The organism is Acinetobacter seohaensis, from assembly GCF_056431365.1.
Genome location: NZ_JBWKMK010000049.1, coordinates 1 through 46618, shown reverse-complemented (window position 1 = coordinate 46618; position 46618 = coordinate 1). Strand labels below are relative to the sequence as shown.

Here is a 46618-nt window from a genome sequence, read left to right as displayed (position 1 = left end):
CTGTTTTAGAAGCAGGAATATCAATGCAAAAGCACTGAATAATTTTTTTAATCTTATAGTGACTTAATTTACTGTTTTCTATCATGATTCTAGACTAACATATCTATTCTGCTAGTCTAGAGCCTTAGGTATTACTCCTGTTATACCTTTCAGCGTCCTGCCGTTATATTATTTATTATTGTTATTCTTGCTTTTAGAAACATCCTGTTTCTGTATGTGTTAAATATAAAATGAAAGCTGATCTTTGCCTAGCGTCAATTTTCTGCAGTGCATGTAAGCTAAAACGTACAACGATATATCGGTAAAATATAGATCAATAAACTGGATTTATTTAATTTTAAGTATTTGATTATATTTAATAATTATCTTATTCAATAAAAAATCTCCCAAATTCATTTTCTTGTACTTGGGAGATTTGAACAGCAGAAAGATGCAGTAAGTATGCAAATTGATTACATCAACTTAATACCTTGTTGTCCTGCTGGGGTCACTCTAAAGATTTCAACTTCAAAGGTAATATTTTTACCCGCTAAAGGGTGGTTAAAGTCTACTTCAGTCACATCATCGTTGACAGATTTCACCACGCCATAGAGGCTTTGTTTGGCTTTATCTTCAAATTCAATCATGTGTCCTTCAACTGGATGTTGCTCAAATTTAACCGTATCAAAAGTTTGTACGTTTTCAGGATTCCATGGACCAAATGCTTCTTCAGGTGGAAGACTCACGGTACGACGGTCACCTGCACGTAAACCAAATAATGACTTTTCAAAACCAGGTAATAGGCTGCCATCGCCCATGACCAAACTTACAGGTTCAGCGCGGCTACGGGTGTTGTCAATTTCTACACCATTTTCAATGGCGACAGAAAAGTGCAATTCGACTTTTGAGCCATCTTCAATACGAGTTTCATCATTTGGATTAATAATTTCAGTCATGTTGCGCCTGCGCTCGTTCAATTCGGTGCTTTTCTAGGAAAAACGTATCAATTAACAGCAGAATGGTGCCAAGTGTGATGGCACTGTCTGCAATATTAAAGGCAGGGAAGTGGCTGTTGTTGTAGTACACGTGAATAAAATCGACCACGTAGCCAAGACTGACCCGATCAATTAAATTCCCAATCGCACCGCCTAAAATCAAGGCAATCGCCAAAGGCAGTACGATGACATTTTTTGGCATACGCATTAGCCAAAATACAAAAATTACAGACACTAAACCTGCCAGTGAGGTAAAGAAATAACGTTGCCATCCACCTGCATCGGACAAGAAACTAAAGGCAGCACCATAGTTATGCAGTAAAGTCCAATTCAAAAAGGGCAATACAGGCACTGGATCTGCGTAATTCAGATGCGATACTGCAATCCATTTGGTCCATTGGTCGAGAATAATCGCGACAATGGACAAGCCCACCCACCATAAATTATGTGGATAGAACTGGAATAAGCCCTTTTTGTGTTGTGGATTAGGCATATTTTCTCTCTTCGCCTTGACCTGTTGGAAGGTTGATAATACAACGTGAGCACAAACCTGGATGTGCAGAATGTGTATTCACATCAGGGAGTACATGCCAGCAACGTACGCATTTTTCGCCATCTGCTGCAGAAACTTTCACGTTCAAGCCATCTAAATCAGAGGCTTCGCCTTGTGCAGCATCAAAGCTATTCACAATCACTTGTGAAGTAATCAGAACAAAACGCAGCTCATCGCCTAGTTTATCCAATACGGCTTTGAGTTCGTCATTCGCCCAAAGCTCAACTTTAGCAGACAGGTTGGAACCAACGGTTTTGGCAGTACGTGCAGCTTCAATGAATTTATTGACGGCAGATTTAACTGCAATTAGGGTTTGCCATTCCGCTTCTGCCAAGATGTTGGCTTCAGAAGCCACTGGAATGTCATACCATTCTGCAGTGAACACGTATTTTTCTGATTGCTCAGGAATTAGCGGCCATGCTTCTTGTGCAGTAAAGCTTAAGATTGGTGCCATCCAGCGAACGAAAGCCTGAACCAAGTGATACAAAGCGGTTTGTGCAGAATGACGTGCTTGAGAATCAGCCTTGGTGGTGTATTGACGGTCTTTGATGATGTCTAAATAGAATCCACCCAAGTCATTGATACAGAAATTCGTCAAAGCATTGGTCACGACATGGAAATTCATATCTTCATAAGCTTGTTGAATGGTTTTCTGTACATCAGCTGCACGTTGTAAGATGTATTGATCCAGTGCAATCAACTGATCTACAGGCAGTGCATTTGTAGCGGGTTTGAAGCCATTTAAGTTGGCCAACAAGAAACGCAAGGTGTTACGGATACGACGATAACCGTCAGAGGCACGGCTAAAGATTTCCTTACCTGCGGTCATTTCATAGCGATAATCCGCCGATGCAATCCAGAAGCGTAGGCCGTCTGCACCCATGTCTTTAATAATGTCTTGTGGGGTAATAATGTTACCCAACGATTTCGACATTTTGCGACCTTTTTCATCCACCACAAAGCCGTGTGTTAACAAGCCTTTATATGGTGCGCGTTCATTGATTGCAATCGAGGTGAGTAATGAAGATTGGAACCAACCACGGTGTTGGTCTGAACCTTCAAGATATAAATCGGCTGGGTCTTGCAACTCTTCACGCTCACGTAGTACGGCGTAGTGGGTCGTGCCTGAGTCGAACCATACGTCTAATGTATCGCGTACTGCATTGTAGTGCTCGGCATCATCACCAATGAAGTCTTTGGCTTCACGGTTGTACCAGCCATCAATCCCTTCTTGCTCGATCAGTTTTGCAACGTCTTCAATCAATTCAGGTGTACGAGGGTGTAATTCGTTGGTGTCTTTGTGTACGAAGAATGGAATTGGCACACCCCAAGTACGTTGACGTGAAATACACCAGTCTGGACGGCCTTCAATCATGGCTTGAATACGGTTTTTACCCCAATCTGGCACGAAGCTGATCTCATTTTCGATCGCATTCAATGCACCTTGACGTAAACCTTGGTTATCCATGCTGATAAACCATTGTGGTGTCGCACGGAAAATAATTGGAGTTTTATGACGCCAGCAGTGTGGGTAGCTGTGTTTGATTGGGTGATGTGCCCACAGCTTATTGCTTTCTGCCAAAGCCGCAATAATTTGTGGGTTGGCTTTGTAAATGTGCTCGCCTGCAAAAATTGGTGCGGTTGGTAAATAAACACCATTGCCACCAACCGGATTATCGACTTTTAGGTTGTATTGTAAACCGACTTTATAGTCGTCCACACCGTGACCAGGTGCGGTATGTACTGCACCGGTACCGCTGGCAGCGGTGACGTGTTCACCTAAAATGACAGGTACTTGACGGTCTTGAATTAGTGGGTGTTGCAAGATCAGGTTTTCAAGTTTGTCACCAGTAAAGTCTGCCAACACTTCATAGCTGTTAAAGCCATAGCGTTCAGTTGCTGACAGTACCAATTCTTTGGCCAAAATAAAGTTTTGTGGTGCTTTTTCATCGGCACGTGCCTTCACCAATTGGTATTCAATTTCGGCATGTAATGCAACGGCTTGGTTCGCAGGTAAAGTCCACGGTGTAGTCGTCCAAATGACGATGTCAGTGGCATCATTCACTTGCACATCCAAACGTGCAGATAAATCGGCTAAATCGACCACAGCAAAACCGACATCAATTGCATCGGATTTTTTATCTTCATATTCAACTTCGGCTTCTGCCAATGCAGAACCACAGTCCAAACACCAGTTCACAGGTTTAAGACCCGGTTCAATATGACCTGCTTTGGCAATTGCACCCAATGAACGCACGATATCGGCTTCTTGCTTGAAGTTCATGGTGAGGTAAGGATTGTCCCAATCACCAAATACACCCATACGCACGAAGTCTTTTTTCTGTAATTCGACTTGGGTGTAAGCATATTCGCGACAGGATTTACGGAAAGTCGAAGCATCGACTTTTACACCCACCTTACCCACTTTTTCTTCTACTTTAAGTTCAATTGGTAAACCGTGACAGTCCCAACCCGGAACGTAGGGTGCGTCAAAACCATCCATGACACGGCTTTTAATAATAATGTCTTTCAGGACTTTATTGACCGCGTGACCCAAGTGAATTTGACCATTGGCATACGGAGGGCCATCGTGAAGCACATATTTTTTCTTGCCAATACGCGATGCACGAATCTGCTGATAAATGTTGTCGGCATACCACTCTTCTAACCATTTCGCTTCACGTACTGCGAGATTTGCTTTCATTGCAAATTCAGTACCTGGGAGGTTTAGCGTGGCTTTATAATCCACTGCATTTTCAGGAGTTTGCTTATCGCTCATGCAAGTTGTCTTCCAGTTGAATCAGCCCATGGACTGACGCGTTTTACATTAAATATTTAGGGTAAATTAAAAAGGGAAATTTGGATGATCTTGTCGAAATTCAAGAAGTTTTTCAACATCATCATCAATTCCCGCTTTGAGTGCTTCAAGCGAAGGGTAATTTTTTTCGCCATGTAAATAGTTTAAAAATGTGACCCGCATTAATAAGCCATACAGATTAGCAGAAACATTGGGGAAATGTACTTCTAATCGCCATTCGGGCTGTACTTGTTGGATGGCTGGGCGCGTACCCACATGTCCTGCACCAAACAGACTGTTCGGGCTGTAGCCTGCAACACCCGTTTTATCGGGATGATCATGTTTGACTTTTTCACTTAAAGCGGTGGTTTCACACACCACTTCAACGCCATAAATGCCATTTAAGCAGGGTTTATGGCGGTTTAAGCGCACATTAATGGTTGGAAAATCTAGGGTACGACCAATTTGATCGCCATATTGGACGCGCCCTGTAATGCTATATGGGCGTCCAAGCAGTTTGGCTGCCAGTGCCAAATCGCCTGCTTGTAAAGTTTGACGAATACGGGTTGAGCTAACACGCTCACCATTTAGTTCAATGGTGTTTAAATTGGTGACCTGAAAGCCATAGTTGCGCAAAAACTCGCTATTGCCTTGGCGGTTTTTACCAAAATGGAAGTCATCACCCAAGACCAAATGCGAGGCATTCAGGGTATCTTTTAAAAGTTTTGCAAAGGCTTCGGCGCTTAAACTGCGGAAATGATTGTCAAATTTCGCTACTGCAATGTAGTCGATGCCCAATTCAGTCAGATATTCGACTTTTTCCCGCAAAGAACTGATACGTGGCGGGGCATCATAACCTTTAAAAAATTCCAGTGGTTGTGGTTCAAATAGCATCACCACCGTTTTTAGTTGTTGTGCGGCAGCCACTGCTTTGAGTTGTTGAATCATCGCCTGATGACCGACATGCACGCCATCAAAATTGCCAATGGTCACGGCAGTTTGAGCTAAGTCGGTGGTAGAAGATAAAGCATTCAGGCGGAGCAGCTGCATGGTCGAATGAAAGTTGAAAATTTGTAAGAGCTATATATTGCCATATTCTCGCGCTTTCGTCTTGTTGTTGTGTTTTTAACCTGAAAAATTATCGAAAAATCAGGCAAAATCCGACAATTTAATCTGCAAATCGCAATCGGGTTTGCACCGCATTCAAATTTCTTTTCTAATGGGGCGGTTTTAATGAACTGCACGAGTAGATGGCTATGAATTCTGATTTTGCTTTAATTATGGCATTGCCCAGTGAGTCTAAAGGCTTGTTTGAGCAAGCTGGGATTCAGGTGCATTACAGTGGCATTGGTAAAGTGAATGCCGCATTTAAAGCCTTTGAAGTGATTCAGAAAACAGGCTGTAAAACCTTGCTCAATTTAGGCACTGCGGGCAGCTCCCATTTTGATGCGCATGCTTTGGTGGAAGTGAGTCAGTTTGTACAGCGAGATATGGATGTTTCACCGTTGGGTTTTCAGGTGGGGGTGACGCCTATGGATCAGGAGCATCCTGCAGAAATTGAGCTGGAACGCTATTTTGAGCATTTACCTAACGGAATTTGCGGTACAGGCGATAGTTTTGAAACGGGGACACCGAAAGTGCCGTGTCAGTTGGTTGACATGGAAGGCTATGCGATTGCCAAAGTCTGTAAAAAACTAGGCGTGCGCATGTTGTCGGTCAAATATATTACCGATGGTGCCAATGATACGGCACATTTAGACTGGGAAGAAAACTTGTTGCTAGGCGCACAAAAATTATTATCGTTATATCAAAGTGTTAAGTAATACAGTTGCCCAAAACGCCACGACCCGAGTAAAAACTAGGGTCGTGAGCTAAATTCGGATATTTGTTCAGGTTGGCGCGATTATTCTTGCGCTTCCTGTGCTAGTTCAGCCGTGACAACAGTTGCTTCTGTAGCATTGATTTCGTCCTGACGAGGCACAATACCGTACAACATCATGTGAACCGTGTGTTGTAAAACGCGTTGCAGCATACTGCGGTTACGCAAGGTTTTACCTGTGACCATTTCCATTTGTGTGGCAAAGTCAGCATAGTTTTGGGTAATGGCCCAAATATTCAAAATGAGCAGTTCAGGGTCAATCTGTTTCGACAGTTTGCCTTGTTCTTGCCACATGGTAATGACTTTGGCTTTGCGTTTTACCAGTTTTTTCAGAGGACCTTTTAAAATTTCCTGAATATGTGGCGCACCTTGAATCACTTCTAAAGCAAATAGACGTGATGCTTTCGGTTGAGTACGGGAAACCTCAATTTTCTGTAACAGATAATTGGTAATCGCTTCTTCTGGCTCAAGTTCGGCTTCAAGCATTTGTAAAGGCGCAAGCCATTTTTGTAGTACTGTGGTCAGTACTTCAACATAGAGCGCCTCTTTATTTTCATAATAATAGAAAATATTCGACTTATGCATTTCTGCAATTTGTGCGATTTCATCCAAACTTGCACCGCTAAACCCGTATAAGGAAAATACGTCGAGTGCAGCATTGAGAAGCTGATGGCGTTTTTGTGTACTCTTTTTTTGTTCCATTCGTAATTTTAAAACAATGAAAAAAGGGAATTATTAATTGTACGGCAAATCATCAGGCTTGTGCATCCTTTAAAGATGTATTTTTAAAATATTTTTAGTTTATTCTGTAGCTTAGCTATTAAATCCGTTAAAAGCATAGTTACAGAGGGGGAGTATCTTGCTTTTGTATTTTTTGACTGAATGAATAAGTTTTTTGAATTTTTTATATAAATGATAAAAGTAAAGTTTCTTCCTGCCTTGCATCAATTTTATTTAAAAAAACTAAACAGTGGTGTGGATGCTGCCAATTTTGATCATCCGTACAATGTCGTGCTGACAGATATAGGTGTGATGACCTGATTTAATCGGCAGCATGTTCCACGTGAAACATGTTTGGATTTTGGTTGTGCAGTATCATTCAACCTGTCAAAAAACCTCACTTAGAGCCGTTTTTTACACACAATTGAGTTGCGTTGATAGTTATATAAAGCCTGACGTGCATCGGGTAAATCATCGACACTGGCAGGAGCAAAGCCCTGTTCTAGAAACCAGTGTGCGGTGCGGGTAGTTAAAATAAATAATTGCTGAATGCCCATGGCTTTGGCTTTATCTTCTAAATAATCCAAAATTTGGCGGCCACGGTTGGATTTACGATAAGCAGGATGAACCGCGACACAGGCAATTTCGGCAGACTTGAGTTCATGACCTGTGGTTGGAATTGGATATAGGGCGGCACAGGCGAGAATCATGCCGTCACGTTCAATCACTGCAAATTGTCCAATTTCATTTTCTAGACGCTCACGTGAACGATAGACCAACACGCCTTCTTCTTCTAAAGGACGTAATAAACGAATCAAGCCGCCCACATCCTGAATATTGGCCATGCGGACTTCTTCATAGTGTGCATCACTCACCATCGTCCCTGAGCCATCGCGAGTAAACAGTTCTTCGAGTAAAGCACCATCGTAGGCATAGGAAATGAGATGTACCCGATGTACGCCGTTTAATGAGGCATCTTGGGCTGCATCTAAGTGTAAAGCCAACTCTGGATGATGTTGCTGAGCATCTTCAATATATGGATTTAAATGTTGCGGATGAACTTCACGTTGCAATTGACCTTCAGCATTTTGCAAACCGTGTTGTGCGCCTAGGAAAATCAGTTTGTCGGCTTTTAATTGAATGGCAGTTTTGGTTGCCACTTCTTCGGCTAACAAGTTGAACACTTCACCTGTGGTGGAATAACCTGTCGGGCCGAGCAACACAATATTATAATTTTCTAAATGGCGTTGAATGGCATCGGCATCTACCGTGCGGACTTCGCCAGTCAGTTGATAATCAACTCCATCACGAATGCCATACGGTTTGGCAGTAATAAAATTGCCCGACACCACATCAATCCGTGCGCCGTACATAGGGGAGTTAGCTAGCCCCATCGACAATAAGGCTTCAATTTGCAGGCGAATTGAACCGACAGCATTCATGACACACGATAAAGATTCACGAGTGGTGACACGACGTTGCAAATGAAACGGTGTATCAATTTGGCTGAATTTTAAGTTTTGATTAATTTGTGGACGCGCACCATGTACCAAAATCAAACGAATACCAAGCGAGTGTAGTAGGGCAATATCATGAATAATGTGCTGAAAGTTTTCATGCAAAACCGCTTCACCATCGAACATAATCACAAAGGTTTTATTGCGGTGGGCATTGATATAAGGCGCAGAATGTCTAAACCAATGCACATATTGTAAGGTTGTGCTGTGCGGGTTTTCAGTTGGAGTCATTCGTTGGCCTGCTGTAATGATCGATGGTGCTGTCTTTGATTCTAATCAAAAAATTCTGCAGCGGAAGACTAAATATAAAAAAACACCTGAATGGTGCTTCAGGTGTTGTGGAGAAATGCTATTTTTCAGCTCAGGCTGAACGGTTTTAGCCAATAATACGAATAATACGCTGGGTGCGCTCATTAATCAGCACATAGTCACCGTTGACTTTATACCACTGCTGATAACGACCTGTGTTGGGTAAACGACGTGCTTCACGATCACTGACTTTGTAGCGGTTCGCATCATATCCGCGTGGGAGGTTTTGACCTACACGCCAGTCACGACTTGGATTCACGCGTTTTTGATCATAACGCTTTTGTTCCCACTGTGCAGGATGACGTGGATTGTCCCAGCGCTTGTCTTGATGTTTATATGCTGCACTCGCTTGATGACGACGATCATCATAACGATGGTCGGGTGCTGCCATGGCCGATGTTGCGATAATTGCGCTTAAAGACAGTGCTAAGGTGCTGAGTAATTTTTTCATGGGATTTACCTTCAGTTTTAAATATGGGTTGATGTGTCCAAATTAATCAAATACTCAAGATAAACGATGGTGGAAATTGAGGTGAATTGTGAGTTTTATGGAGAAAACAAGGAGAGCCCGAGCGGGATATTTCACAGCAATGTGATGAGTGTGGGACATCACTCTATAAAAAAAGCCCAAAGTGGACTTTGGGCTATGGATTTAGAGCTTGTGTACGCGTAACAGTAGATCTATAAACCTGCGATACGCAAAATATGGTGGTTTTCGACATCGACCAAAATGTAGTCTTGGTTGATTTTATACCATTGTTGTTTGCGTTCAGGGCGGGGCAAGTTATGTTCCTGATAATCGACTTTATAACCATTGCCACGATAATGCTGCGGCATGACATAACCCGTTTGCCATTTATGTTGCTGTAGACGTTTTACACCACGTTCTTCACGCATGCGGCGTTTGTCTTGCATACGCTCTTCAGCATCGGCACGAAATTCACGTTTATTGTGTGCTTGGTGACGAGGATGGTCAGCAGAGTCTCGATCAAATTGAGGAGCGGCAGTTGCAAAATTGCTGCTTAGTAAAGCACTGAAAGACATTGCCAGAACTGTCAAAATCTTTTTCATGTAAACCCCTCATTCTCTCATCTTGATATCACAGTTCATACTTTAACCATTAAATGCAGAGAAACTGTGAAGAAAGCACATGAATTTTTTAAATACGCTCTGCAGGATGCGGCATGGTATTGATTCTATTATGCGACAAAATACGAAATTTAGTAGCTATCGCTCAGAAAAATAGGCTAGATAATTTTTGTTGTACTCAGGAAAGGATGAGGCATCACCATAGCAGCGTACTGCTATGGTCTGCTTTAGTTCCAATGTTCAGTTAAGCCTTGTAAAGATTGCACAGCGATGGCAACACATTCGGCTGTTTCACGATCATCCAAAGCCACAATTAAATGCTGACCTAATTGCAAGCTTTCAATACTTTGAATCACGGCAGTTTTACGTTGAATATCAGTCATCACAATTTACCTAATGCTTGTTGTGGAGATGCATCAAGCATAGGTGATGTATGTTAATTTGTAAAACCGTTTAATTTTATAAAATCAATTCAGCAAAACGATTAACACCCCCCCGTTGCCGTGATTTTTGCTTAATAGGCGTAGTTTAAATCGGTATAGTCGGTCAGTGATTTTTGAATATGTGCATTGATAAATTCGCGTACATCTTCAGTACTCATTGGTGCGCCTTGCTTGCTAATCACGTGTTCAATTTCAGGTTGCCCTTCAATTTTAATACGATAAACAAAGTTTTTAACCACTTTGTAGGCATCGTCCAATTTTTCAATGCCTGTGACATAGTGGTAAGCATGTTCAAAATTAAGATCGGTATGTGAAAATACAAACTGATCAAACAGTTTGATTTTCTGACCATTGTCGAGTGCCTGAATGTCATCTACGATGCTGGCTTCAAACTTCATGCCATATTTTTCAGAAATAGGCTGACCATCAATCAGTAAAGACACCATACCATCTTCAAGTGGTGTCACGGTGATGTTGTTTAATTCAGTCATGTTGCTCTCTGCATCGTTGAGGTTGAATTGAAATGTGAAGCATGGCAATCAGGCTTTGTGCTGCCAAAAATAGGCAGGGTAGAAACCTGAAGATGCTTGTGCGATGCCATTTTACCGCAAATCCATGCGCAAAAATTGGCAATATGCTAGGTTAAGTCCATAAAAAAGGAAGCAAGCGCTTCCTTTCTTCGGATCAAACCACAGGACTAATCCTGTGCATCAATACTCTGACCATTCATGTGCAAGCTGTCATCGCCCATTAAATATAAATAGGCAGGCATGATGGCATCGGGTGTAGGTAATGTTTTTGGATCTTCATCTGGATAGGCTTTGGCGCGCATGGCAGTACGGGTTGCGCCTGGGTTAATGCAGTTGTAGCGAATATTCGGATGCACCTGTTCTTTGGCAAATAACTGGCTCACCGCTTCAATTGCAATTTTAGATACCGAATAAGCACCCCAGCGTTCACGTGCTTCACGACCTACACCAGAACTGGCAAACACCACTGAAGCATGTTCCGATTTTGCCAAAAGCGGCAATAATTCCTGAGTGAGTACAAATGGCGCACGTAAATTCACGGCCATGACATCATCCCAAACATCGGCAGGGTAATTTGCCAACTCAGTTCGTTCACCTAAAATGCCTGCATTATGCAAAATACCATCCAAACGTCCGAATTGTTTGTCTAGGGTATCGACCAGTAATTCATAGTCTCGTGGTGAAGCACTCGAAAGCTGTAGCGGCAAAATAGCAGGTTGCGGTGCGCCTAAACTTTCGATTTCATCATAAATCACTTCAAGTTTATTTAAGGTACGACCATGCAGCACTACGGTTGCTCCGTGTAGCGCATAACTGAGGGCAGCCGCTCGTCCAATACCATCACCCGCACCGGTAATGAGGATAATACGATCTTTGAGAAGATCGGGGCGAGGTTGATATTCTGAGTATTTCATGGGCATCCCTCCTGTTCATTTCTTATTGCTTATGGGTTGAGTTTCATGTCATTGCTTTGCAAGACTGATTCAAGCATGGGCACTGCTGTTTTGCGTGGCAGCTTGTAGCACCAATTTGTCCAGAACCGTATGTAATTCAGTCACTGAATCCACTATACAATCTGCTTGCCACGCTGTTAAGTCATCTTTGTGTTGTAACGGTAAATAACCGTAAGCGGCCAGAATGGTGTACATATTGGCATTGCGGCCTGCATCAATATCACGTGGATGGTCGCCCACATAAATACAATCTTCAGGGGCAATTTCAATCTGTTTGGCTGCCAAATACATGGGTTCTGGGTCAGGTTTGGTGTGGCTGACATCTTCAGGGCAGACCAAAACCGCACAGCGGTCAGTTAAATTCAGTGCCTTGAGTAAGGCTTCACTGAGCCAGCGCGGTTTATTGGTGACAATACCCCACGGAATTTGACGCTGTTCCAACGCATCAAGCAGTGGATACATGCCTTCAAACAGATCAGTTTCGACTGCAATATCTGCACCGTACAGGTCTAAAAAGCGCTGTCGATGGGCCAAAAATACAGGGTCATCTACCTCAAGTTCTGGATAGACCAATTTGACCATCGCCCGCGCACCTTCAGATACCTGTGTGCGAATGGCGTCTGCTGCCACAATCTCACAGCCTTTATCGCGGCACATATCTTGAATGATGCGAATAAAATCTGCAGCGGTATCAATTAAGGTGCCATCGAGGTCAAATAAAACCGCCTTCATTCTGTTGCCTCATTGACCGTGTAGACCATGTAGTTCACATCCACATTTGGTGCTAACCAATAGCGCTTGGTGAGCGGATTGTAGTGTAAGCCTGTCATATCTTTTAGTTTTAAACCCGCTTGGCGAATGTCGTGTGCCAATTCAGACGGTTTAATAAATTTATGATAATCGTGTGTGCCTTTGGCTAACATGCGCAGCACGTATTCTGCCCCAATAATGGCAAATAGGTATGATTTAGGGTTGCGGTTAATGGTAGAGAAAAACACATGACCACCTGGCTTGACCAGTTTTTGGCAGGCTTGAATAATTGAGGCAGGGTCAGGTACGTGCTCCAACATTTCCATGCAAGTCACCACATCGTATTGACCAGCTTGCTCATCTACCAATTGCTCAACGGGAATTTGGCGATATTCAATATTGTGTACGCCTTCTTGTTCTGCATGCAGGCGTGCCACGTTTAAAGGTGCTTCGCCCATATCAATTCCAAGCACATTGGCACCGCGACGAGCCATGCTTTCTGCCAAAATACCACCACCACAGCCGACGTCTAGCACTTTCTTGCCTGCCAAGCCGCCTGCGTGCTCATCAATCCAGTTTAAGCGCAGTGGATTAATCATGTGCAGGGGACGGAACTCGGAATGCTGATCCCACCATATGGCTGCAAATGCTTCAAATTTGGCAATTTCTTGTGGATCAACATTCAAATGCGACATGGGTGCCACCTCAATTGGGTCGTGATAATTGGAAAAATAGATATAAACCCTAGTGTAGCGTTAATTCTAAAAAAAGCGATAAAAGCTGTAAAAAAGTTCACAGAAGGAAAACGAAATCAGCATAATTGATTTATAGTGTTGCCATACACTAAACAGAATGATTTAGAGGATTATAAACGCAATGAAAAAATTCCTTTTAGGTAGTTTGGCAACAGCCATCTTTGCTATTTCTGGTAGCACTATGGCGGCAAATTTTGTAGCAGGTAAAGATTATAGCGTTGTCGCCAACCCGGGTAAGGTTGATGTACCGGGTAAAATTGAAGTGCGTGAGTTCTTTTGGTATGGCTGTGGTCACTGCTTTACTTTAGAACCATATATGCAAACATGGTTACGCCAGTTACCTAAAGATGTGAATTTTGTGCGTACTCCTGCAGCCATGAATCCTGTTTGGGAAATGAATGCACGTGGTTATTATGTGTCTGAAGCTTTGGGTGTGCGCAAGAAAACTCACTTGCCACTTTTCCATGCCATTCATGACAAAGGTCAGCAAATTTTTGACCAACAATCACAAGCTAAATTCTTTGTGAAATATGGTGTACCTGAAGCGAAATTTAACAGCATGTTTAACTCGTTTGCGATCACCTCTAAAATTTCACAAGCTAAACAATTGGCGCGTCAGTACCAATTGACAGGTGTACCTGCGGTGGTGGTGAATGGTAAATATATCGTTCAAGGCGATAACGGCAAAGTGATTCAAGTAGTGAACTACTTGGTTGATCAAGAGCGTAAAGCTAAGAAATAAGCAGATGCAATAACAAGATGATGCAAGGCTGAATCAGCAGCGCATCGCTAAAAACCGCAATGATTGCAACGTCATTGCGGTTTTTTTAATGCAGGTTAAAAGTGTGTTGTATGTTTAATCTGCGACAGGCTGCGGACGTTGCCAGTGGCAAATGCCACGAAATAATAAATGTACTTGAGTAATGGTTTGTTGAATAAAACGCTGCTGTTGTTCAGGTAATTTTTCGGCTTCAAATTGGCGTTCTAAACCAATCCAGCTCATTGCCCAATTTAACGATAAATTAATTAAAATATTGGCCAGAATGTGAAAATCTTCAGCATGCTGAAAATGTTGTACGCTTTCGACCCGTTGTAAATCATTAGCTAAATCTTCAATTAAAAAATCAATTTCACGGGCGATGGCTTGCCGTAAAATGGTCGAACCGCCCCAGCGTTCGGCAATTAAAAAAATCCATTGTTGTGGATGTTGATCGACAGATTTAAAAAATAGGGTCAATGCCTTTTCGGTCTGTGCATCGGGTTGGTATAAATAAGCTTGTCCCAACTGATACAAAATACCTTTAATGTGCAAGGCAACTTGATCGACCAAATCTAGCCCCAACTCATCCATATCTTGAAAATGCCGATAAAATGCGGTGGGCACCAGTCCAATCTGTCGTGAAATTTCTCTTAAGCTAATGCTGCTAAATGCACGTCCTGCGCTGCAAAGTTGCAGCACTGCATCCATAATTGCCTGACGACTTTGTTGTTTTCGTTCTTCCCGAATCGACATTGTATTTCCTGATTCTGCCAGTGCCGCGCAGTCTAACAAAAACCTGTGTTTCACGATAATACTAAAAGATGAATGAAGCCACTTTGTAAAAATACAGGCAAAATTTACCGAAACAGCACACGTCAAGCTTTGGAAAAGCGACCTGCGCTGTGGCATCTGTTATACTTGCGGGCAATTTATTTGAGCCAAAAATAAGGACACATTATGCGTATTGACCAACGAGCTTTAGATCAATTACGTGAGGTAAAAATTACCCGTAACTATACTCGCTATGCTGAAGGTTCAGTGTTGGTAGAGTTTGGTCATACCAAAGTTTTGTGTACCGCAAGTATTGATAACTCTGTACCGCGCTTTTTAAAAGGGCAGGGACAAGGTTGGGTAACTGCAGAATATGGCATGTTGCCACGTTCAACTCATACCCGTAGTGACCGTGAAGCGGCGCGTGGTAAACAAAGCGGACGTACACAGGAAATTCAGCGCTTAATTGGTCGTAGCTTGCGTGCCATGGTCGATTTGAAGAAACTGGGTGAAAACACCATTACCATTGACTGCGATGTGATTCAGGCCGATGGCGGTACCCGTACTGCAGCCATTACAGGTGCAGCAGTGGCATTGATTGATGCTATGAATGTGTTGCTAGAAAAGAAAAAAATTAAGCATGATCCATTAAAGGGTTTGGTGGCTGCAATTTCTGTGGGCATGTACCAAGACCAAGTGTTATTGGATTTGTGTTATGAAGAAGATTCAAATTGCCAGACCGATTTAAACGTGGTGATGACACAAGCAGGTGAATTTATTGAAATTCAGGGTACTGCTGAAGACAAGCCGTTTAATCGTGTGCAATGTAATGCCATGTTAGAAATGGCAGAAAAAGGTATTCAGGAATTGGTAAAAAAACAGCAGCAGGCTTTAGGTTGGTAAGCTGAATTTTTTAAAGTTTTTCTATTGTTTAAAAACGCATCTTCGGATGCGTTTTTTTATGGATGAGGTTTAGATTGCGATAGGAGGCGTGAAGCAAAAAACTACAATATTGCAGGATGCGTTCTTTTAAGATGGAAAACTGTATGCAAAGAGACTGAATGAAAAGAGGAGGAAAGCATGAAACTACTAATTATTTTAATGTCTGCCATGATGTTGTTTTTAACTGCATGTGATTCACGTACTGAGCGTGAAAATGAAGACAATCGTAGTGTACTCGGTCAAGCTTCTGACAATGACAATGACAATGACAATGACAATGACAATGACAATGACAATGACAATGACAATGACAATGACAATGACAATGACAACGACAACGACAACAAGGATGATGATTAAATTCAAAATTGAGGCATAAAAAAAGGAGGCTCATTTGCCTCCTTAAAATCAATTTTTGGAAAAAATTAAGGGTGCAGATTGCACCCTTAATTTTAAAAGTAATCGTTTACGCATTAAAACGCATTGATAAATCCACAGCTTTGACATCTTTGGTTAAAACACCCATCGAAATATAATCTACGCCTGTACTAGCCACTTCACGTAAATTTTCAATGGTGATGTTGCCCGACGCTTCAAGTTTACAACGACCTGCCACATGCTTGACCGCATCAATCATTTGTTGCTGGCTAAAGTTATCCAACATCACAATATCAGCTTTGGCTTCAAGGGCTTGATTTAGTTCATCCCAAGTTTCCACTTCAACTTCTACAGGTTTGCCCGGAGCAATGGCATGTGCTTTGGCAATTGCCTGAGTAATGCCGCCTGCTGCCATAATGTGATTTTCTTTAATCAAAAAGGCATCAAATAAGCCTAAACGATGGTTTTGTCCACCACCGACCGTGACAGCATATTTTTGTGCAATGCGTAAACCCGGTAAGGTTTTACGGGTATCTAGCAGTTTGGTATTTAAGCCTTCAAGTTGTTGCACATAGGCTGCGGTTTTAGTCGCAACAGCAGACAGGGTTTGCACAAAATTCAGCGCAGGGCGTTCTACCGTTAACAGGCTGCGTGCAGAACCTGCCAATTTCAAAAAGGCTTCATTGGCAGCAACGTGGTCGCCATCATTTTTTAACCACGTGACTTGCACATTGGCATCGTATGCTTGAATCAGGGCATTTACCCACGGTTGACCTGCCAAAATCATGTCTTCACGGCTAATAATGGTGGCAGTGGCCTGCTCATCTTCAGGGGTCAATAATGCGGTAATATCACCATCGCCAATATCTTCTTGCAAGGCTTGCTGAATATTGATTTGGATGGATTGTTCAAGCAAAGCTGGAGAGATGCTCATAAGATTTTCCGTGTCGATCTTGCCCATGAAAATTGCGCGTTATATTAACACTGTTCTGCGTCAGGATGTGTTTTTTAGCCACGTTCGGGTGTAATTTAAGATGTTCATTGTCACGCGTTGGCATTAAACTGAAATTTCTGTTCTATTTTTCTATTCTAATGGTTTGGGGATTGCCTTATGCAGCATGTGCCGTCGTTTCAGGTGGTTGAGGGTCAATTACAAGGGGCAAGACAAGTCCCATCTCCGAATTTCAACGCCCGTCCGACAGACCAAGAGATTCAATTGCTGGTCATTCACAATATTAGTTTGCCGCCGTCACAATTTGGTGGTGGTTATATTGAGCAATTTTTTCAGAACCAAATGGATTGGTCGCAGCATCCTTACTTTCAGACCATTCAGGGCCTGCAGGTTTCGGCACATTTGTTGATTTTAAGAACAGGCGAGGTGCTGCAATTTGTTAATTTTGCAGATCGGGCGTGGCATGCGGGGCGTTCTAGTTATTTGGCACAGCCTGAATGTAATGACTATTCAATTGGGATTGAATTAGAGGGCAGTGATGACTTGCCTTTTGAAACAGCGCAATATCAGAGTTTGGTGCAGGTGGTACACAGTTTGCAGCAGGCCTATCCGAGTATTCAACAGCATATTGCAGGACATTCCGATATTGCACCGGGACGTAAAACTGATCCAGGGCCGTATTTTGACTGGCAGTATTTTCGTGAACAGTTATCTCAACTTAAAGCTTCGACATCACAGGAAAAATTGATCAATCAATAACAAAACTTTGTTGATGCTTTGATTACAATAGCGACTAAATTTTTAATTGGGTGGTAACGATGGCGCTTTGGCGATCGACCTTTATTGTCAGTGCAATGACCATGCTGTCACGGGTGCTAGGATTAGTCCGTGATGTGGTATTGCTGAATGTGTTTGGTGCAGGTAAAGATTTCGATACCTTTGTGGTGGCGTTTCGTATCCCCAACTTTTTCAGGCGACTGTTTGCCGAAGGGGCGTTTTCGCAGGCATTTATTCCTGTATTGACCGAATATAAAACCAGCCGCACTCATGCCGAAGTACAAATTTTAATTAGTCGGGTTTTTGGCTGTTTAATGACGGTAATGACAGGGCTAACTTTCGCCGCCATGGTGGCTGCGCCTGCGGTGATGTATATCTACGCACCGGGTTTCCATAGTGACCCTGAAAAGTTTGCGCTAGCCACCGATATGTTCCGCCTGACCATTCCTTATTTGTTGTTTATGTCGCTGACGGCATTTGCCAGCAGTATTTTGAACAGCTATGGCTCATTTACCACGCCTGCCTTTGCGCCTGTGTTGCTGAATGTGGCGATGATTGCAGGTGCATTATGGCTCACACCGTACATGGCAGAGCCGATTATGGCACTGGGTTGGGCGGTGATTATCGCGGGTGCTTTACAACTTGCGATTCAAATTCCAGAACTATGGCGTAAAAAGCTGCTGATACCCCCTAAAGTTGATTTCAAGCATGAAGGGGTGGATCGGATTATGAAGCTGATGCTGCCTGCTTTATTTGGGGTATCGGTCACGCAAATTAACCTGCTACTCAACACCATTTGGGCATCTTTTATGCAGGATGGTTCGGTGTCGTGGTTGTATAGTGCGGAACGTATGACAGAGCTACCTTTGGGCTTAATTGGTGTAGCGATTGGGACGGTCATTTTACCGTCACTGTCTGCGCGTCATGCAGAACAAAATATGGATAAATTCCGCGGCATGATGGACTGGGCTGCACGGGTGATTATTTTGGTAGGTGTCCCTGCCAGTATTGCACTGTTTATGTTATCAACGCCTATTATCCAAGCCTTGTTTGAGCGTGGTCAGTTTAGTTTTAAAGATACGCAAATGACCGCTTTGGCCTTGCAATGTATGAGTGCAGGGGTGATTTCATTCATGCTGATTAAAGTCTTTGCACCTGGTTTTTATGCACAGCAAGACACCAAAACACCAGTACGTGTGGGTTTAATGGCTGTGGCTGCCAATGCGATTTTAAACGTGGTGTTTATTGGCTTCTTTAAACTGATTGACTGGCAAGCTGAACACATGGCATTGGCACTGGCATCATCAGGTTCGGCTTTGGTGAATGCAGGCATGTTGTATTTCTATTTGCATCAACGCAAGATTTTCCGTTTTGGTGCGCACTGGAAAAAACTCATGGTGCAGTTTGCAGTGGCAAATGCCGTGATGATTGCTGCGTTGTGGTATGCCTTAACTTGGTATAACGGTGATGTATCACAATGGATGCGTGTGGCAGAAGTCACTGCGCTGTGTGTGGTGGGCGTAGTGGCCTATGGGGTTGGATTGTTGGCAACGGGTTTTAGACCACGTCATTTAAAACCTTAATGAAGCGAAGTTGATCTGAAAAAATACCGCAATTTAAATTGCGGTATTTTTTTGTTTAAAGATGATGCGGCTTTGGATTATTTTACAATTTCTAAAAGTTCCACATCAAAAATAAGCGTGCTGTTTGGCTCAATTGCATCGCCTGAGCCAATTTGACCGTAGGCTAGAGCAGCAGGAATAAAGAAGCGATATTTGGCACCAACTTTCATGAGTTGTAAGCCTTCAGTCCAACCTTGAATGACTTGGCTGACCTGAAATTCTGCAGCTTGATCGCGGGCGATAGAACTGTCAAATACCGTACCATCAATTAAACGACCTTCATAATGGACTTTAACGGTAGAGGTGGCTTTGGGTGATTTGCCCGTACCTGCCTGTAAGACTTGATATTGCAAGCCAGACTTGGTGACTTTGACCCCTGCCTTTTTGGCATTATTGTTTAAAAAGGCTTGCCCAATTTTAGCATTGCTATCGGCTACTTTTTTAAGCTCAATCAGTTGTTTGGCTTCGGCTTGCTTTTTGAATTGAGTCAGCACTCGTGCCATTTCTTCATCGCTTAAACTGGCGGCTTGGTCTTGTGTTGCCATTTTTAAGCCAGCAATGAAGGCTTCGAGATCAATATCTTTTAAGGTTTCCGCATTGCTGCGCCCCATTAAATAACCAAAGCTATAACCGACCTGATCTGCAACAGGACTTTTATTGGTCACGGTTTTGGCAAAACTGCCACTGCTGAGCAGTGCGATACACACAAGGGCAAGGTGTTTTTTCATTCTTTTCGTCCTAAGACCATACAGGAGAGCCAAGCTCTCCTGAAAGGGTGATGTTGTTATTTCACTTCAATCAGTTCAACATCAAAAATTAAGGTGCTGTTGGCAGGAATCATGCCTGGTACACCTTGTTCGCCGTAGCCCAGTTTCGATGGAATATACAGCGTAGCTTTACCGCCTTCCTTCATGAGCTGTAAACCTTCAGTCCAGCCCGGAATGACTTGATTCAGTGGGAATTCAATTGGCTCACCACGTTGTACCGAGCTGTCAAATACTTTGCCATCGACCAGTTTACCCGTGTAGTGCACTTTGACCACAGAGCTTGCCGTTGGCTGTTTGCCTGTGCCTTCTTTAATCACTTGATATTGCAAGCCAGAAGCTGTGGTTTGTACGCCTGCTTTTTTGCCATTTTCAGTTAAGAATGAATCACTGGCTGTTTGTGCAGCTTGCGCTTGAGTGGCTTGTTTTTGTTGCAACTCTTGCTGGAATTGCTCATAGGCTTTTTGTAATTCTTCTTCGGTGTAGGCAGGTTGTTTACGCGCATGACCTTCACGCACACCTGTTACAAAGCTGTTGATGTCTAGCTCTGGTGGGGTTTGATGTGCCACTTCATAACCCAAAGCGTAGCTGATTTTTTCAACCGCAGAAGCATTTGCCGACGCTTTAGAGGTCGCCACTGCTGGGTTTTGAGAGGCATAATAAACAGGAACAAGTGCAGCACCGCCTAAAATTACAGCAACAGCGATGGGTAAGGCTTTACTCATAGGTTTTCTCAAATTCATTTTATAGTTAAAAAAGCAGCATTCATCTTAGCAGACTTTTTCACAGACTTTTCTAGTTTGGCACGTGGCTTTGCAGCCTGTGTCGATTCAACTTTTTAATATATGCTGCTTACGCAGTTTATTCTATAACAGACTGAATATCTAAAACATTTTTTATACATAAATCTTATCAATTCAGGACTAGATGTGGGTCATTTAAGAAAAGTCAGATTGCGTTTGGGCTGTAGGTAAATTTTTATTGTAATCGCATAAATGATCAAGACAGCGTCCTGATGGGTTGTTGTCCAATAATAGGATTAACCTTCGGTTCGACCCACTTTTGTTTCGGCAAAAGTGGGCAAAACCATTGTCATCCACAAAACCTGTTTAATTCTTGTATCTCATTCATTATTTCGCAGAAACAATAATGGTCTAATGCTACGCAGGTTGTGGATGACACTTCCGAGTATCCTCATGTGATCTAGGTTTTTAGATGAGCGGTTTTACCTAAATAAAGATAGAAATATATTTGACTATCATGACTTATCTTAAAAGTCAGTCAAAGTCGGCCTTTAACACCACCCGATAGCGTGCCTTGCCCTGATGCAAATGTTCAATTGCCTGATTGATCTGTGACATCGGAAAAACTTCCACCTGTGGGGCAATCTGTTTGCGTGCGGCAAATTGTAGTAATTGACGCAGCGCTGCAGGCGAACCTGTCGATGAACCAGTAACCGATTTTGCACCGCCAATTAAGCTGCCCGCCTTAATTTGCATGGGTTCTAGCGCTACACCTAGCATGTGAATAGTGCCATGTGGTGCAAGCGTACTTAAATAAGCATTCCAGTCCAAGCTTACGTTTACCGTACTTAAAATCAGGTCAAACTTGCCACGCTGGGTTTTAAGGGCAGCAGCATCACGGCTGTTCACTACATGGTCTGCACCCATAGCCAGTAATTCTGCGGTTTTGTCTGGATTGGAACTGAACGCCGTAATTTCACAGCCCCATGCTTTTAATAATTTGATGGCGATATGCCCCAAGCCACCAATACCAATCACCGCAACATGATGTACTGCCTGAATTTGATGTTTCAAGATCGGATCAAATACGGTAATTCCACCACAGAGCAAAGGCCCTGCACTGACAGGATCGACCTCATCGGGTAATGGAATGACCCACTGCCAACCTGCACGGACTTTATCGGCAAAACCACCTGCATGTCCCACAATGGTTGCGGTGGTGCCATTGCTGCACAGCACTTGTTCGCCTGCAATACAGGCATCGCAGTGTTGGCAACTGTCTGCAGTCCAGCCAATGCCTACACGTTGCCCCACGGTTAAACCTTTGGCTTCACTGCCCAATTGAGTAATCGTGCCAATAATTTCATGTCCTGCCACCACAGGATATACTGAGGAATGCCAGTCATTTTGAATGACTGAAAGATCGGAATGGCATAAGCCACAATATTCGACTTTGACTTCTACCTGATGCGCCTGCAGTTCACCCGCATCAAATTGATAGGCTTGCAGGGCTTCACCTGCCTGCATTGCGGCATAGGCTCGAATGGTATTACTCATATTGCACCGTCCTTGTCATAAGGCTGACTGTATTGATTGGTGATCTTGCTATTATGGGTTGAGCAGTTTTGAATACTAAAGCTTGGATGTTGCTTTAAGATGTTGTTTTAAAGTGACAGTGATTTTCATGATCATCGACCATGCCTACAGCTTGCATAAAAGCATAGCAGGTGGTCGGGCCTACAAATTTAAAACCATTTTTCTTTAGGGCTTTCGACATGGCAACACTAGCGTTGGTTTGTGCAGGCGCAAGACGATAGTCAGGTACATCATTCCTAATAGGTTGCTGTGCAACAAAACCCCAAAGCCATGTCACGACGTTTATATCGGCGTCTTTTAGTTTTTGCCATGCACGTGCGTTGTCACGAATTGCTTGTAATTTACCTCGATGTCGAATCAATCCAGCATCTTGTAATTTGAGCGCAATATCATCATCACTGAAGGCGGCAATTTCAGCAATGCTGTATTGAAAAAAATGCTGACGATACGCTTCACGTTTTTTTAATACAGTAATCCAAGACAAGCCTGCTTGCTGTCCCTCTAAACACAGCATTTCAAATAAATGCACTTCGGCAAATACAGCTTGTCCCCACTCTAAATCATGATAGGCAATATAGAGCGGATCATCGGAACACCAACCACAGCGTTGTATCGTCATGGGTCATGCTCCTTGTTGAATAGATAGCTGAATAGATGTGAATGGGACGGACTTAAAGCTGAAATGCTGCCCATTGGTCATGTTGGTTATCCCAATAATATAGTTCTGCCTGTTGCAGATCGTGAAAGGAAATCCAGTTGTCTTTACCAACTTTATCTGAATAACCTGTGCTGATGAGCAGGGCATCTTCAGTAATTTCCATGACCCAGCCTTGATGGACTTGTCCTGCCAATACAATTTTTTGTTGATTGCCAGATTCTGCAAATTCCACCAATCGATTTATCAAGGCTTCAGACATGAAATGTTCCTAACAAAATTAACGTAAATAAGGATAAGGATTGACCGCACCGCGTCCTTTACCATTTAAATAAAGTCCGTAATGCAAATGTGCGGCAGTGTGTCGGGCGTTGCCTGTATTGCCGACATAGCCAATATGCGTTCCTGCCTTGACATAATCGCCCACGTTTAAACCGCGTTTATGTCCATCCAAGTGTGCATAGTAATGCCAAGTGCCTGCAGGCCCTAATATCCAAATTACTTTACCACCTAAGCGATTATCGCGTAAGTCTGCAATTAAACCTTCTGTAGCGCTATACACTTTGCTGCCTTTGGCGGCAAGAATATCAATGCCTTCATGCAAACGTCCGCTACTACGAGATGCACCCCAAGTGTCATTCAACTGATGCGCTTTAATGCCCTGCACAGGAATGGGCAAGCGAGTTTTTAAACTCATTTGATTGAGTTTTTGCACCAAGGCAGGCGGGAGTGGGGTACTAGGACGTTTCGGTGCAGAACTACAGGCCGCAATCAATAAGGTAAAGAGTGACAGGCTTAAAACAGCAATCCATCGAAACATAAGACATCCTTGTAATGGCAGTGAAAGCAAAGATTTCATTCATCACGATGCCTGACTATGTCACAGATTGATTGCCGAGATCAATTTTTTCATGGCCGTCGGAATGCCCAAATCGCTGGCTTGTTGCGGACTATACCAATCTGCATTCAGTTCTATTGCCAAGTGTTCTTGTAGATCAGCATCGACCTGAAAACACAGTGCTTCAAGCTGCCAAGTGAAATGGGTAAAGCTATGTGAAATCTGTGCGCGTTGCTGTACCTGTTTAAGGCTCAAGCTTTGACACAGTTGCTCAAAAGCCTGTGCATCTTCAATGACAGGCAAACACCATAGTCCACCCCAAAGTCCTGTATTGGGACGTTGTTGCCATAACCACTGATCTGCGCATTGCAGTACTAAGACCTGTGCAGATTTAACGGGTACGGCTTTTTTCGGTTTTTTAAAGGGCAATTCCTGCTCTAAACCTTGTTGATGTGCTTTGCAGTGTTGTTGCATTGGGCAATATAAGCACAGTGGTTTTTTGGGGGTACAAATGGTGGCGCCCAAATCCATAATAGCCTGCGTATAGTCGTGATTACGCACTTCGGGGCAGAGCTGTTCTGCCAGTTGCCACATGGCACGTTCATGTACAGGTTTGGATAAATCATCTTCAATAGCAAAAAAACGTGCTAAAACCCGTTTGACGTTGCCATCCATAATGACGCCGTATTGGCGTAAACCCAGCGACATCATGGCACCACCCGTAGAGCGACCAATGCCCGGCAAAGCCATCCACTGTTCGAGCGTACTTGGAAAATGTCCTTGCTGTGCCACAATGGCTGCGGCTTTATGCAAGTTGCGGGCGCGGGCGTAATAGCCTAAACCTGCCCAATACGGTGCAACTTCATCCCAAGTTGCACGTCCTAAATCTTGCACTGTCGGAAAGCGCTGCAAAAAACGCTCAAAATATTGCAATACGGTTTTGACCTGAGTTTGTTGCAGCATGATTTCAGACACCCACACCGCATAGGGATCATCGGCGACTTGCCACGGCAGGTCATGGCGTCCGTGTTGATCGAACCACGTGAGGAGAGCATCGGAAAATGAAAAAGCAGTCATGCGAACCCAGTTTGTAAAGTAGCGGCTTAGTATAGCCAAACTGGCGTGGGAATTACGTGCATAAAAAAAGAAGATGAGCGTGCATCTTCTTCTTTAGGTTTGGTTTCACTTGGTTTGGGATAAAACGAGTCGTGGTTTAAATTTGACCGCTCATACCCCAACGGTTATCCAATTTTAAGGTCTGACCTTCATAGCGTGGAATAATGTGGATGTGTAAATGCTCAGATTTAGCATCAAACACATCGCCATCATTAAAACCCACATGGAAACCTGCAGGTTGATGACGCAATTGCAACTCATTGCGCGCCAATTCTAATAAAGACAATAAACTTTTACGTTCTTTGTCTGTAATGTCAAAAAAAGAGCCGACGTGACGTAGCGGAATGATCACGCAATGTCCTTTAGACAGGGCATTGGGTTCAGGCAAAATTACCCCAAATTCATTTTTTGCCAAAACATCATAATCATCAAAATTGCAATAAGGGCATTGCTCAGTCATTGTTATATCCTCTTCTTTAAAATTTTCTTGGCTTGCGTTGAGTATATGCTGCGTAATGTGAACAGCAGATTAATCTGCTAAACGACGATCCAACACTTCATACATGGCAGCTAAACCTTGTTGCTCTGCCGATGCGTTATAGCCTAAATCGACCCCATTGGCTTTGGCACGTTCATCAGCTTGAGGGTTACTAAAGCCGTGTTTGGCATCTTCAAAAATAATCACTTCATGCTCTACTTGAGCCGCGTGCATTTCTTCACGGAAACTTGCGACGTCGTCTAAAGTCACCATGCTGTCCAGTTCACCATGCAACACCAAAATCTCGGCTTGTACCTGACCTTGTTGTGCAGGGGCTTTCGGGCTGAGGTTGGCGTGGAAGGTCACCACTGCTTTTAATGCTGCGCCAGAACGAGCCAAATCCAGAACGACTTTGCCGCCATAACAGAAACCAATTGCAGCGAGTTTATCGCGATTTACTTCAGGTTGGGCAGCTAAAGTGTCCAAAGCTGCAGACGCACGAGTCACAATTGTGTCAGCATCTGCAAAAGTTTGCATCATCCATTCATTGGCTTGGGCTGCGGTGGTGGTGACTTTTTTATCGCCATACATATCAATCGCTAAGGCTGCAAAACCATGTTCAGCCAATTCACGCGCGCGTTGTTCGGTGTATTCGTTACGTCCCCACCATTCAGGTGCGACAATCACCCCCGCGACAGCTTGTGCTGTTTCTGGTGCAGCAAAATAACCGATCAGTTTGCTGCCATCTGCAGCCGTATATTCAATTTCGCGAGTTTTGATTGCTAAAGCCATGCCTTATTCCTTATCGTTTTCAATGCCATGATTAAAGCATAATAATATGGCACGCATTTTTAAAAACAGGGTAAATACTGCCTATAAATGTGAGAAAATATTTTTAAAATAGCCAAATTGGCATTTGTTGCGTAAAAAGCGGACATAAAAAAAGAAGGAAAAATCCTTCTTTTTTATCTGATTTTTAGGAATTTATAGACGAGGTCACTAGATTTTTCCGCGAGAGAGTAAACCAACAACTGCCAAAATCACAGCAATCACCAATAAAATAATGGCAAAGTCTTTGGATAAACCTGCGACACCACCAAAACCAAGTAAACTCGCGATTAACGCAATCACTGCGAAGATTATAGCCCAACGAAACATAATTGTTCTCCATGTGTTTTTATAGCTTCTGAATTTAGTATAGGGAGCTGAACGCAGCACACTGTTTTGTTTTTGTGTATTAAATGTTCAGTTGTTTGAGTTAAGTGTTTGATTCATTTAAAGACTAAACAAAAGCAACAAGTTGAAACAAGGCTGTTATAATGACGCAGTTTTGTTATTTTCTGTGCGCTATGTCTGATCAATTACGACCTGAATTTTGGAAAAACTATCCGCTGAATGCCTTAAATACTGCGGAATGGGAAGCCTTGTGCGATGGTTGCGGTTTATGCTGTTTGGTCAAACTAGAAGATGAAGACACGCAAGAAGTGGCCTATACCAAAGTGGCGTGCAAGTTACTGGACTGTAACACAGCACGTTGTTCAGATTATGCCAATCGCTTTGACTTTGTGCCCGATTGCATTCAACTTACCCCCGAAAAACTAGAAAAAATTCACTGGTTGCCGCCAAGTTGTGCCTATCGTCGTTTAAAACAGGGCAAAAATTTGCCATCTTGGCATTACTTAAATACGGGCTCACGCCAAAGTGTGATTAAAGCCAAAAAATCTGCGGCAGGGCGTTGTATTTCAGAACTGGATGTTGCAGAAGAAGATATAGAAGATTATGTGGTGCGTTGGGTGCGTTAATTCATACTGCAGAATAAACTTTGAATCGTGTTTTAGCGATAAATCGGTACGATTAGAAATACTCCAAAGCTTGAGATCATAGTAGACTAGGTTGAAGTCAAGTATAGAAATAACAAGATGTCAGAGAGTCATATTCCACTGCCTGAGCGTTTGCGTCCACGCGATTTATCGCAAATTATTGGTCAAGATCATCTTTTAGGTGAGCAAGCGCCGTTACGCCAAATGATTGATCAGGGGCATTTGCCTTCAATTATTTTCTGGGGGCCACCAGGGGTGGGGAAAACCACCATCGCTTTGCTGTTGGCGCAGGCGGTAGATCGTCCTTTTATCAGCCTTTCTGCCTTGAATACTGGGGTCAAAGAGCTGCGTGAAATTATTGCCGAAGGCGGCGATTTGCTCACACCAGTGGTGTTTATTGATGAAATTCATCGCTTTAATAAGTCGCAGCAAGATGCCTTATTAAATGCGGTGGAAAAGGGCAAAATCACCTTAATTGGTGCGACCACTGAAAATCCATCTTTTGAAGTCAATAGTGCGCTGCTTTCACGTTGTCAGGTCTATACCTTAAAGGCTTTAGATGCCGATTCGATTCAGACTTTGCTTACTCAAGCCATTCAGCAAGATCAATTCTTAAAAGACCGTTATATTCAGATTGAAGAATTTGATGCTCTGATTCAGTTTGCTGCAGGTGATGCACGCAAGGCTTTAAACCTACTGGACCTGGTGGCAAGCACCTTTGAACCCGAGGTGGAAAATATCATCACCAACGCGATTGTGGTCAAGGTTGCGCAACAAAACATTGCCCGTTATGACAAGTCAGGCGAGCAACATTATGATTTGGTATCGGCTTTTATTAAGTCAATTCGTGGCAGTGACCCCGATGCTGCATTGTATTGGATGGCGCGCATGCTCAAAGGCGGTGAAGACCCGAGCTTTATTGCGCGTCGCATGTTGATTGCTGCTTCGGAAGATATTGGCAATTCAAATCCGAATGCCTTGTTATTGGCAGGCGAGTGTTTCCGCTCGGTACAAGTGCTGGGTATGCCCGAAGCGCGGATTATTTTAGGACAATGTGCAGTATATTTGGCAACCAGTGCCAAAAGTAACAGTACTTATTTGGCAATTAATAAAGCCATGGGTTTGGCTGAAAAAACCGCCAACTTACCTGTGCCACTGCATTTGCGTAATGCACCGACCAAACTGATGAAAGAACAAGGCTATGGCGTAGATTATTTGTATCCGCACAATTACCCAGAGCATTTTGTGCTACAGGACTATTTGCCGCCTGAACTGAAAGGCACAAAGTTGTATGAGTCGGCACGTAATAAACGTGAAGTGGAAGGTGAGCGTTTACAACAACGTCGTTGGCAGCAGACTCAATCCTAAGCGATTTGGTATAGCTGAAAAGATATTTGTAAAAGTATTGGCATAAAAAAAGCTCAAGAATCAACTTGAGCTTTTTTAGATTTGTTTGCAGCCTTGAGTGCTGCATTCAAAGGTTTAAAGCGGTTTGATGTTTACAGCATTCGGGCCTTTTTGACCTTGCGCAATGCTGAATTCAACTTGCTGACCTTCGTGTAAAGTCTTGAAGCCTGAGTGTGCGATTTCGCTGAAATGCGCAAACACATCTGGACCAGATTCTGGTTGAATAAAACCAAAACCTTTAGTTTCGTTAAACCACTTTACCGTGCCTTTCATTGTCGGATTTGACATAGGGAAATATCCTGCTGAATTTTAATATGTTGCAATCTAAAAAAGATTTGGAATAACTGGGAAAAAGATGCGACTTAAAATCTGAACAAACGAAGGATTACAAAATAAAACTACGGACTTAGACGATTAAAACGAACTTCATATTTTTCTAGTATGACAACAAGCATACACGGAATTGCAGAATACACAATTTAAATTCAGATAAATTTAAAAATAGGCAGACAGACTGGGCATTGTGGATGGGGCGATTTTTTCAAAGATTTGGTTTGTAAACCCTGTTTGGTCTACAGCAAAATACAAAAAACCGAGCAATGTTGCTCGGTTTTGGGAATTCAGCTTTTAAAATTGAAAAGCTTGAATTAGATATTGTCTAAGTCGATGCCTAAACGTGCAGCAACTTCTTCATAAGCTTCAACCACACCGCCTAAACCTTGACGGAAACGGTCTTTGTCGAGTTTCTTCTTGGTGTCTTTGTCCCATAAACGGCAACCGTCTGGAGAGAACTCATCACCCAACACAATACGGTCGTGGAATACACCAAACTCAAGTTTGAAGTCGACCAAAATCATGTTACCTGCATCAAACAATGCTTTTAATACATCGTTGACTTGGTAAGTTAATTCTTTCATTTTTGCCAATTGTTCAGCATTGGCCCAACCTAAAGCAATCGCTTGAGATTCGTTTACCATTGGGTCGCCAAGAGCGTCATCTTTAAAGAACAATTCAAATGTAGGTGGGGTCAGTTCTTTACCTTCTTCTACACCTAAACGACGGCAGAGTGAACCTGCAGCGTAGTTACGAATAACGCACTCTACAGGAATCATGTCTAACTTTTTCACCAATACTTCGTTTGGTGTAAGTAGTTTTTCAAAGTGAGTTTCGATACCCGCTTCAGCCAATTTTTCCATGATAAAGGCGTTAAAACGGTTGTTCACCTTACCTTTACGATCTAGTTGTTCGATTTTTTCGCCATTGAACGCAGAGGCATCATCACGAAAGACTAAAATCAGGTGGTCTGCACTGTCTGTGGTATAAACAGATTTTGCTTTACCAGTATAGAGCAAGGTTTGTTTTAACATGAGGGAACCTTTTTCAAAAAAAAATGCCTAGTACGGCTAGGCTGGCCAATTTTGGTAAATCTGGGCCAACAGATCTGCAGCTTTTTCTTGATCTGCAAAGCTGTTATCGGCATTGAATACAGCTAGGTTGTTGCTCGAACCGACAGAGGTCAATCTTAAGACATAAATCTGTTGATCGACCTTAATGGTTGCCTCGTAACGGTTCTTACTTTGACCAACAATGCTGTAATTCAGACTGCTGAGGGTGGCAAGTGTGTATTGCCAAATTGTAGCAGAATTTCCATCAATTTTGAGCAACGGATTTTGGTTTCCGTCAACTACGGGTTGAGGACGTCCAATTTGCGTACTGTCTTGAACTGTGTTGCTGCTGGCTTGCATGGCTTCAGGACGTGGCATCGCAAAACGGTTGCCACGTGCATTTTCAAGCTTAGGTGCATTTGCCGTTGCTAAAGGGTCAACGCTTGGTGCAGGATACAACGGTGTTGCAGGTCGAACCACAGAACCTTCTGGATATTGAAGTGGTGCTAAAGTAGCGGCGTCTTTATAGTCCAATGAACCATTATTGATGGCAAGAGAACTACAACCAGCCAAACTCAATACTGAAAGTGCGGCGATAAAACCAAAACGTAATTGCATCATACTAAGCTCTTTTATTGAATGACACCCGCAGCCTGAAGGGCTTCGCGTAACGGTGCACGATATTGTTCTGCAAGCGGAGTTAATGGCAGGCGAATTCCTGTACCAATTAATCCCATTTCATGAAGTGCCCATTTCACAGGAATTGGGTTCGATTCACAAAATAGAATATTGTGTAAATTTGCAATCGCACTGTTTTGTTGCTCTGCACCTGCAGCATCACCTGCGATTGCAGCCGCGCAAACTTGGCTCATGGCTTTTGGTGCAACATTGGCAGTTACAGAAATATTGCCTTTTGCACCGTGCAGCATCAATTGATATGCCGTAGCGTCATCGCCTGAATACACCACCATGTTTTTGCCTGTTAAGCCAGCCAATAATTGCTGACCACGTGGCACATCGCCCGTTGCATCTTTTACGCCCACAATATTTGGGATGTCTGCAAGACGGATGACCGTTTCATTTGACATATCTACACCAGTACGACCCGGTACATTATATAAAATGATAGGTAAATCAACTGCTTCTGCAATTGCTTTATAGTGCTGGTATAAACCTTCCTGAGTTGGCTTATTATAATAAGGCGTTACCAATAAGGCCGCATCTGCGCCCAATTGTTGTGCTTCTTTGGTCAGTTCGATGGCTTCATGCGTTGAGTTTGCACCAGTACCAGCAATGACAGGAATACGCTTATTTGCGACGCGAATAATTTCTGCGATCACTTTGGTGTGCTCTTCCATACTTAAGGTCGATGCTTCACCAGTTGTACCTACAGCAACAATACTGTTGGTACCTTGTTCTATGTGCCACTCAACGAGCTTCTCGAGACCTTTCCAATCTACGCTGCCATCTTCTAACATTGGGGTGACAATTGCGACAATTGAGCCTTGAATGGTCTGTGCTTGCTGAGTCATTTTTTAAAAAGATCCTATTTTTCCATCCACAGAGGTGTAGAAAAGGTAGATGTGGATGGTTGCAGTATTTTGATTTGGGTCAAAATTCAATCAAATTGATTAAATAATGCTTAGCCAAATTATGACTGATTCAGTGTGTCAGAACAATATGCTTTCGTCAAAGCAATCATAAACTTTGTTTAATTTAGTATTTTAGGATCAGCAGCTTGTTGTTCAAAATAAAAAAATAATAACCATCTCCTTTGTACCCAAATTTTCATTGGTATGGCGCAACCCTCATCAGCACTTTTTTAGCCTCAAGTTTGAAATACAACGCTGAATATAGGGTCTGTTGACATTTCATAAATGGCTTGCGCTGTAGGCTAAAACTGAGCAGATCAGGCATGAAACGCAGGGAATAGCGAGACTATTGCCAAGTTTCATAACGCAATCTGAGAAAGTTTTAGCCACAGCCTTTCAGGGCGAGCATATTTTTTGCTGCTATTGCGTTATGTGCCAGTCATTTAGAATGACTAAATTTCCTGTCTCATGCCTTATATCAGCTAAAAAATATGTATCGCCGCAAACATAGACAAATTGTCAACAGACCCTAGATATTTATATAAAAAAACGCTCAATTCAGAGCTTATAGCTCTTATATCTGAGTGTTTTAATCGGGATATTTTGATTTTTGACTCTTAAGAATAATAGCTTTTAAGTCTACTTATGTTGTCACTGACTTCTTAAATGGTGAGAAATCTTGTACTGAATTTACTGCTTTAAGCTGGAAAATAGCGGGTAACTTGCCAGATTTATTGTTTTTTTCGCTATGTTTTTTTCTACATGCTGCGTAACACGTTTGCGCTGATCTGAAAAAATTCACTTTGGTCTAACACTTATTGATAGCTATTGCTGCAGTTTAAAACTGCGCAAGATGCAGGCTTTCACATGGCTATCTAATTCTAGTAGAGGGACCCAATGGATAGATCAACACAACATAGCGATCAGCGGCATGCGGTTATTACCGTCGCGATCTGCTTTTTAATTGCAGTGATTGAAGGTCTGGATATTCAGGCAGCAGGTATTGCTGCGGCAGGTATCCGTGAGCATTTTGGTTTAGACAGCTCGCAGCTTGGGGTATTTTTTAGTGCGGGTATTTTAGGTTTATTGCCAGGTGCTTTGGTTGGCGGACGTTTTGCAGACCGTATTGGTCGTAAAAAAGTATTAATCTGGTCTACAGCAGTCTTTGCTTTATTTACCTTATGTACGGTGTGGGTGAATAGCTTTGAAAGCCTATTGGCGGTGCGCTTCTTGGCAGGTGCGGGTTTAGGGGCAGCCATGCCAATTTTAATTACTTTGGCATCTGAAGCTGTTTCGCCACAAAACCGTGGTCGTGCTGTGGGCTTGATGTATTGTGGTATGCCTGTGGGTGCAGCCATTTTATCTTTAATTGCCAGTACAGATTTTGGCTCAAACTGGAAAAACATTTTCTATTTGGGTGGTTTGCTGCCATTTATTGTCATTCCATTGATGATGTGGTTATTGCCAGAATCACGTGAATTCTTAAAAGCACAAGCGGCAGGTAAAGATGTCACAGCACAAAATGCTGCGCCAAAAGCATCTTTTAAAGATTTGTTTAATTCACAAAACTTATTGCGTACCTTATTTATTTGGGTGAGTTACTTCTTTACCTTGATGGTGGTTTACATCATGTTGAGCTGGTTACCATCTTTATTTATGGAATTAGGTTTCTCGCGTAAAGAAGGCAGTACTGCACAGTTCTATTTCATGGTGAGTGCGACAGTCGGTACTGTAATTTTGGGTATGCTGACCGACCGTTGGAAAAAAGCCTACGTGATTTTATTGATGTATGGTGGTATTTTGGCAGGTTTATTTGCTCTAAATGCAGCGGGTTCACTCATGCAAATGTATATGGCTTCAGCTTTGGTCGGTGCTTTTGTGATTGGCTGTCAGGGCGTGTTATATGCTTTTGGTAGTATTGTCTACCCAACCGAAGTACGTGGTACTGGGGTCGGTGTTGCCTCTGCTGTTGGTCGTGTAGGCGCAATGCTTGGCCCTGCTATTGCAGGTCAGTTGTTGGCAGCAGGCTTTGGTGCGGCTGGGGTTATTTCAGCAGCCATTCCATGTATTATTATTTCAGCCATTTTCATGTTGTTATTGGTACGTCGTATTCAAACTGTTTAAAAGGATGAGAACAGTTGAAAGACCAAATAGCCTGCACCTGCAGGCTATTTTTTTGTATGTTGATCGCTGATTTTTGAGAGAAAATGCTCGAATGAAGTGTGACAAGTACTGTCGCAAAGCTGCCTGTTCTACTGGGTGGCAATGACGCAAGCAGGGTATAATAAGTCCTAAAAAACAGTAAATATAAGAGTATCATTTGAAGCAGAAAAAATTGATTGCAGAATTTCAGTTGGATCAACAGCAGTTTTCGCTGTATCTGATTGAATATGAATTTATTTTAGAACTGAAACGCCATTTTCGAGCAACACGGACTTCTCCAAAACAAAACGCGTGGCTGGCATTTGCCGATCAAGCTACTTATGAAGATGTCAACGCAGGTATTGATGCCTTTCAGGTGATGCGTTTAACCCGACAGCATTTGGTCAATTATTTAACTCGGCATCCACTGCCTTATTTTTATTTTCATGCCGCGACTGCACGCAAAGCCAAAATCTATCCACGTTTTGTACGGCAATTATTGTTACAGCTACCGAACTATCAACATTGTGCCGAAAACGATTCTTTTTATTTTTATCAAAGCGATACAACTCAGACTTAAATTTCAGCTATGCTGAGGGTAGCGTTTAAGATGGGAAAGGAAACAGCATGCAGCAGCTGAATAATGCCTTGATTGTGGTTGATGTGCAAAATGGTTTTTGTCCAGGAGGTAATTTGGCGGTTGCAAATGCCGATCAAATTATTCCCTGCATTAATGCGTTGGGACGTGTGTTTCAGAACATTGTGATCACCCAAGACTGGCATCCTGCAACGCATGTGTCCTTTGCTGCCAACCATGCAGGCAAACAGGACTATGAGCAGATTCAGCTCAGTTATGGCGAGCAAGTGTTGTGGCCTGTGCATTGTGTGCAAGGCACAGCTGATGCTGAATTACACCCAGATTTAGATTTGCCTACAGCACAATTGATTATACGCAAAGGTTTTCACGAGCAAATAGACAGTTATTCTGCCTTTATGGAAGCAGACCGCAAAACCACCACAGGCTTGGCGGCCTATTTAAAAGCCCGTGAAATTGATACGGTTTATATTGTGGGCATTGCCACCGACTTTTGTGTGGCGTGGACGGCAATAGATGCCTGTGAGTTGGGTTTTAGCACCTATGTGATTGAAGATGCCACCAAAGCGATTGATTTAAATGGCTCTTTAGAACAAGCATGGCAACAGATGTTGGCACAAGGAGTACAGCGAGTACAAAGTCAGCACTTACTTGGCTAAAACTAGATAACGAACTGGCCGCGAAAGGGAAGGGCGAAATCTTCCTTTTTGCTATAAAAATAGATTAAATGTAAAATAAAATAAATAAAAATCAATTTTTTACATATACCCAATTTTGACGAAATGTTCTGCGATTGATTGTGGGTGTAACATGATTGTCATAATCTCTACCTACCATGCCTTGCACAGAGGCGAAATAAGCAGACTGTCTTAAAAACAGCATAGAGAAGATATGGAACACTTTCAGCATTCATCTGATACTTATTTTAATCGTGAACTCTCTTTAATTGAGTTTAACCGTCGGGTCTTGGCGCAAGCTTTAGACCCAGAGTTACCTATTTTAGAGCGACTCAATTTTTTAATTATTTTTTCACGTAATTTAGATGAGTTTTTTGAAATTCGCGTTGCAGGTTTAATGAAGCAACTCGATTTGAATGCCATTACCCGTACCCCAGATGCCATTCCGACTGAACAGGTCTTGGTAGAACTGTCTGATAAAGTGCATCAGGCGGTGAAGCAGCAATACGACACTTTAAATTATGCCATTTTGCCGCAGCTGCAAAGTTTAGGGATTCACTTTATTCAATACCATGACATTGTGGATAAACATAAAGCGTGGATTGCCGATTATTTTGCCCGTCAGGTACAGCCTGTTTTAACGCCAATTAGCCTAGACCCATCGCATCCATTTCCGCGTTTGGTCAATAAAAGTCTGAACTTTATTGTCAGTTTACAAGGCAAAGATGCTTTTGGACGTGAAATTGAAATGGCGATTGTGCCTGCGCCACGCTCTTTGCCACGTTTAATCAATTTGCCAAAAGAAGTGGCAGGTAGTGCGACTGAACATATTTTCTTGACTGCGATTATTCAGCAGCATATCAATGATCTGTTCCCAGGCATGAAAGCCACAGGTTGCTATGCGTTTCGAGTGACCCGCAATGCCGACCTGATTTTGGCCGAAGATGTCGATGATTTGGCAGTTGCCTTAAAAGATGAATTATCGTCACGTCGTTTTGGGCGTGCGGTACGTTTAGAAATTGAAGATGATTGCCCGCAAGATATTATTGATTATTTGCTCAGAGAGTTTGATTTAGATGAGCAGCAATTATATCGGATTAGCGGGCCGATTAACCTGTCGCGTCTGACCAGTAGTTTTGACCGACCTGAATTGAAATATCCACCTTTTGCACCTGTGATTCCAAAAATATTTCGGAAGCAAAAACCGATGTTTGAGATTCTGAAAAAGCAGGATGTGTTGCTACATCACCCATTTGACTCTTTTCAGCCGGTGATTAATTTACTCAAAGAAGCGGCGAAAGACCCAAATGTGTTGGCGATTAAGCAAACGCTGTATCGTAGTGGCCCAGATTCTGAAATTGTGCAGGTACTTGCAGAAGCCGCACGTAATGGCAAAGAAGTCACTGCCGTGATCGAGCTACGCGCACGTTTTGATGAAGAATCCAACATTATGGTCGCCAACGTCTTGCAAGAGGCAGGCGCAGTGGTGGTGTATGGCATTGTCGGCTATAAAACCCATGCCAAAATGATTTTGATTGTGCGTCGTGAGCAAGATCAGTTGGTGCGCTATGTGCATTTGGGTACAGGCAACTATCATGCGGGCAATGCACGTATGTACACCGACTATGGTTTGATGACCACACATCCTGATATTTGTGAAGATGTGCATCGGGTGTTTCAGGAACTCACAGGCATGGGCAGATCGGCAAAATTAAAAAACTTGCTGCATGCACCATTTACCTTGCACAGTGAATTGCTCAAACTGATTGAACAAGAAATCGGGTTTGCACAAGCAGGCAAAGCTGCCCGAATTATCATTAAAGTCAATGCATTGACTGAGCCTGAGTTAATTACGGCTTTGTACCGTGCTTCGCAGGCAGGGGTACAGGTCGATTTAATTATCCGCTCGATTTGTTGTTTGATTCCAAAAGTGAAAGGTATGTCTGAGCATATTCATGTCCGTTCGATTGTGGGACGCTTTTTGGAACATACCCGCGTGTATTATTTTGAGCATGGTGGTGCAAAAAAATTGTACTGCGCCAGCGCAGACTGGATGGGGCGCAACTTATTTTCACGGGTGGAAACTTGCTTCCCTATTTTGGATGAGAAAATTAAACAGCGTATTGTAGAAGATGGCTTGCTGAGTTATTTGCATGACAATCAAAATGCGTGGGAGCTACAAGCCAATGGCGAATGGCAGAAAGCTGCTGTGGTGGGGCAGGCTGCTGTACACAATGCGCAAATGTATTTGGTCGAGCAGAAGCAGTTGAATGTGTAAATTGGGCTGCAGTAAATGGATGTGATCTAGCATCTGTGAGTATAAAAAACCTGAGTATGTGTGCATACTCAGGTTTTTATGCTTTTAAGGCATCTCATGGATTATTTTAAGAAGCTCTTGAATGTTTGCCTTTTAGAATTTCAGTTCGCAGGCTTTGCGCCAACTCAGCCGATTGGCTGTCCATGCCATTAACCATAAAGGCATGGCGCATCAGCACATTGGTCGGATTTGGCATACTCACCAATTCATAATGCGTAGACAGTTCATCTAGTAATTCATTCGGTAAATGCACTGCATTTTCACGAGCAGATAATTGATGCACCAAACGCTCTGCTGCCTGCACTGCAGATAACTGCATGGCTTCGACTGCGGTTGATAAACCACTGCGAGTTTGCAACACAAAACGCTTTTCTTCACGATAACGCTTATACAGCACTTCAGACAATAACTGGAACACCGTGCCAATCATGGCCATACAGGCTGCTGCATTTGGTGTATTGGCTGCAATACTGAGTGTTGCTCCATCTTCATGGAATGGTTGTACTGTTTGAATGTCGGAACGGTTTAACTTGTAGTGTTGTACGCACAGTTCAATGCTTTTGTTCAGGAAAATCTGACATAAGCTAAAATAAGGCACAGACACACTTTGCGTGACCGTGTCTAATAATTGTTTCGGGTCATAAAACTGAATATTCAGCGCAATGTTGTTTTGCTCTTGGCTTTGCTCAATGGCTTTGTTTGCTTTAGGCGACATCACAGGTTTAGGCTGTTGCTGTGCCTGCGCAAGTGCCAAAGCCGTTTGATGTTTTTCTTGTTCAAGGGCTTGCGTCAATAATTGTAATTCGTGTTTAAGGCGAGATTCATTATTAATGCGTGCTAAATATTCACTACGACTTGGACGGGCAATCGCGCGATAAGCCAACCATAACAAGCCATGAACCAATAATGATAAAAGTGTCGCTAACCATTGGGTACGCAGAATTTCACCAATACTTGGCTGAATTAAGGTAATTTCAATGCTGCCGACTTTCTTTTCATTGATGATTGCATCGCGGACAAAGACTTCACCTTCACGGGTACGTGACTGTCCACCTGTCGCCAAGACCTGATTTTTCGCATCTAAAATACGAATAGAAGCAATGCTTGGATTGGTGGCATAACGATTCACCAATAATGCCAGTGATACTGTATTGGCAGGTTCCAGCTCAGAAAGGCTGTCTGTGACCAGTTGGCTGGTCATTAACTGCCCCTGATTGGCGCGGTTTTCATTTAATTGGTGTGTTGTTGCAAGCACCAATAAAAAGGTGTGAAAAGCAAAACTTACAATCAATAGGCTAGCAAATAGCCCTTGTCTAGGCGCATTCAAGGTAAAACTTCCAAGGCATTTATATTCAATTTAGATTATGATTCTCACAATAGTTGTAGCTCAGACCCGAGTCAATTCATGCGAGAAATCATTCTTATATCATTTTTAGGACCTGACCAACCTAATCAGTTTACTCGATTAATGCAGGTATTGTCCGCTCATTCCTTACAAATCTTAGATGTTGGCCAAGCTGTTATTCATAATCAACTGACTTTAGGTATTGTTGTTGCATCAGAAGACCAGACTGCAACTGCTTTAGCCATGAAGGAGATTCTGATTTTAGCACATGATATTGGCTTAACTGTGCGTTTTAAACCAATCTCTGCAACTGAATATGAGCAATGGGTCAAAGAAGGCGGTCGTACCCGTTATATCGTGACTGCACTGGCACCAGAGCTGAATGCCTCACATTTACAGGCGGTCACGCATATTGTATCTAGCCAAGGTTTTAACATTGAAACTGTAACCCGTTTGTCGGGTCGCCCACAGCTTAATGTAGCCGAAGATGAACCTAAACGTGCTTGCATTCAGTTTGGATTAAGTGGACAAATGCTAGATGCAGTTGCCATGCGTGCTGCGTGTTTAAGCCTGTCGAATGAACTGAGTGTGGATGTCGCGGTACAAGAAGACAATGCCTACCGTCGTAACCGCCGTTTGGTGTGTTTTGACATGGACTCAACGCTCATTGAACAAGAAGTGATTGATGAGTTGGCGATTGAGGCAGGTGTGGGCGATCAGGTGGCGGACATTACCGAACGTGCCATGCAGGGTGAACTGGATTTTCAGCAAAGTTTCCGCGCGCGCGTAGCATTGCTCAAAGGTTTAGATGCTGCTGTGTTGCCTAAAATTGCCGAACGTCTGACCGTGACCGAAGGTGCTGAACGCCTGATTTCAACCCTGAAATCTTTGGGTTATCGCACCGCTATTTTGTCGGGCGGTTTCCAATATTTCGCAGAATATCTGCAGGAAAAATTGGGGATTGATGAAGTGCATGCCAACATTCTAGATGTGGAAAATGGCATGGTTACAGGCGAAGTAAAAGGTCACATTGTGGATGGTGCGCGTAAGGCATTATTGCTACGTGAACTGGCAGACAAAATGGGGATTTCTTTGGAACAAGCCATTGCGGTGGGTGATGGTGCGAACGACTTACCAATGCTTTCTATTGCAGGTTTAGGTGTGGCGTTCCGTGCTAAACCGTTGGTACGTCAAAACGCCAATCAAGCCATTTCAAGCGTGGGCTTAGATGGTGTGCTGTACTTATTGGGCGTGCATGACAAAGACTTGAACCGTGCCTAATATGACAATTCAATGAAAAAAACGCAGCAGTCATGCTGCGTTTTTTGTTTGTATAATCAGCAGATAACGATGAACGGTAAACAAAAACTGTCGATAAAAACCGCAACAGCATTGAATGAAAAAAATATTTTTTAAGGCAAAAAAATAAGGTGTTTTTTTGTAATGACACGCGAATAAAGAGCTAGCTTAGCTTCCCGAAAACTACAAAATTTAAAAAATGTAATGACAATATAATATTGCGACAAGGTGTGTCGCTTTATAAAAATACAAGTCTTTTTTTATCTAGAAAACGCAGCATAATGCAGACATAGAATTTAAATCGACATCCATTATTTATTTAAACGGTATTTGAAGTCGCAGACCAATTCAAAAAGAGGCTGCATCTTTAGACGGAGGTTTTTATGCTAACAGCGAATTTAGCGACCATTGTAGGCTTAAGCCTCGTCGCAGCTGCGTTGATTGCTGTTTTCTTTTCGCCTTATCGTCGCTGGTTAAACTTTATGTTGGCAGGTATGGTGTTTTGGGGTTTATTGGAAGTGGTGCGCTACAGTGTGCAAAGCGTATTTGAACTGCCAATTACCTACAGTTACTTGTCGGCAATTTTCTTGGCGATGACTTTGGTGACTTTATTATTATTACGAGAAGACCGTCGGGCAGAGCGTGCTTTGGCAAAACGTCGCTATATCGAACATACCCCAGTCTATGAAGACGATCAGCAGCAGTGCTCAAGCCGCTAAATCGTACAGACTAAATTCAAAAACTTTAAAAAGATGCAACTGGTTTGCATCTTTTTTGCTTTATCTGTACGGCAGTTTGCGCCATCCAAACAGCGACAAAATTTTAACACCCTCCTAAAGATTGTTATACAAAGCCTTGCAGCAAAAAGCGGGAGTTGTGATAGGATGAGTCTGTTCATTATCCAACAATTACAATAGGCTTCACTGTCATGAAACTTTCTGCAATTCCTGTGGTCAAACTTCCTTTGGTTGATGTCAGCACCGATCCACTTGACCTTCTCGTGGCAGGTTTGGCATTGCGTATGAAACAACTGGCACGTACCAGTCCAAAATTTATTGAGTTGGTGCATGAACGCCAGTTCCGTATTCAAATTGGCACAGACTTGGGTATGGCGCGTCAAATTATTGTCAACAATGGACATATTGACACTGTGGCAGGCGATGCAGAAAAAGCCGATTTTATTTTGCAGTTTGCAGACAGCGAGCAAGGCGTAAAAACCTTAATGAAAGGTGATCCAACTGCATTTATGACAGGCATGCAAAATGGCAGCATTAAAATGGAAGGTGATTTTGGCTTATTGGTGTGGTTTAACCAAGCAGCGAAATTGATTCCACCTAAACTACCAAAACCTGTAAAAGAAAAAATTAAAATGGCACGCCAGTTTATTAAACAAAAAACGGGTAAATAAGCTGCTCAGACCCAAACAAAAACCTCTGATCAATTTTTGACAGAGGTTTTTTTATATGTGATTTACTCGACTTCCAAACAAAAAGTCACAGGCCCGTCATTTACCAAATGCACTTTCATATCGGCAGAGAAAATACCTGTTTCCACCCTGTCAAACTGACTTTTGGCATAGTCCACCAATTGTTCATACAGCGCTTTGGCATCGTTTGGGGGCATCGCAGGGCCAAAATCAGGACGTAAACCTTTTTGAGTCTGTGCCATGAGGGTAAATTGTGAAACCAATAACACACTGCCATTGGCCTGACGGACATTCCAACCCATTTTGCCTTGTTCATCATCAAAAAAACGATATTTTAAAATTTTATCAATCAGCTTTTTGCCTTTCTCAAAATTATCGTCTTTGCCTAAGCCCAAAAATACCAAAATACCCTGTTGAATCTCGCCAGTGATTTCACCATCGACCACGACTTTGGCTTCAAGAACTCGTTGTAATAATGCGCGCATGGGGGACTAATTTTCTCAGTGTGGGGGATGGCTGCAGATTGTAGCAAACTTAGGCACTTTGGCGTGCATTAACATCAATCACGAAAGCATCACAACGGTAGCTGCCCGCAGAGAGGTAAAATATCTTGGGAAGGCTACACTTCAGCAAAGTTGTAACAAGATTGTCGATAAAAGCCCTTTTTTGCTGAATAAAGTATGCTTTAATGCAAGAAGTACCGCGAAATGATGATCCCTATGACCCCCATTATTCAATCTCTGCTCGATACTGATTTATATAAATTCACCATGTTACAGGTGGTGCTGCATAAATTTCCGCAAACGCACAGTGTGTATCAATTCCGCTGCCGTAATCTTGAAGATACCGCGTATCCACTGAGCGATATTTTAGCTGAGTTGAATGCGCAGCTTGATCATTTGTGTCAGTTGAAATTTAAAGAAGATGAATTGCAGTATTTGCGTAATTTACGCTTTATTAAAAGTGACTTTGTCGATTATTTAGAATTATTTCAGCTCAAGCGTCGTTTTATTCACGCCAGTATTGATGCGCAAGGTCGTTTGGATATTCGGGTAGAAGGCCCGATGGTACAGGCCATGATGTTCGAGATTTTTGTCCTGGCAATTGTCAATGAACTGTATTTTCAGCGCATCCGTAATGATGAGGTTTGGGCAGAAGGTGAGCGCCGTTTACAGCAAAAAATTGCCCTGATTCAAAGTTACCAACAGCAGCAACTGCCTGAAGATCCACCATTTTTGGTTTCAGATTTTGGTACGCGCCGCCGTTATAGTTTTGCATGGCAAAAGCACGTGATTGCGGCTTTTCATCAAGCTGTACCTGAAGTGTTTCGTGGTACTAGTAATGTACTGTTGGCTAAAGAATTAGGCATTACCCCCATTGGGACAATGGCACATGAGTTTTTACAGGCATTTCAGGCGCTAGATGTACGTTTACGTGACTTCCAAAAAGCCGCACTAGAAACTTGGGTGCAAGAATATCGGGGTGATTTAGGCATTGCCTTGACTGATGTGGTCGGGATGGATGCTTTCCTGCGTGACTTTGATTTGTATTTTGCCAAGTTATTTGATGGCTTGCGACATGACAGTGGCGACCCGTATGTGTGGGGCGATAAAGCTTATGCACATTATAAAAAGCTAAAAATTGACAGTAAAACTAAAATGCTGACCTTCAGTGATGGCTTAAATGTCGAAAAAGCATGGGCCTTGCATCAGTATTTTAAAGACCGTTTTCAGGTTAGTTTTGGGATTGGTACCAACTTAACCAATGATATGGGGCAAACTGCGCTAAATATTGTGTTGAAATTGGTGGAATGTAATGGTCAGTCGGTGGCGAAATTGTCCGATAGTCCGGGTAAAACCATGACCGATAATGACACCTTCTTGGCATATTTACGCCAAGTTTTTGAAATACAAACGCCTGTTTAAAACCTGAGCACATTGAAAAAACCGAAGAAAATCTTCGGTTTTTTTCTAGATTAAAGCATGTGATTGTTAAAATTCTGCGAAAGTTATGAAAAAAACAGCATGCTATCAAAAATGACCTATACTAAGTTAAAGTTGATTGCCAAACAGACTGAACCGCATAAAAATGAGCACTTCTCCATTCAATTTTGGACTGCTGATTGAAGCAGAAGATTTAGTTCCCTTTTTAGGGCATGAAAAATTGCGCATTGTCGATTTGAGCCGCAATTCGGTGTACGAGCAATTGCATCTTCCGCATGCTTTACAGGTCAAACCGAGCATGTTGCTACGTCAGGATGAAGATACATCGGGTTTATTGCCTGAACCCGAGGCTTTACAAGACTTGATTCAGTATTTGAGTATTTCCCCTGAGCATCATGTGGTCGCCTATGACGATGAAGGTGGCGCATGGGCAGGGCGTCTGATTTGGAATTTACACTGTTTAGGCTTTGAAAATACCAGTTTACTAAATGGTGGGATTCACGCATGGTTGGCAGCAGGTTTTCCAACTACTTCTGAGGTTGAACCGCTAACACCCGTCAGCATGCTTGTTCCTGTTGCCGAGCAAAATCAGTATCGAATTCAATATGATGAGCTATTAGAAAAGTGCCAAAACCAGTCGGTGCAACTTTGGGATTGCCGCACCATAGATGAATATACAGGGCTGCGTTTGGCTGCACGACGCGGCGGTCACATTCCTGGGGCATTGCATTTTGAATGGAGTACTGCCCTTAATCGTGAAAATCATTTAAAATTGCATCCCTTAGAACGCACACGACAGCGTCTGGAACAACTCGGATTCAATTTAAACGAACCTGTAGTGGTGTATTGTCAGTCACATCACCGTTCAGGTTTGGCCTACATTTTAGGGCGTTTATTGGGTTGGAAAATTCAGGCCTATGATGGTGCGTGGAGTGAATGGGGCAACCGCCCTGACAGTCCTGTTATTACTGGAGAGTTGCCGTCTTGAGCCTCACATCACGTTTAAAAAAACAAATTTTCATTCAGGCACAACGCGTTGTGCCACAACATCAATTATCACGTGTTGTGGGTAAACTTGCAGCCAGTGAGCATCCTGTGCTCAAAAATGCGGTGATCACTGCATTCAAGGCGCAATACGGCATTGATATGTCTTTGGCAGAACAAAGCAATGCCTTGAAATATAAATCTTTTAATGAATTTTTTACCCGTTCTTTAAAGCAGGGTGTGCGGGAAATTGACAGCAATCCGAACAGCATTGTATCGCCTGCAGATGGGGCGATTTCACAGTTGGGTAAAATTGAAGATGGGGCAATTTTTCAGGCCAAAGGTCAGCAATTTACTGTTGAAAACTTAATTGCCGACCCGCAATTGGCTGAACCATTTAAAAATGGTCAATTTGCAACCGTGTATTTATCTCCGCGCGATTATCACCGTGTACACATGCCTTTTGCAGGCACACTCACCGAAACTTTATATGTGCCAGGTGAGTTGTTTTCTGTCAATCAAACCACAGCCGAAAATATTCCGGGTTTATTTGCCCGCAATGAGCGCATGGTGTGTTTGTTTGATACCGAATTGGGTCGTATGGCGGTTGTTTTGGTGGGTGCCATGATTGTGGCGGGCATTGAAACCGTGGCGACAGGCAAGGTCAAACCATCGGGGCGTTTGGAACTGAATCAACACCAATTATTCCTTGAAAAAGGTGCAGAATTAGGACGTTTTTATTTGGGTTCAACCGCGATTGTTTTGTTTGAAGAAAATAAAATGCAGTGGGATGCCGAATTCAAAGCCAACTCTGTGGTGGAAATGGGGAAAAAGTTAGGCTTTTTACTTTAATTTTCAATTTATAACGTTACAATTATCCCTCAATATTAAATATCTGCCTATTTTGTAGGCAGATGCATTATAAAGTGAGGGTTTTATTTATGTGGTTATGGATTTTACTTGCCTTAATTGCAGCGATTATTTATTTGGTTCTTACTTCTTATAATTCGCTGCAGCGTAAGGCGCATGATATTAAAGAGTCTTTATCCAATATTTCTGTCTCAATTAGTAAAAAAGTTAATTTAATTAATCAGCTTATGGATGTTGTTCGAGGTTATCAAGAAAGTGAGCAATTGACACATTTAACAGTAGTTAAAGAAACAGGAATGAATGCTATCTATTCTAGTTATCAAGATAGTAATATGATGTTAACGAACTTACAGGGTATGGCTGAGAGATACCCTGATTTAAAGGCAGACCAACAATACCATCGCTTAATTACAAATATTGAGCAATGTGAGCATGAAATTTCTCAATGGCGCAATGAATATAATGCTCGCGTGAAAGCTTATAACTCACATCGTTCATCTATCCCTACGATTTTTGTTGCTAACGGGATGGGTTTTTCTGAAGCACCATATCTTGATTTAACAATAGAAAATGCAGAACAAACTATTTTAAAAGATTTTAAAATGGATGATGGAGAGCGTTTGAATGCTTTATTTAAATCAGCAAAAGATAATATTGTAGATGGTTCTAAAGCCTTAGCCTCAACCTCTAAAGTTGTATTGGATAAAGCAGCAGATACAAGCAAAAAAATTGCGTCTAGTGAACAAGTACAAGGAATTGTAGATAAAGCAAATGTTTATATGGGGAAGCCAAGTACAACTAAATTCTTCTATTTATTATCTGATTCGACACCAAAAGGTCCTGTAAAAATAGAAGAAATTATTATGTTGGCTGAAGATCCAAATTGGGTTGAACAAGTCCGTTTATCAGAAGTCGGGACAGAACAGTGGATGAGCTTTGAAGAATGGACTACGCTTCATACACAACCAACACTGCAATTACAACAACGTGATATTTAACTTAAATAGACTCTCCCTTCTATTATAAGAGCATAGGTATCTACACAATTTCCATGTTTTGCGTTAAATTGAAGAGCATGCTCTTCAATTTTAACATCTCTCGCTTAGATCAGCGCCTTGTCAAACGTTACAACAACCTTGTTCAGTTCAATATGAA

General features: G+C 42.6%; 50 protein-coding genes and 1 pseudogene. 19 read left to right on the top strand and 32 right to left on the bottom strand.

Annotated features, from left to right (window positions below):
• The 5 genes and pseudogenes from AC07E5_RS08560 to ribF all read right to left on the bottom strand — a co-directional run.
• A pseudogene (locus AC07E5_RS08560) lies at positions 1–85 on the bottom strand (IS1595 family transposase); the annotation flags it as partial.
• Between the two features lie 367 nt (positions 86–452).
• Complete coding sequence (locus AC07E5_RS08555) at positions 453–935, bottom strand: FKBP-type peptidyl-prolyl cis-trans isomerase (RefSeq protein WP_004974037.1); 483 nt, start codon at positions 933–935, stop codon at positions 453–455.
• Positions 928–1467 (bottom strand): signal peptidase II, encoded by a 540-nt coding sequence (gene lspA / locus AC07E5_RS08550; protein WP_004974039.1) that lies wholly within the window; start codon positions 1465–1467, stop codon positions 928–930. Before lspA ends, AC07E5_RS08555 begins: the two co-directional genes overlap by 8 nt.
• The gene (ileS, locus tag AC07E5_RS08545; RefSeq protein WP_317098373.1) at positions 1460–4306 is read right to left on the bottom strand and encodes an isoleucine--tRNA ligase; all 2847 of its coding nucleotides are present in this window, start codon (positions 4304–4306) and stop codon (positions 1460–1462) included. The genes lspA and ileS overlap by 8 nt, the downstream gene beginning before the upstream one ends.
• A 66-nt stretch (positions 4307–4372) precedes the next feature.
• Entirely contained in the window at positions 4373–5374 is a 1002-nt protein-coding gene (gene ribF, locus AC07E5_RS08540) for a riboflavin biosynthesis protein RibF (protein ID WP_178867014.1), read from the bottom strand.
• A 206-nt stretch (positions 5375–5580) separates the two neighbouring features.
• On the opposite strand from ribF, the gene AC07E5_RS08535 reads away from it, so the two are divergent.
• On the top strand, positions 5581–6147 hold the full coding sequence (locus AC07E5_RS08535; protein ID WP_004974047.1) for a phosphorylase family protein: 567 nt from the start codon (positions 5581–5583) through the stop codon (positions 6145–6147).
• A gap of 80 nt (positions 6148–6227) precedes the next feature.
• On the opposite strand, the gene AC07E5_RS08530 is transcribed toward AC07E5_RS08535, so the two are convergent.
• The 9 genes from AC07E5_RS08530 to ubiG all read right to left on the bottom strand — a co-directional run bounded on the left by AC07E5_RS08530 (position 6228) and on the right by ubiG (position 13209).
• Positions 6228–6905, bottom strand: coding sequence for a TetR family transcriptional regulator C-terminal domain-containing protein (locus AC07E5_RS08530; protein WP_317098107.1), 678 nt, complete (start codon positions 6903–6905; stop codon positions 6228–6230).
• Between the two features lie 419 nt (positions 6906–7324).
• Entirely contained in the window at positions 7325–8671 is a 1347-nt protein-coding gene (gene argA, locus AC07E5_RS08525) for an amino-acid N-acetyltransferase (protein ID WP_154320155.1), read from the bottom strand.
• Between the two features lie 145 nt (positions 8672–8816).
• Entirely contained in the window at positions 8817–9200 is a 384-nt protein-coding gene (locus AC07E5_RS08520; protein WP_179995461.1) for an RcnB family protein, read from the bottom strand.
• Positions 9201–9430: 230 nt separating this feature from the next.
• On the bottom strand, positions 9431–9820 hold the full coding sequence (locus AC07E5_RS08515; RefSeq protein ID WP_104852768.1) for an RcnB family protein: 390 nt from the start codon (positions 9818–9820) through the stop codon (positions 9431–9433).
• 245 nt (positions 9821–10065) lie between these two features.
• The gene (locus tag AC07E5_RS08510) at positions 10066–10221 is read right to left on the bottom strand and encodes a hypothetical protein (protein ID WP_004974054.1); all 156 of its coding nucleotides are present in this window, start codon (positions 10219–10221) and stop codon (positions 10066–10068) included.
• Between the two features lie 131 nt (positions 10222–10352).
• Entirely contained in the window at positions 10353–10772 is a 420-nt protein-coding gene (locus AC07E5_RS08505) for a hypothetical protein (RefSeq protein WP_004974057.1), read from the bottom strand.
• A 206-nt stretch (positions 10773–10978) separates the two neighbouring features.
• The gene (locus AC07E5_RS08500) at positions 10979–11725 is read right to left on the bottom strand and encodes a YciK family oxidoreductase (RefSeq protein WP_004974058.1); all 747 of its coding nucleotides are present in this window, start codon (positions 11723–11725) and stop codon (positions 10979–10981) included.
• Between the two features lie 69 nt (positions 11726–11794).
• Positions 11795–12496 (bottom strand): HAD family hydrolase, encoded by a 702-nt coding sequence (locus AC07E5_RS08495; RefSeq protein WP_498625236.1) that lies wholly within the window; start codon positions 12494–12496, stop codon positions 11795–11797.
• Positions 12493–13209, bottom strand: coding sequence for a bifunctional 2-polyprenyl-6-hydroxyphenol methylase/3-demethylubiquinol 3-O-methyltransferase UbiG (gene ubiG / locus AC07E5_RS08490; protein WP_004974063.1), 717 nt, complete (start codon positions 13207–13209; stop codon positions 12493–12495). Before ubiG ends, AC07E5_RS08495 begins: the two co-directional genes overlap by 4 nt.
• A 181-nt stretch (positions 13210–13390) precedes the next feature.
• Here ubiG and AC07E5_RS08485 point away from each other — a divergent pair, with 181 nt between their 5' ends.
• The gene (locus AC07E5_RS08485; RefSeq protein WP_004974070.1) at positions 13391–14011 is read left to right on the top strand and encodes a thiol:disulfide interchange protein DsbA/DsbL; all 621 of its coding nucleotides are present in this window, start codon (positions 13391–13393) and stop codon (positions 14009–14011) included.
• Positions 14012–14125: 114 nt separating this feature from the next.
• On the opposite strand, the gene AC07E5_RS08480 is transcribed toward AC07E5_RS08485, so the two are convergent.
• Complete coding sequence (locus AC07E5_RS08480) at positions 14126–14782, bottom strand: TetR family transcriptional regulator (protein WP_178867114.1); 657 nt, start codon at positions 14780–14782, stop codon at positions 14126–14128.
• Between the two features lie 204 nt (positions 14783–14986).
• Here AC07E5_RS08480 and rph point away from each other — a divergent pair, with 204 nt between their 5' ends.
• Positions 14987–15703 carry a ribonuclease PH gene (gene rph, locus AC07E5_RS08475; RefSeq protein ID WP_004974074.1) on the top strand — a complete coding sequence of 239 codons (717 nt, stop codon included), beginning with the start codon at positions 14987–14989 and terminating at the stop codon, positions 15701–15703.
• A 177-nt stretch (positions 15704–15880) separates the two neighbouring features.
• Positions 15881–16102, top strand: a complete 222-nt coding sequence (locus AC07E5_RS08470; protein WP_179994338.1) for a hypothetical protein — start codon at positions 15881–15883, stop codon at positions 16100–16102.
• Between the two features lie 106 nt (positions 16103–16208).
• On the opposite strand, the gene nadC is transcribed toward AC07E5_RS08470, so the two are convergent.
• The gene (gene nadC, locus AC07E5_RS08465) at positions 16209–17054 is read right to left on the bottom strand and encodes a carboxylating nicotinate-nucleotide diphosphorylase (RefSeq protein WP_004974082.1); all 846 of its coding nucleotides are present in this window, start codon (positions 17052–17054) and stop codon (positions 16209–16211) included.
• A 177-nt stretch (positions 17055–17231) separates the two neighbouring features.
• Here nadC and ampD point away from each other — a divergent pair, with 177 nt between their 5' ends.
• Positions 17232–17831 carry a 1,6-anhydro-N-acetylmuramyl-L-alanine amidase AmpD gene (gene ampD, locus AC07E5_RS08460; protein ID WP_004974083.1) on the top strand — a complete coding sequence of 200 codons (600 nt, stop codon included), beginning with the start codon at positions 17232–17234 and terminating at the stop codon, positions 17829–17831.
• A 50-nt stretch (positions 17832–17881) separates the two neighbouring features.
• Complete coding sequence (gene murJ / locus AC07E5_RS08455; protein WP_180050723.1) at positions 17882–19432, top strand: murein biosynthesis integral membrane protein MurJ; 1551 nt, start codon at positions 17882–17884, stop codon at positions 19430–19432.
• Between the two features lie 77 nt (positions 19433–19509).
• Here murJ and bamJ (AC07E5_RS08450) read toward each other — a convergent pair whose 3' ends face one another.
• The 10 genes from bamJ (AC07E5_RS08450) to AC07E5_RS08405 form a co-directional block, all read right to left on the bottom strand.
• The gene (gene bamJ, locus AC07E5_RS08450) at positions 19510–20199 is read right to left on the bottom strand and encodes a BamJ family beta-barrel-assembly machinery protein (protein WP_004974089.1); all 690 of its coding nucleotides are present in this window, start codon (positions 20197–20199) and stop codon (positions 19510–19512) included.
• 56 nt (positions 20200–20255) lie between these two features.
• Positions 20256–20960 (bottom strand): BamJ family beta-barrel-assembly machinery protein, encoded by a 705-nt coding sequence (gene bamJ / locus AC07E5_RS08445; protein ID WP_004974091.1) that lies wholly within the window; start codon positions 20958–20960, stop codon positions 20256–20258.
• A gap of 552 nt (positions 20961–21512) precedes the next feature.
• Positions 21513–22535: an NADPH-dependent aldehyde reductase Ahr gene (gene ahr, locus AC07E5_RS08440; RefSeq protein WP_004974093.1), complete on the bottom strand. Its 1023-nt coding sequence runs from the start codon at positions 22533–22535 to the stop codon at positions 21513–21515.
• A gap of 94 nt (positions 22536–22629) precedes the next feature.
• Complete coding sequence (locus AC07E5_RS08435; RefSeq protein WP_253132431.1) at positions 22630–23193, bottom strand: DNA-3-methyladenine glycosylase I; 564 nt, start codon at positions 23191–23193, stop codon at positions 22630–22632.
• Positions 23194–23245: 52 nt separating this feature from the next.
• Entirely contained in the window at positions 23246–23491 is a 246-nt protein-coding gene (locus AC07E5_RS08430) for a hypothetical protein (protein WP_104852758.1), read from the bottom strand.
• Between the two features lie 18 nt (positions 23492–23509).
• A complete protein-coding gene (locus AC07E5_RS08425; RefSeq protein ID WP_131261236.1) occupies positions 23510–24049 on the bottom strand; it encodes a M23 family metallopeptidase in 540 nt (179 codons plus the stop codon).
• A 60-nt stretch (positions 24050–24109) separates the two neighbouring features.
• Complete coding sequence (mutY, locus tag AC07E5_RS08420) at positions 24110–25144, bottom strand: A/G-specific adenine glycosylase (protein ID WP_131261235.1); 1035 nt, start codon at positions 25142–25144, stop codon at positions 24110–24112.
• A gap of 136 nt (positions 25145–25280) precedes the next feature.
• Positions 25281–25643: an HIT family protein gene (locus tag AC07E5_RS08415; protein ID WP_070155794.1), complete on the bottom strand. Its 363-nt coding sequence runs from the start codon at positions 25641–25643 to the stop codon at positions 25281–25283.
• Between the two features lie 69 nt (positions 25644–25712).
• The gene (locus AC07E5_RS08410) at positions 25713–26453 is read right to left on the bottom strand and encodes a dienelactone hydrolase family protein (protein WP_136144130.1); all 741 of its coding nucleotides are present in this window, start codon (positions 26451–26453) and stop codon (positions 25713–25715) included.
• A 207-nt stretch (positions 26454–26660) separates the two neighbouring features.
• Positions 26661–26819, bottom strand: a complete 159-nt coding sequence (locus AC07E5_RS08405; RefSeq protein ID WP_253132429.1) for a DUF1328 domain-containing protein — start codon at positions 26817–26819, stop codon at positions 26661–26663.
• 191 nt (positions 26820–27010) lie between these two features.
• On the opposite strand from AC07E5_RS08405, the gene AC07E5_RS08400 reads away from it, so the two are divergent.
• A complete protein-coding gene (locus AC07E5_RS08400) occupies positions 27011–27463 on the top strand; it encodes a YcgN family cysteine cluster protein (RefSeq protein ID WP_136144131.1) in 453 nt (150 codons plus the stop codon).
• Positions 27464–27580: 117 nt separating this feature from the next.
• Complete coding sequence (locus AC07E5_RS08395) at positions 27581–28849, top strand: replication-associated recombination protein A (protein WP_253132427.1); 1269 nt, start codon at positions 27581–27583, stop codon at positions 28847–28849.
• 114 nt (positions 28850–28963) lie between these two features.
• Here the strand turns inward: AC07E5_RS08395 and AC07E5_RS08390 are convergent, their stop codons facing one another.
• The 4 genes from AC07E5_RS08390 to dapA form a co-directional block, all read right to left on the bottom strand.
• Positions 28964–29176 carry a cold-shock protein gene (locus AC07E5_RS08390; RefSeq protein WP_004974113.1) on the bottom strand — a complete coding sequence of 71 codons (213 nt, stop codon included), beginning with the start codon at positions 29174–29176 and terminating at the stop codon, positions 28964–28966.
• 359 nt (positions 29177–29535) lie between these two features.
• A complete protein-coding gene (gene purC, locus AC07E5_RS08385) occupies positions 29536–30255 on the bottom strand; it encodes a phosphoribosylaminoimidazolesuccinocarboxamide synthase (protein WP_004974116.1) in 720 nt (239 codons plus the stop codon).
• A gap of 36 nt (positions 30256–30291) precedes the next feature.
• Positions 30292–30891: a hypothetical protein gene (locus tag AC07E5_RS08380; protein ID WP_026438344.1), complete on the bottom strand. Its 600-nt coding sequence runs from the start codon at positions 30889–30891 to the stop codon at positions 30292–30294.
• Between the two features lie 14 nt (positions 30892–30905).
• Positions 30906–31805 carry a 4-hydroxy-tetrahydrodipicolinate synthase gene (gene dapA / locus AC07E5_RS08375; protein ID WP_131261232.1) on the bottom strand — a complete coding sequence of 300 codons (900 nt, stop codon included), beginning with the start codon at positions 31803–31805 and terminating at the stop codon, positions 30906–30908.
• Between the two features lie 957 nt (positions 31806–32762).
• Here dapA and mhpT point away from each other — a divergent pair.
• The 4 genes from mhpT (at position 32763) to ppk1 (ending at position 37557) form a co-directional block, all read left to right on the top strand.
• Positions 32763–33989: a 3-(3-hydroxy-phenyl)propionate transporter MhpT gene (gene mhpT, locus AC07E5_RS08370; RefSeq protein WP_131261231.1), complete on the top strand. Its 1227-nt coding sequence runs from the start codon at positions 32763–32765 to the stop codon at positions 33987–33989.
• A 196-nt stretch (positions 33990–34185) separates the two neighbouring features.
• Positions 34186–34587: a hypothetical protein gene (locus AC07E5_RS08365; RefSeq protein ID WP_131261230.1), complete on the top strand. Its 402-nt coding sequence runs from the start codon at positions 34186–34188 to the stop codon at positions 34585–34587.
• A 47-nt stretch (positions 34588–34634) separates the two neighbouring features.
• Complete coding sequence (gene pncA / locus AC07E5_RS08360) at positions 34635–35261, top strand: bifunctional nicotinamidase/pyrazinamidase (RefSeq protein WP_104852749.1); 627 nt, start codon at positions 34635–34637, stop codon at positions 35259–35261.
• 232 nt (positions 35262–35493) lie between these two features.
• Positions 35494–37557 carry a polyphosphate kinase 1 gene (gene ppk1, locus AC07E5_RS08355; RefSeq protein WP_253132424.1) on the top strand — a complete coding sequence of 688 codons (2064 nt, stop codon included), beginning with the start codon at positions 35494–35496 and terminating at the stop codon, positions 37555–37557.
• Positions 37558–37663: 106 nt separating this feature from the next.
• Here ppk1 and AC07E5_RS08350 read toward each other — a convergent pair whose 3' ends face one another.
• Complete coding sequence (locus AC07E5_RS08350) at positions 37664–38923, bottom strand: hypothetical protein (RefSeq protein ID WP_253132422.1); 1260 nt, start codon at positions 38921–38923, stop codon at positions 37664–37666.
• A 78-nt stretch (positions 38924–39001) separates the two neighbouring features.
• Here AC07E5_RS08350 and serB point away from each other — a divergent pair, with 78 nt between their 5' ends.
• From serB to AC07E5_RS08335, 3 genes are all read left to right on the top strand, one after another.
• A complete protein-coding gene (gene serB, locus AC07E5_RS08345) occupies positions 39002–40222 on the top strand; it encodes a phosphoserine phosphatase SerB (protein WP_004974136.1) in 1221 nt (406 codons plus the stop codon).
• 401 nt (positions 40223–40623) lie between these two features.
• Complete coding sequence (gene aciT, locus AC07E5_RS08340; protein ID WP_004974137.1) at positions 40624–40959, top strand: ciprofloxacin tolerance protein AciT; 336 nt, start codon at positions 40624–40626, stop codon at positions 40957–40959.
• Positions 40960–41168: 209 nt separating this feature from the next.
• Positions 41169–41648: a hypothetical protein gene (locus tag AC07E5_RS08335; RefSeq protein ID WP_004974140.1), complete on the top strand. Its 480-nt coding sequence runs from the start codon at positions 41169–41171 to the stop codon at positions 41646–41648.
• A gap of 62 nt (positions 41649–41710) precedes the next feature.
• On the opposite strand, the gene dtd is transcribed toward AC07E5_RS08335, so the two are convergent.
• A complete protein-coding gene (gene dtd, locus AC07E5_RS08330) occupies positions 41711–42151 on the bottom strand; it encodes a D-aminoacyl-tRNA deacylase (protein WP_253132420.1) in 441 nt (146 codons plus the stop codon).
• A 234-nt stretch (positions 42152–42385) separates the two neighbouring features.
• On the opposite strand from dtd, the gene pncB reads away from it, so the two are divergent.
• From pncB to AC07E5_RS08310, 4 genes are all read left to right on the top strand, one after another.
• Entirely contained in the window at positions 42386–43591 is a 1206-nt protein-coding gene (gene pncB / locus AC07E5_RS08325) for a nicotinate phosphoribosyltransferase (RefSeq protein WP_131261228.1), read from the top strand.
• 163 nt (positions 43592–43754) lie between these two features.
• The gene (locus tag AC07E5_RS08320) at positions 43755–44597 is read left to right on the top strand and encodes a sulfurtransferase (protein WP_167846417.1); all 843 of its coding nucleotides are present in this window, start codon (positions 43755–43757) and stop codon (positions 44595–44597) included.
• Positions 44594–45445: an archaetidylserine decarboxylase gene (asd, locus tag AC07E5_RS08315; RefSeq protein WP_104852745.1), complete on the top strand. Its 852-nt coding sequence runs from the start codon at positions 44594–44596 to the stop codon at positions 45443–45445. The genes AC07E5_RS08320 and asd overlap by 4 nt, the downstream gene beginning before the upstream one ends.
• A gap of 89 nt (positions 45446–45534) precedes the next feature.
• Positions 45535–46461: a LemA family protein gene (locus AC07E5_RS08310; RefSeq protein WP_158660398.1), complete on the top strand. Its 927-nt coding sequence runs from the start codon at positions 45535–45537 to the stop codon at positions 46459–46461.
• Positions 46462–46618 lie beyond the last annotated feature (157 nt).

What these genes read in the sequence shown, in the direction of transcription:
- AC07E5_RS08555 (WP_004974037.1), bottom strand. Translation starts at nt 935, where the DNA reads ATGACTGAAATTATTAATCCAAATGATGAAACTCGTATTGAAGATGGC.
- lspA (WP_004974039.1), bottom strand. Translation starts at nt 1,467, where the DNA reads ATGCCTAATCCACAACACAAAAAGGGCTTATTCCAGTTCTATCCACAT.
- ileS (WP_317098373.1), bottom strand. Translation starts at nt 4,306, where the DNA reads ATGAGCGATAAGCAAACTCCTGAAAATGCAGTGGATTATAAAGCCACG.
- ribF (WP_178867014.1), bottom strand. Translation starts at nt 5,374, where the DNA reads ATGCAGCTGCTCCGCCTGAATGCTTTATCTTCTACCACCGACTTAGCT.
- AC07E5_RS08535 (WP_004974047.1), top strand. Translation starts at nt 5,581, where the DNA reads ATGAATTCTGATTTTGCTTTAATTATGGCATTGCCCAGTGAGTCTAAA.
- AC07E5_RS08530 (WP_317098107.1), bottom strand. Translation starts at nt 6,905, where the DNA reads ATGGAACAAAAAAAGAGTACACAAAAACGCCATCAGCTTCTCAATGCT.
- argA (WP_154320155.1), bottom strand. Translation starts at nt 8,671, where the DNA reads ATGACTCCAACTGAAAACCCGCACAGCACAACCTTACAATATGTGCAT.
- AC07E5_RS08520 (WP_179995461.1), bottom strand. Translation starts at nt 9,200, where the DNA reads ATGAAAAAATTACTCAGCACCTTAGCACTGTCTTTAAGCGCAATTATC.
- AC07E5_RS08515 (WP_104852768.1), bottom strand. Translation starts at nt 9,820, where the DNA reads ATGAAAAAGATTTTGACAGTTCTGGCAATGTCTTTCAGTGCTTTACTA.
- AC07E5_RS08510 (WP_004974054.1), bottom strand. Translation starts at nt 10,221, where the DNA reads ATGACTGATATTCAACGTAAAACTGCCGTGATTCAAAGTATTGAAAGC.
- AC07E5_RS08505 (WP_004974057.1), bottom strand. Translation starts at nt 10,772, where the DNA reads ATGACTGAATTAAACAACATCACCGTGACACCACTTGAAGATGGTATG.
- AC07E5_RS08500 (WP_004974058.1), bottom strand. Translation starts at nt 11,725, where the DNA reads ATGAAATACTCAGAATATCAACCTCGCCCCGATCTTCTCAAAGATCGT.
- AC07E5_RS08495 (WP_498625236.1), bottom strand. Translation starts at nt 12,496, where the DNA reads ATGAAGGCGGTTTTATTTGACCTCGATGGCACCTTAATTGATACCGCT.
- ubiG (WP_004974063.1), bottom strand. Translation starts at nt 13,209, where the DNA reads ATGTCGCATTTGAATGTTGATCCACAAGAAATTGCCAAATTTGAAGCA.
- AC07E5_RS08485 (WP_004974070.1), top strand. Translation starts at nt 13,391, where the DNA reads ATGAAAAAATTCCTTTTAGGTAGTTTGGCAACAGCCATCTTTGCTATT.
- AC07E5_RS08480 (WP_178867114.1), bottom strand. Translation starts at nt 14,782, where the DNA reads ATGTCGATTCGGGAAGAACGAAAACAACAAAGTCGTCAGGCAATTATG.
- rph (WP_004974074.1), top strand. Translation starts at nt 14,987, where the DNA reads ATGCGTATTGACCAACGAGCTTTAGATCAATTACGTGAGGTAAAAATT.
- AC07E5_RS08470 (WP_179994338.1), top strand. Translation starts at nt 15,881, where the DNA reads ATGAAACTACTAATTATTTTAATGTCTGCCATGATGTTGTTTTTAACT.
- nadC (WP_004974082.1), bottom strand. Translation starts at nt 17,054, where the DNA reads ATGAGCATCTCTCCAGCTTTGCTTGAACAATCCATCCAAATCAATATT.
- ampD (WP_004974083.1), top strand. Translation starts at nt 17,232, where the DNA reads ATGCAGCATGTGCCGTCGTTTCAGGTGGTTGAGGGTCAATTACAAGGG.
- bamJ (WP_004974089.1), bottom strand. Translation starts at nt 20,199, where the DNA reads ATGAAAAAACACCTTGCCCTTGTGTGTATCGCACTGCTCAGCAGTGGC.
- bamJ (WP_004974091.1), bottom strand. Translation starts at nt 20,960, where the DNA reads ATGAGTAAAGCCTTACCCATCGCTGTTGCTGTAATTTTAGGCGGTGCT.
- ahr (WP_004974093.1), bottom strand. Translation starts at nt 22,535, where the DNA reads ATGAGTAATACCATTCGAGCCTATGCCGCAATGCAGGCAGGTGAAGCC.
- AC07E5_RS08435 (WP_253132431.1), bottom strand. Translation starts at nt 23,193, where the DNA reads ATGACGATACAACGCTGTGGTTGGTGTTCCGATGATCCGCTCTATATT.
- AC07E5_RS08430 (WP_104852758.1), bottom strand. Translation starts at nt 23,491, where the DNA reads ATGTCTGAAGCCTTGATAAATCGATTGGTGGAATTTGCAGAATCTGGC.
- AC07E5_RS08425 (WP_131261236.1), bottom strand. Translation starts at nt 24,049, where the DNA reads ATGTTTCGATGGATTGCTGTTTTAAGCCTGTCACTCTTTACCTTATTG.
- mutY (WP_131261235.1), bottom strand. Translation starts at nt 25,144, where the DNA reads ATGACTGCTTTTTCATTTTCCGATGCTCTCCTCACGTGGTTCGATCAA.
- AC07E5_RS08415 (WP_070155794.1), bottom strand. Translation starts at nt 25,643, where the DNA reads ATGACTGAGCAATGCCCTTATTGCAATTTTGATGATTATGATGTTTTG.
- AC07E5_RS08410 (WP_136144130.1), bottom strand. Translation starts at nt 26,453, where the DNA reads ATGGCTTTAGCAATCAAAACTCGCGAAATTGAATATACGGCTGCAGAT.
- AC07E5_RS08405 (WP_253132429.1), bottom strand. Translation starts at nt 26,819, where the DNA reads ATGTTTCGTTGGGCTATAATCTTCGCAGTGATTGCGTTAATCGCGAGT.
- AC07E5_RS08400 (WP_136144131.1), top strand. Translation starts at nt 27,011, where the DNA reads ATGTCTGATCAATTACGACCTGAATTTTGGAAAAACTATCCGCTGAAT.
- AC07E5_RS08395 (WP_253132427.1), top strand. Translation starts at nt 27,581, where the DNA reads ATGTCAGAGAGTCATATTCCACTGCCTGAGCGTTTGCGTCCACGCGAT.
- AC07E5_RS08390 (WP_004974113.1), bottom strand. Translation starts at nt 29,176, where the DNA reads ATGTCAAATCCGACAATGAAAGGCACGGTAAAGTGGTTTAACGAAACT.
- purC (WP_004974116.1), bottom strand. Translation starts at nt 30,255, where the DNA reads ATGTTAAAACAAACCTTGCTCTATACTGGTAAAGCAAAATCTGTTTAT.
- AC07E5_RS08380 (WP_026438344.1), bottom strand. Translation starts at nt 30,891, where the DNA reads ATGCAATTACGTTTTGGTTTTATCGCCGCACTTTCAGTATTGAGTTTG.
- dapA (WP_131261232.1), bottom strand. Translation starts at nt 31,805, where the DNA reads ATGACTCAGCAAGCACAGACCATTCAAGGCTCAATTGTCGCAATTGTC.
- mhpT (WP_131261231.1), top strand. Translation starts at nt 32,763, where the DNA reads ATGGATAGATCAACACAACATAGCGATCAGCGGCATGCGGTTATTACC.
- pncA (WP_104852749.1), top strand. Translation starts at nt 34,635, where the DNA reads ATGCAGCAGCTGAATAATGCCTTGATTGTGGTTGATGTGCAAAATGGT.
- ppk1 (WP_253132424.1), top strand. Translation starts at nt 35,494, where the DNA reads ATGGAACACTTTCAGCATTCATCTGATACTTATTTTAATCGTGAACTC.
- serB (WP_004974136.1), top strand. Translation starts at nt 39,002, where the DNA reads ATGCGAGAAATCATTCTTATATCATTTTTAGGACCTGACCAACCTAAT.
- aciT (WP_004974137.1), top strand. Translation starts at nt 40,624, where the DNA reads ATGCTAACAGCGAATTTAGCGACCATTGTAGGCTTAAGCCTCGTCGCA.
- AC07E5_RS08335 (WP_004974140.1), top strand. Translation starts at nt 41,169, where the DNA reads ATGAAACTTTCTGCAATTCCTGTGGTCAAACTTCCTTTGGTTGATGTC.
- dtd (WP_253132420.1), bottom strand. Translation starts at nt 42,151, where the DNA reads ATGCGCGCATTATTACAACGAGTTCTTGAAGCCAAAGTCGTGGTCGAT.
- pncB (WP_131261228.1), top strand. Translation starts at nt 42,386, where the DNA reads ATGACCCCCATTATTCAATCTCTGCTCGATACTGATTTATATAAATTC.
- AC07E5_RS08320 (WP_167846417.1), top strand. Translation starts at nt 43,755, where the DNA reads ATGAGCACTTCTCCATTCAATTTTGGACTGCTGATTGAAGCAGAAGAT.
- AC07E5_RS08310 (WP_158660398.1), top strand. Translation starts at nt 45,535, where the DNA reads ATGTGGTTATGGATTTTACTTGCCTTAATTGCAGCGATTATTTATTTG.